Here is a 45,243-nt window from a genome sequence, read left to right as displayed (position 1 = left end):
TGGCGCCGGCCACGTCCACGCACTTGTTGCCGTACCCGACGATCTGGCTCCGAGGGCGGCCCGTCGGCCGTGTGTGGGAAGTCGTGTCGCGTGGGCTCAGATACCGAAGCCGACCCGCTGGCCGTTCGTGACGCCCAGGCCGCGGACGGCCAGCGCGGCGTCCAGCGCGGCCACGGTGGCCGCCCAGCCCTTGTCCTCCGCCGAGCCGGGCAGCCCGGCCCGGTCCCGGGCCTGCTCGATGGTGTCCACGGTGAGCACCCCGTGCGCCACCGGCTTGCCCTCGTCCAGCGCCACCCGGGTCAGCCCCTCGGTGACCGACTGGCAGACGTAGTCGAAGTGCGCGGTGGCGCCCCGCACCACCACGCCGAGGGCGACCACCACGTCGTACCGCCGGGCCATCGCCTGGGCCACCACGGGCAGCTCGACCGAGCCGGCCACCCTGGCCACCACCGACCGCGCGCCGCACGCCTCGGCGGCGGCCACCGCACGGTCGACCATGTGGTCGGTGAGGTCGCCGTGCCAGCGCGCGGCCACGATGCCGACGGTCAGCCCGCCGGCGTCCACCGCGGCCACGCCCGGTTCGCCGAAACCCGCCATGTCTACGCTCCGATCTCGTCGGCGGCGACCGGGCGGCCCATCGGCGCCTCAGTCACCTCGTCCAGCCCCTCCAGGAGGTGGCCCATCCGGTCCCGCTTGGTCCGCAGGTAGCGGACGTTCTCCGGATTGGACCGCACGGGCAGCCCCTCCCGGCCGCTCACCGTGAGGCCGTACCCCTCCAGGCCGGCCCGCTTGGCGGGGTTGTTGGTCAGCAGCCGCATCGAGCGGACGCCGAGGTCGTAGAGGATCTGCGCGCCGGTCCCGTAGTCCCGGGCGTCGGCCGGCAGCCCCAGGTCGAGGTTCGCGTCCACGGTGTCCCGGCCCTGGTCCTGGAGCTGGTAGGCCTGGAGCTTGTGCAGCAGGCCGATGCCCCGCCCCTCGTGCCCGCGCACGTAGAGCACCACGCCGCGGCCCTCCTGGGCCACCCGGGCCAGCGCGGCCTGCAACTGCGGCCCGCAGTCGCAGCGCAGCGAGCCGAAGACGTCCCCGGTGAGGCACTCGGAGTGCACCCGCACGAGCACGTCCTTCCCGTCGCCGAGGTCGCCCATGACCAGCGCCACGTGCTCGGCGGGGTCGTGCTCGGCGCGGTAGCCGAGCGCCTGGAACACCCCGTACGGGGTGGGCATCCGCGCCTCGGCGACCTGCTCGACCTGCTTCTCGGTGCGCCGCCGGTAGGCGATCAGGTCGGCGATGGTGACCAGGGTCAGCCCGTGCTCGGCGCAGAACTTCTCCAGGTCGGGCAGGCGCATCATCGTGCCGTCGTCGTTGACCAGCTCGCAGAGCACCCCGGCCGGGCGCAGCCCGGCCAGCCGGGTCAGGTCCACGGCCGCCTCGGTGTGCCCGGGGCGGCGCAGCACCCCGCCCTGCCGGGCGCGCAGCGGCACCACGTGCCCGGGCCGGGCCAGGTCGGTCGGGTCGGTCGACGGGGCGGCGAGCAGCCGGATGGTGTGCGACCGGTCGGCGGCGGAGATGCCGGTGCTGATCCCCTCCCGGGCGTCCACGGTCACCGTGTAGGCGGTGCCCCGCCGGTCCTGGTTGGTGTGGTGCATGGGCGGCAGGTCCAGCCGGTCGCACTCGCTCTCGGTGAGCGGCACGCAGATGTAGCCGGAGGTGTAGCGGACCATGAACGCGACCAGCTCCGGGGTGGCCAGCTCGGCCGCGAAGATCAGGTCGCCCTCGTTCTCCCGGTCCTCGTCGTCGACCACGACGACGGGCCGGCCGGCGGCGATGTCCGCCACCGCCTGCTCGATGCTCCCGAAAGTGCTCATGCCACGGCCTCCGAGTACGTCGGCGGGATCGGGGTGCGGGCGGGCGGAGTCGCCCGGGACGTGCGCCACCAGGCGTACAGGCCGGCGGCGCAGAACCCGCCGTAGACCAGGTACATGGCGGCCGACGGGTAGAAGCCGCCCTGGAGCAGCAGCGGCACGCCGACCGCGTCGACGGCGATCCAGATCAGCCAGAACTCCACCCAGCCGCGGGCCATGCCGTAGGTGGCGAGCAGGCTGCCGACCAGGATCCAGGCGTCCGGCAGCGGCCCCCAGGAGCCGAGCGCGGCCAGCACCGGGTAGGCGGCCGCGGTGCCGACCACCGCGGCGGCGAGCAGGCCCAGCCGCTCGCGCCAGGTGGCCCAGCGCGGGACGACCGCCGGCTGCTCCCCGCCACTGGCCCGGCGGTTGCGCGACCAGCGCCACCAGCCGTAGACGCTGACCGCGAAGAAGAAGACCTGCCGGCCGGCCTGGCCGTAGAGGTCGTGCGCCTGGGGGGTGGCGAACACCCCGCCGAGGAAGACGGTGAACAGCAGCGCGTTGCCGATCATGCCGACCGGCCAGGCCCAGACCACCCGGCGCAGCCCGAGCAGCGCCGAGGCGAGGCCGAATACGTTGCCGACGATCTCCCGGACCAGCACCGGCGAGCCGGCCACGTGCACCTGGGCGTCGAGCAGCCAGCCGAGCGGGCCCATCACCGGTCACCCGCCGCCGCGCGGTCGCCGAGCAGCCGCTCGACGTACTTGGCCAGCACGTCCACCTCGAGGTTGACCGGGTCGCCGACGCCCCTGGCGCCGAGGGTGGTGAGCTTGAGGGTGGTGGGGATCAGCCCGACCGAGAACCAGTCGTCGCCGACCCCGGCGACGGTCAGCGAGATGCCGTCGACGGTGATCGAGCCCTTCTCCACCACGTAGCGGGACAGGCCGGCGGGCAGCCGGAACCGGACCGTCTCCCACTGCGCGGCCGGCTCCCGGCTCAGCAGCTCGCCGACCCCGTCGACGTGCCCCTGCACCAGGTGGCCGCCGAGGCGGCTGTTCAGCGCGGCGGCCCGCTCCAGGTTGACCGGGTCGCCGGGGCGCAGCGCGCCGAGCGCGGTGCGGCGCAGGGTCTCCCCCATCACGTCGGCGGTGAAGACGCCGCCGTCGACGTCGACCACGGTGAGACAGACCCCGTTGACCGCGATGGAGTCGCCGTGCCGGGCGTCCGAGGTGACCAGCGGGCCGCGGACCGCGACCAGCGCCGAGTCACCCCCGGTGTCGGTGGTCCGGACGATCTCGCCCAGTTCCTCGACGATGCCGGTGAACATGTCAGGCCTCCCTCTTCCGGGGCAGCGCGGTGATCCGCAGGTCGGGACCGACCTGCGTAACGTCGGTGAGCTCCAGGTCGATGGCGTCGGCGATGGTGGTCACGCCGGCGTCCAGCAGCGCGGTCGGGCCGGCGCCGAGCAGCTTCGGCGCGACGTACCCGACGATCTTGTCGACCAGGCCGGCGGCGAGGAACGCGCCGGCCAGGGTGGGACCGCCCTCCAGCAGCGCGGCCCGCACGCCGCGGTGGTGCAGCTCCGCGAGCAGCGCCGCGAGGTCGACCCGGCCGTCGGGGCCGGCCCCGACCTCCTCGGCGGTGGCCACCCAGGTCCGGGCGGCGCCGTCGCGGACCCGGGCCGCGACCGGGGTACGCCCCGAACTGTCCACCACCACGCGCAGCGGCTGCCGGATGGCGAGGGTGCCGTCGCGCAGGTTGCGGGCGGTGAGCCGGGGGTCGTCGGCGAGCACGGTGCCCACCCCGGCGATCACCGCGTCGACGGTGCCGCGCAGGGCGTGCACGTCGATCCGGGCCGCCTCGGAGGTGATCCACATGCTGGTGCCGTCGGCCGCCGCGGAGCGCCCGTCGAGGGTGGCCGCGTACTTCCAGATCAGGTACGGCCAGCCGCGGCGCATCGAGGTGAGCCAGGCGATGTTGCCGGCCTCGGCCTCCTCGGCGCGTACCCCGACCTCGACCTGGACGCCGGCGGCGCGCAGGGTGGCCGCGCCGCCGGAGGCGACCGGGTTGGGGTCCGGGACGGCGACCACCACGCGGGCGACGCCGGCGGCGATGAGCGCGTGGCTGCAGGGGCCGGTGCGGCCGGTGTGGTCGCACGGTTCCAGGGTGACCACGGCGGTGCCGCCACGGGCCCGCCTGCCCGCCTGGGCCAGCGCGACGATCTCGGCGTGCGGACCGCCCGCGTAGGCGTGGAAGCCCTCGCCCACGACCTCGCCGTCGGCGTCCAGCAGGACGCAGCCGACCACCGGGTTGGGGCTGGTCGCGCCGAGGCCGCGGGCGGCCAGCGCGATCGCGCGACGCATCGCCTCGTCCACGGAGACGCTCGCCATCGCCAGCCTGTCCTCTCGCTCGCCGGTCGCGCGGGCGGGTTCGGGAGAAGGCGGCAGGATGCCGCGGACACGCGGCGGCGGAGATCCGGGGACGGCGGAGCCGACCCCGGGGAGCCCACGCGGCGGCTGAGGGTGCTCAGCGCCCGGCAGGGGCCCTCCCCGTCCCGCGCGCTGTCTCCCATCCGGACTTTCTGGGGGCGGACGAGCCGCACCCCAACCGTCGGCCCCGGATTCTCACCAGGTCCACCGTCCGGCCGAAGCCGTCCGGGTCGCGGGCTTACCACGGTCGGACCGTGGATCACCGCCGGTTCGGAATTTCACCGAGCCCCGCCAGCGCGTGGTGGGTACACGGGAAGTCTTACACGCCGGGCGGGGCGTCGCGCCACAGAGGCGAGCTACCTCACAACCGGATCGTCACGTCACGCCCCGGCGCCGGTCGACCGCGACGTATGACCCGGGTTGGCTCTTGGCGACCGTCTTCATCTCGGAGGCGACGGCGATCGCCTCGAGCGGGTCGGTGAAGCGTTTGCCGGAGTCGGACAGGGAGACGCCGATGGAGAGGGTGACCAGGGCGGCGCGGCGGATGTTGCCCCGCCGGTCCTTCAGCTCGACGAAGCCGCGCTCCCGGTCGGTCGGGTCGTAGAGGGCGTCGGCGGCCTTCTCGAAGTCGACCACGGCCCGGCTGGTCAGCGGCCGGACCTGGGACGGGGTGCAGACGATGACGAAGTCGTCGCCGCCGACGTGGCCGAGGAAGGCCGGCGGCAGGCCGATCGAGACCACCGCCCGGTGCAGGCTGCGGGCCAGCGCGGAGATGAACTCGTCGCCGCGCACGAAGCCGTACCGGTCGTTGACGCTCTTGAACCGGTCGATGTCGATGTAGCCGACGGCGTAGTCGACGCCGCTGCGCACCCGGTCGCTGATCTCCCGCCGGATCCGGCTGTTGCCGGGCAGGCCGGTCAGCGGGGAGACCTCCCGGAACTCCTTGTTGCGGCGCAGCGTGGAGCTGACCCGGGCGACCAGTTCGGCGGTGTCGAAGGGCTTGACCAGGTAGTCGTCCGCGCCCGCGCTGAGGCCGTTGACCTTGTCGGAGGTCATCCCCTTGGCGGTCAGCATGATCACCGGCAGGGCCGAGGTCATCGGGTCGGCGCGCAGCCGGCGGGTCAGCTCCAGGCCGTCGATCCGGGGCATCATGAGGTCGACCACGGCCAGGTCCGGCCGGTGCCGCTCGATGACCTCCAGGGCCTCCTGGCCGTCGCCGGCGTGCAGCACCTCGAAGCCGTGCAGCCGCAGGTTGAACTCGACGAAGCGGGCGATGTCCTCGTCGTCGTCGACGACCAGGATGACGTCGGGTCGGTCGCCGGCCGGATCCATCTCAGGCCCCGGTCGTCGCGCGTTCCGCCAGGCCGCGCAGCCGGCGGACCGCCTCGGCCGGGTCGTCGGCGCCGTAGACGGCGGTGCCGGCGACGAAGGCGTCGGCGCCCGCCGCGGCGGCCTGTTCGATGGTGTCCGCGGCGATCCCGCCGTCCACCTCGATGCGCAGCTCCAGGTGGCCGCTCGCGACGTGCCGCCGGGCGGCGCGCACCTTGTCGAGCAACTGGGGGATGAACCGTTGGCCGCCGAAGCCGGCCTTGATCGTCATGATCAGCAGCGTGTCGAAGCTCGGTAGCAGGTCCAGGTACGGCTCGATCGGAGTGTCCCGGTCGATCGCCAGCCCCGCCTTCGACCCGGCCGAGCGCAGGTCCTTGGCCAGCGCCACCGGGTCGTCGCACGCCTCGGCGTGGAACGTGACGTTGTACGCCCCCGCGTCGGCGTACCCGGGCGCCCAGCGGCGCGGGTCCTCGATCATGAGGTGCACGTCGAAGGGAAGCTCGGTCGCCGCGCGCAGGCTCTGCACCACCGGCAGCCCGATGGTCAGGTTGGGCACGAAGTGGTTGTCCATGACGTCCACGTGCAGCCAGTCGGCGGCGTGCTCGACGGCGCGGACCTCGTCGGCCAGGCGGGCGAAGTCGGCGGCCAGGATGCTGGGCGCGACGATCAGCGGCGGTACGGTCACCGGGCCAGTGTACGAACGCGGTCACCCCCGGCCCGCAGGGCGGCACCGTCGGGGACCCGCTGTGACCCGGACGTGACCGCCGGTGCAGAATCGGCCCGTCCGGCGCGGAGAATCGACACGAAAAGCCATCGGCGACTGGCCGATCGATCGAAACACGGCGAAACTCCTACAGGGACGGTCACATATGCTGCACGCCCGGTCGCGGGGAACGCCGCACGGGCCGCGGCGACCGGCGGTCATCTCCCGGGAAGGGCGGACGATGCGACGGTGGCTCCTGGCGCTGGCGCTGGCCGGCACGGCGACGCTGGTCCTGGCCGGCTGTGTCCCCCCGCACCGGGCCGACGGGGACCTCACCGACGACTGGGCCGCGCTGCCGGCGCCGCGCCTGTTCATCCCGGCCACGGACGCCTGCCTGCCCCGGCTCACCGCCGTGGTGCAGGCCGCCACCTACGAGACGGTCGACTGCGCGGGCAGCCACCTGGCCGAGGCCGTGCACGTCGGCACCTTCACCGGGCCGGCGGCGCAGGGCGCCCGGCCGGAGCCCGGCTCGCCCGCGCTGCGGACCGCGCGCGCCGAGTGCGACCAGCGGGCCCGCGAGGTGATCGGCGGGGACTGGCACTCCGCCCGGCTCACCCTGAACATCGCGCTGCCCCCGGTGACCGCCTGGGTGGCCGGCGCCCGCTGGTTCCGCTGCGACCTGTCCGAGACCGACAGCATCGACAACACCCGGCCGGTCAACCGGGTGGGCAGCCTGCGCGGCGCCATGGTGGGCGACAACTCGCTGGTCCACCGCTGTTTCGACCCGAAGCTGATCGGCGAGAACCTCAACTACATGGCCCCGGTGCTCTGCACCGAGCCGCACCGCGCCGAGTTCGTCGGCGTCTTCGAGGAGCGGGACATGAGCTGGCCGGACTTCACCCGGTCCGCCTCCCAGGTGCACCGCCGCTGCATGGCGCTGATCGCCGCCTTCGCCGCGGTACCGAACAACGCCGACCTGCCGTACCGGGCCGGTTCGATCTTCTACCCGCCGTCCCAGCGGGAGTGGGAGGAGGGCGACCGGGGGGTGCGCTGTTTCCTGTGGAGCGACGACCGGAAGCTGACCCGGTCGATGCGCGGCGCCGGCCCGGAGGGACTACCCGTCATCTGAGCCCCGGTGCCGTATGCTGCACCGCCGAGGCGTACCCGGCGCTCCGCGCCGGTCGCGCGACCACGGACGACGGGGAGGTCGGTCGCGATGCGGCGATGGTGGGCGGCGGTCGCCGTGGGCGTGACGGCGGCGTTGGCGCTCGGCGGCTGCGCGCCGGCCGGCGTCGACCGGGACCTGGCCGACGACTGGCCGGCCTTCGGCGCCCCGGTGGCCTTCGTGCCCGAGGCCGGCGCCTGCCACCCCACCATCCAGGACGTCGGCTACCTGAGCGGCTACAACCCGGTCGACTGCGCCGCCACGCACCGCGCCGAGACGCTGCACGTGGGCACGCTGACCGGCCCGGACGCCGGGCGCGGCGCTCCCCCGCGGGCCGGCTCGGCCGGCACCCGGACCGCGCACGCCGAGTGCGCCAAGCAGGTCAACAAGGCGGTCGGCGCCGACTGGCGCTCGGGCCGGCTGCGGCTGTCGGTGGTCTTCCCGTCGGCCCAGGCGTGGACCGGCGGGGCCCGCTGGTTCCGCTGCGACGTAGCCGAGGTGGCCAGCCTGGACGACGGCAGCGTCACCGCCCGCAGCGGCAGCCTGCGCAACGCCCTGAAGGCGGGCTCGCCGCTGGCGCTGGGCTGCTTCAACCCGAAGCTCGTCAAGGACCGCGTGGCGGAGATGCGGCCGGTCGCCTGCACCGCCAAGCACCACGCCGAGTTCGTCGGGGTCTACCGCTTCCCCGACATCAGCTACGCCGAGTTCGTGCGCACCTCGCTGCGGGCGCACAAGGGGTGCCGCGGGCTGATCGCGAAGTACGTCAAGGTGCCGAACAACGGCGACATGGTCTACCGGGCCGGCACGATCATCTACCACCCCTTCGAGCAGGACTGGAAGGATGGCGACCGCGGCGTGCAGTGCTTCCTCTGGGTCTCGGACCGCACGCTGACCCGCTCGCTCAAGGGCGGCGGCAGCAAGGCCCTGCCGGTCACCTGAGCGGGAGCGGGGCGGGCCTGCCGGCCCACCCCGCCCGGATCGCTCAGCCGACCTGGAGCGTGACGTCGTCGATGACGAAGCTGGTCTGGAGCGAGGCGTCCTCCACCCCGGTCCACTTCAGCGTCACGGTCTGCCCGGCGTACGCCGCCAGGTTGAAGCTGCGCTGCGCGTAGCCGCTCGCGGCGTTGAGGTTCGAGTACGTCGCCAGCGTGGTCGTGCCGACCTGCACGGTCAGCTTGTCGTACGCCGTCGAGCCGGTCGTCTCGGCCGTGTCGATGTGCAGCCAGAACGACAGCGTGTAGCTGGCGCACCCGACCGGGATGGTCACCGACTGCGCCAGCGTGTCGGTGTGGCTGCTGCCGTAGCCGTCCAGCCACGCCTTGTAGGAGCCGGTCCGGGCCGCCTGGCTCGACGAGTTCGTGATGACACCCGAGGTGGCCGTCCACGGCGTGCTGCCCGACTCGAAGCTGCTGTTGCCGATGAGCTGGCCGCCAGCGCAGCCGCCGGTGCCGGTCACCGTGAGGGTGTAGGCGGCGCTGCGGGTGACCGAGCCCGTGCCGGTGACCGTGACGGTGAAGGTGCCGGTGGTCGCCGTCGCGGAGGCGCTGACCGTCATGGTGGCCGAGCCGCCCGAGGTGACCGAGGACGGGCTGAAGCTCACCGTCACCCCGCTCGGGGCGCCCGTGGCCGACAGGCTCACGGTCTGGGCGCTGCCGCTGGTGGTGGCGGTGCTGACCGTGGCCGTGGTGGAGCCGCCCCGGGCGACGCTGCCGGAGGTGGGGCTCACCGCGACGGAGAAGTCGTTGGTCGGGGTACCGCCGCCGACCGCGAGCTGCCAGAGCGCGTACGCCACCCCGTCGGCGCCGCGGTTGAGCACCGTCGCGCTGATGTTGCCGGTGGTGTCGCAGGAGCGGTGGTAGCAGGGGTCGTACGCGGAGTTGGCGGTGCCACCCCACTTGGCGGCCTGGGCGCTGGTCTTGCGCGCGCTGGCGCCCGCCGCGTAGCCGGAGGTGGGGATGCCGGCCTGCTGGAAGGAGTAGTCGTCGGAGCGGCCCTGGCCCTCGACGTTCTCCTCCGGCTGGAGGTTGAGCGAGTCCCAGTACGCCTTCAGCGGCGCCGCCGTGGTGGAGGTGAGCCGGTTGATGAAGTAGCCACCGTTGGTCGAGCCGACCATGTCGAAGTTGTAGTAGCCCTTGATGTAGCCCCGCTGGGTGGCGCTGAGCGAGTTGACGTAGAACTCCGAGCCGTTGAGGCCCTGCTCCTCGTCGGTCCACCAGGCGAACCGGACCCGCTTGGTCATGCTCGGGTTCTGCTGGGCGAGGACCAGCGCGTTCTCCAGCAGGGTGGCCGAGCCGGAGCCGTTGTCGTTGATGCCCGGCCCGGCGGAGACGCTGTCCAGGTGCGCGCCGAACATGACCACCTGGTCGGTCGGGCCCTGCGGCCACTCGGCGATCAGGTTGTTCGACCGGTAGGTGCAGGTCGTGCAGACCTGCTCGGTGACCGTGTAGCCGGCGGCCTGGAGCTTGGCCTTCACGTAGCTGACCGAGGCGGTGTAGCCGGCCGAGCCGGCCCGCCGGTTGCCGCCGTTGCTGCTGGCGATGCTGTTGAGCTGGGTGAGGTGGGCCTGGACGTTGGTCACCGAGATGTCCGGCGCGGCGGCGGCCAGCGCGGGGGCGGCGGTCACCGGCGCGGGGGCGGCGGAGGCGGCCGGGGCGGCCAGGGTCGCCGTCACGGTGGCGAAGAGGGCGAGCGCGAGGCCCGCGGTCGGCGTGCTGCGTCTCATGGAGACTCCTCGTGGGGGTCGGCGGGACGTGCTGGCGGGGTGGCGCGACCCGTAGGCCCCGGTGGGAGCCTCGGCGTCGGCGGACCGGTGATCGGAACAGTTACATGTATCGATGTAGGAGTCAACGGGGGTGTCACATGGCGCGGAGCGGGACCGGCGTGGCCGGCCCCGCTCCGCGTTCACATGTGGACATCTGACCCGTCGACCGGGTCCGCGCTCAGCCCCTGCGCAGCACCGCCAGGAACATCGCGTCGGTGCCGTGCCGCTGCGGCCACAGCTGGACGGTCGGCCCGTCCCCCAGGCCGGGCATGCCGGCGGGCAGCAGCGGGCGGGCGTCGACGAAGTCGACCGGGAAGCCGCACCGGCGGGACGCCTCGGTGACCGTCACGTGCGTCTCCACGGTGTGCGGCGAGCAGGTCACGTACGCGACCAGGCCGCCGGGCCGGACCGCGCGCAGCGCGGCGGTGAGCAGCTCCCGCTGCAGCCGGGTCAGCGGCGGCAGGTCCGACGGCTGGCGGCGCCAGCGGGACTCCGGCCGGCGGCGCAACGAGCCGAGCCCGGTGCACGGGGCGTCGACCAGCACCCGGTCGAAGTGCTCCTCCGGCAGCTTCGGATCGGCGCCGACCGTGCGCCCGTCGGTGTTCAGCACGGCAACCGGCAGGCCCCTCGTGGCCTGGGCCACCAGCCGGGCCCGGTGCTCGGCGACCTCGACCGCGGTGAGCCGGGCGCCGCGCTCCGCGGCCAGGGCGCCGAGCAGGCCGGCCTTGCCGCCGGGGCCGGCGCAGAGGTCGAGCCAGCGGCCGTCCGGGCCGTCCAGCGGCGCCACCGCGAGCGCGTTCGCCACCAGCTGGGAGCCCTCGTCCTGGACGTGCGCGCGCCCCTCGGTCACCGCCGCCAGCTCACCCGGCGCGCCGCCGGAGAGGTAGACCGCGTACGGCGAGAACGCGCCGGGCGCCCCGCCGACCTCGTCGGCCAGCGCCACCGGGTCGGCCAGCCCGGGCCGGGCGCACAGGTGCACCGGCGGGCGCTCGTTGTCTTCGATGAGCAGGCGGGCCGTCTCGCGCAGGTCGCCGCCGAGCGCCTCGGCGAAGGCCCGGACGATCCACTGCGGATGGCTGTACGCCAGCGCCAGGTGGCCGATCGGGTCGGTCTCCTCGGACGGGGCGAGCTTCGCCACCCAGCCGTCCACGTCCCGGCTGGCCACCTCGCGGAGCACCGCGTTGGCGAAGCCGGTGGCACCGGGCCCGACCGTGCGAACCAGGTCCACGGTGGACGACACGGCCGCGTGCGCCGGCACCCGGGTGTGCAGCAGCTGGTACGTCCCGAGCCGCAGCGCGTCCCGCACCGGCGGGTCGATCCGCTGCACGTCCCGGCCGGCCGCGTCGGTGATGATCGCGTCCAGGGTGCCGGTGTGCCGCAGCGTGCCGTAGGTCAGCTCGGTGGCGAACGCGGCGTCCCGGCCGGTCAGCCCCTCGTCGCGGAGCAGCGCCGGCAGCACCAGGTTGGCGTACGCGTCGTCCCGGTGCACCGCCGCGATCGCCTGGTAGGCGACGTGCCGGGGCAGGTCCACGGCCGGCCGGACCGGACGCCGGGGGCCGCCGCGCCGGTCGGCGCCGAAACGCCCCCCGCGGGGGCGCTCGCCCCGCGGCTCGTCGGGCCGGGTCACGCGAGCACCTCGCCGGCGGCGACCCGGGCGCCGCGCGCCCAGTCGCCGGCCGACATGGCCTTCTTGCCGGCCGCGCGCACCTCGCCGAGCTGCACCGGGACGGTGGCCGTGCCGGCCAGCACCCGGGACTTCTCCACCAGCAGCTCGCCGGGCTTCAGCTCCGGGCCGTTGGCCACCGGGGTGACCGGGCCGAGCTTGACCCGGTCGCCGCGGAAGGTGGTCCACGGGCCGGGGGCCGGGGTGCAGGCGCGGATCCGGCGGTCCACCGCGAAGGCCGGATCGGCCCAGCGGACCCGGGCGTCCTCCACGGTCAGCTTCGGCGCGAGGGAGACCCCGTCGGCCGGCTGCGGCTCGGCCCGGGCCGTGCCGGCCGCCAGCGCGTCGAGCACCGCGACCAGCAGGCCGGCCCCGGAGTGGGCGAGCCGCTCCAGCAGGTCGCCGGAGGTGTCGGCGGGCCGGATCTCGTCGGTCACCGTGCCGTAGACCGGGCCGGTGTCCAGCCCCGCTTCCAGCTGGAAGACGCTGGCCCCGGTCAGCTCGTCGCCGTGCAGCACGGCGTGCTGCACGGGCGCCGCGCCGCGCCAGGCCGGCAGCAGCGAGAAGTGCAGGTTGATCCAGCCGAGCCGCGGGATCTCCAGCGCCGCGGGCGGCACCAGCGCGCCGTAGGCGACCACCGGCACGCAGTCCGGGGCCAGCTCGCGGAGCCGGTCGAGGAACTCGGGCTCCCGCGGCCGCGCCGGGGTGAGCACCTCGACGCCGTGCGCGTCGGCCCAGGCGCCGACCGGGGAGCGCAGCAGGCCCCGGCCCCGGCCGGCGGGGGCGTCGGGGCGGGTGACCACGGCGAGCAGCTCGTGGCCGGAGGCGGCGATGGCGTCCAGCGCGGGCACGGCGACGGCCGGCGTGCCCGCGAAGACCAGGCGCATCCGGGTCACCGCCCCAGGCCGAACGGGTTGCCGGCGGCGTGTGGGCTGAGCTTGACGGTCGGCGGGGCCGCCTCGTCGTACCACTCGGCCTGGCGGATCGCCTTCATGGCCTCCTTGCGGCCGGCCGGGTCGAGCCGGTCGACGAAGAGCACCCCGTCGAGGTGGTCGGTCTCGTGCTGCACGCAGCGGGCCATCAGGCCGGTGCCGACGATCTGCAGCGGATCGCCGTAGCCGTTGAAGCCCTTGGCGATGACGTTCTGCCGACGCTTGGTGTCGAAGTAGAGCCCCGGGATGGACAGGCAGCCCTCCGGGCCGTCCTGCTCCTCCTCGTCCGGGAACTCCAGCACCGGGTTGACCAGGTGCCCGAGGACGTCGTCCACGTCGAAGGTGAACACCCGCAGGCCCACCCCGAGCTGCGGCGCGGCCAGGCCGGCGCCGCTCTGCTCGCGCATCGTGTCGGTCAGGTCGGCGATCAGCTTGCGCAGCTCGGCGTCGAAGTCGACGACCGGGTCGGCCGGCGTGCGCAGCACCGGATCGCCGAACAGACGGATGGGCTGGACGGTCACGCGGAGTGGCTCCTTGTCTGGGACGGGTGGTGCCGTACCAGTCTACGGAGTCGATCCGGTCGCCCCGGCCGGCGTACCGCGATCGGTGACCGGGGACGCGTCGTCACCGACGGTGACCGGCAGGGTGGCGTATCCGCGCAGGGTGAGCCGGACCCGCCGCTCCCCCGGCCCGGCCAGGGCGAGGCCGGGCAGCCGGCGCAGCAGCAGCGGGAACGCCACCTGCGCCTCCAGCCGGGCCAGGCCGGCGCCGAGGCAGTAGTGCGGGCCGGCGCCGAAGGAGAGCGGGTGCACCGGCGGGCGCCCGGGGTCGAACCGGTCCGGCTCCGGGTAGCGGCCGGGATCCCGGTTGGCGGCGCCGAGCAGCACGATGAGCCAGCTCCCGGCGGGCAGGTCCACCCCGCCGTAGCGGGTGGGTTCGGTGCTCATCCGCGAGGTGAGCTGCACCGGCGAGTCGTAGCGCAGCAGCTCCTCGACGTAGCCGGGGGCGAACTCGGGGTGCTCGCGCAGCGTGGCCGCCGCGGCCGGGTGGTTGAGCAGCACCACGAGGCCGTTGCCGAGCAGGTTGGTGGTGGTCTCGAAGCCGGCGACCAGGAGGACGACCAGGTTCGACAGCAGCTCGTCGCCGGTGAGCCGGTCGCCGTCGGTGTCGTGCGCCTGGACCAGCGCGGTGGTCAGGTCGTCGGCCGGGGCGCGTCGGCGGGCCGCGACCAGGTCGGTGAAGTAGTCCCGCAGCTCGGTGGCGCCCCGGTCGGCGAGGGCCAGCTCGTCCGGGCTGATCTCCGGCTCCAGCACCCCGGTCAGGTCGGTGGCCCAGCGCCGGAACAGCGGCCGGTCCGCCGCCGGCACGCCGAGCAGCGCGCAGATCACCGCCACCGGCAGCGGGTACGCGAACTCGGCCATGAAGTCGACCGGCTCGCCCGCACCGGCGCGGGCCAGCATCCCCTCGACCAGCTCGTCGGCCTGCGCCTCGACCACGTCCCGCATGGCGGCGATCCGGCGCGGGGTGAAGGCGCCGGCCGCCAGCCGCCGCATCCGGCTGTGGTCGGGCGGGTTGGTGCGCAGCATCGAGCGGGAGATCGAGGCGACGGCGGGGCTCTCCCGCCAGCCGGGGAGGAACTGGTCGCGCAGGTCGTCGTCCATCACCCCGAACCGGGCGTCGCGCAGGATCGCGTCCGCCTCCGGGTAGCCCGTGACCAGGTGGAACGCCGGCCCGGCCTGGACCACCGATCCGTGGTCGCGCAGCCGCTCGTAGGTCGGGTAGGGGTTCACCCGTCCCTCGGGGGACAGCAGCAGGGCGAGGGCGTCGGCAGGGTCCACGGTCGGCCTCCCCGGGCGTCGGAAGCCTCCATCATGCTCCCGCCGGCCCGATCCGGCGATCCCGTGGCCCGGGCGCCCCGGTCAGGCGCCGGCGCCCGGCTCCCCCGCCAGCACCGCGTCCCCGCCGAGCAGGGCGTGCTCGGGCAGCGGCAGCTGGAGGCCGTGCGCGGCCTCCCAGTCGTGGATCAGGCTGGGCCGGGCCTGGGCGGCGAAGAAGTCGACCGCGCTCAGCCCGCCGACCACCGGCTCCTCGACCTCGGCGACCAGCCGGGCGGGGACCAGCGGGAAGCCGCTCTGCAGGGCGGCGCTGAGCCGGCGGTGGCCGTCGACCACGAAGAAGTACTCGCCGGTGTAGCCGATGGTCAGCGGCTCCAGGGCCTCGTCGCCGGACCCGGCCACCTCGCCGACGAACTCCGAGTCCCACAGCCCGCGCAGGGTGGCGATGTCCTCGGTGGGGTAGACCCGGGCCGGGTCGAGCAGCAGAAGCGGCTGGCCGTCGCGCAGCACGTCGGCGCCGAGCCGCCCCTCGTAGACGTCGATCACGTGCTGGATCACCTGCTCCGGGGTGGCCCGGGTGGTGTCGCAGATCAGGTCGTAGTTGCGCAGCCGGGCCTTGTCGACGCCGTAGCGCACGATGAACCGGCCGCGCTCGCTCTCGCTGCGCTCCAGGAGCTTGGCCTTCGCCTCCTCCAGCGAGGTGTAGCTCTCCGCCGGGCCGGACGGGCGGGCGAGCACCCGCCGGGCCGCCTCGGTCGGCTCGGTGATCATGTGCACCTTGAGCGCGTCGGTGAAGAAGTGCCAGGCCAGCCGGGAGTCCATCACCAGGCTCTCGCCGGAGGCGGCGATGTCCCGCTGGAGCTGGTCGACGAAGCCGTCGACGGCCTGGTCCAGCTCGGCGTGCAGGTTGAGCTGGAGGGCGGTCATCTGCCGGTCCTGGGCCATCTGGCGGTAGAGGTCGCCGACGCTGACCCGGCGCAGCCCCAGCCGCTTGGCGATCTCGACGGAAACGGTGCTCTTGCCGCTGCCGAGGTCACCGTTGAAGACGATCGACTGACGAACGGTCACGACTGGTCCACCCCTGATCACCGGCTGATTGACATCATCGAATCCGCGTCGGCTCGACGCACTCCCGCTTCGCCGCGCCGCGCCCGGGAGCCGTCGTGCGCCTGGGCATGACGGGCGATGCTATCACGCGTTGTCCACCCATTTGCCGGACGACGTGTCCGCCAAACCCCAGGTCACGACCGTACGCCATGCGCCGGGTGCTCCGCGTCACGGGCGGCGAACCGGGTCAGAACAGGCTGAGCGGGTCGATCTGGAGCCGGACCGGGTCGGCCGCCTTGCGGGCGCTGCGCTGCCCGGCGGCGGCGTGCAGCGCCCCGGCCAGGGCGGCGGCCCGGGCCCGGGGCACCCGGACCAGCATCCGTTCCCGCCCCTCGTCGGCCGGCACCGGGCCGAGCACCTCGGCGCCGTCGGGCAGCCGGGTGCCGGCCAGCAGGTCCGCCACCGCGTCGGCCAGCCCCGTGACGCTGGCCATCCGCACTGCCGGCGGGAAGCCCAGCTCGCGGCGCTCGGCCAGTTCCCGGGTGGCGAACCAGGCGGAGTCCCAGCGCAGCAGCGCCTGCACCGGTGCCAGGGCGCCGTCGGCGACCACCACCACGCGGCCGCCGGCCGGCCCGGGCCGGGCCAGCGCGGCGGCGGCCAGCCAGCGGCGCAGCGCCTCCTCCCCGGCCCGCAGGTCGGCCCGGGTGAGCAGGGCCCACGAGTCGAGCAGCAGCACCGCCCCGTAGCCGCCCTCGGCGACCGGCTCCGCGCCGGGGGTGGCGATCACCAGGCCGGCGCCGGCCGGCACCGTCGCCAGCACCTCCTCCCGCCCGGAGGTGCGCACCGGCACCCCCGGGAAGGCCCGGCCCAGCTCCTCGGCGGTCCGCCGGGCGCCGGTGACCGAGGCGCGCAGCCGCCGCCCGCCGCACTCCGGGCAGGCGTACGCGGCGGCGACCCGGCCGCACCAGCGGCAGGCGGGCACCCCCTCGGCGGACGGCAGGCCCAGCGGCCCGGCGCAGTGCGGGCAGCGGGCCGGGGCCCGGCAGTCGGCGCAGGCCACCGACGGCAGGTAGCCGCGGCGGGGCACCTGCACGAGCACCGGCAGGTCGGCGCGGAGCGCGTCCCGGGCGGTGGTCCAGGCCAGGCTGGGCAGCCGGGCGGAGGCGGCCCCCGGGTCCCGGGCCAGGTGCGGGTCGTCCCCGGTCGGCGCGATGGCCGGCATCCGGGCCCGTACGGTCGCCCGGTCGGCGACCACCTCGCGGGCCCAGCCGGTCTCCACCAGCAACTGGGCCTCGGCGGTGCGGGCGTAGCCGCCCACCAGCGCGGCGGCGCCGGCGAGCTGGGCCCGGGTGAGCAGCACCTCACGGGCGTGCGGATAGGGCGCCCGGGGCTCGGCGTGCAGGTCGTCGCCGTCGTCCCAGACGGCGACGAGGCCGAGCCGCTCGACCGGGGCGAACATGGCCGCCCGGGTGCCGATCACCACGGGCACGTCGCCGCGGCGGGCGGCCAGGAAGGCGCGGTAGCGGCGGGCCGGTCCGGCCGCCGCGGTGAGGCAGGCGTGCCGCCCGGGCCCGAGGAGGGCGGTCAGGGCGGCGTCCAGGCGGTCCAGGTCCCGGGCGTCGGCCACCACGACCACGGCGCCGCGGCCGCCGGCCACGGTGGCGGCCACGGCGTCGGCGTACCGGTCGGCCCAGTCCTCGCCGGGCAGCGCGGACCAGACGGCCCGGGGCGCCCGGCCGGCGGTGAGGGCGCGCAGCAGGGCCGGCCCGGCCGGGTAGTCCCGCCAGCCGCGCGGATCGACCGGCTCGGCAGCGTGCCCGGCGGCGGTCGGCGGGGCGTCGTCGGCGCCGGCCGCGTCGGTCGCGGTGACGTCCTTCTCGACCCGGGCGTGCCGGGGCGGGACGGCGAGCCGCAGCACGTCGGCGAGGCTGCCGGCGTAGCGGTCGGCGACCGCGCGGGCCAGCTCGGCCACCTCCGGCGCCAGCACCGGCACCGGGGAGACCACCTTCTCCAGGTACGCCAGCCGGGGATGCGCGGACTCCGCGACGCGCTCCAGCAGCCAGCCGTCCACGAGCTGCCCGGCGAAGCGGACCTTCACCCGCACCCCGGGCCGGGCGTCCGCGTCCAGGGTGTCGGGGACGAGGTAGTCGAAGGGGCGGTCGAGGTGCGGCAGGGGCACGTCCACGCAGACGCGAGCGACCGGCGACCCCTCGGCGGGTCGCCGGTCGCCGCGCCTGGTGGCGGTCAGGCTCCCGCGGCCGACTTGAGGTCGGCGGCCCGGTCGGTGCTCTCCCAGGTCAGGTCCGGCAGCTCCCGGCCGAAGTGGCCGTAGGCGGCGGTCTGCTGGTAGATCGGGCGGAGCAGGTTGAGGTCGCGGATGATCGCGGCCGGGCGCAGGTCGAAGACCTCGGCGACGGCCTTCTCGATCGAGGCGACCGGCACGGTCTCGGTGCCGAACGTCTCGATGAACAGGCTCACCGGGTGGGCCTTGCCGATCGCGTACGCGACCTGCGCCTCGCAGCGCTCGGCCAGGCCGGCGGCGACCACGTTCTTGGCCACCCAGCGCATCGCGTACGCGGCGGAGCGGTCCACCTTCGACGGGTCCTTGCCGGAGAACGCGCCGCCACCGTGCCGGGCGTAGCCGCCGTAGGTGTCGACGATGATCTTCCGGCCGGTGAGGCCGGCGTCGCCCATCGGGCCGCCGATCTCGAAGCGCCCGGTCGGGTTGACCAGCAGCCGGTAGCCCTCGGTGTCGAGGCCGAGGCCCTCCAGCTCGGGGGTGATGACGTGGTCGCGGACGTCCGGGGTGAGCAGCGACTCGAGCGAGATGTCGGCCGCGTGCTGGCTGGAGACCACGACCGTGTCGAGCCGGACCGGCCGAAGCCCGTCGTACTCGATGGTCACCTGGGTCTTGCCGTCCGGCCGCAGGTAGGGGATGGTGCCGTCCTTGCGCACCTGGGCGAGCCGGCGGGCCAGCCGGTGGGCGAGCGCGATCGGCAGCGGCATCAGCTCGGGCGTCTCGGAGCAGGCGAAGCCGAACATCATGCCCTGGTCGCCGGCGCCCTGCGCGTCCAGCGCGCTCTCCGACGAGCCGGTACGCAGCTCGAACGCGTTGTCCACGCCCTGCGCGATGTCCGCCGACTGGGCGCCGATGGAGACGCTGACGCCGCAGGAGGCGCCGTCGAAGCCCTTCTTCGACGAGTCGTAGCCGATCGACAGGATGGTGTCCCGCACGATGGTCGGGATGTCGGCGTACGCCTTCGTGGTCACCTCGCCGGCCACGTGCACCTGGCCGGTGGTGATCAGGGTCTCGACCGCGACCCGGCTGTGCGGGTCCTGGGCGAGCAGTGCGTCGAGAATGCCGTCACTGATCTGGTCGGCGATCTTGTCCGGGTGGCCTTCCGTGACCGATTCGGACGTGAAGAGACGTGTCACGGCACTCCTAAGCATGTGAAGACTTTTAAAGGTCGCTCGGCGGCAGTTTAGTCACCGTGCTCCCAGGGTGACCCGGGGAACCGACTGTGACCAACCGTCAGGACGGCTCCCGCAACCGGGCGACCACGAGGTCCCAGACGGCGTCGGCCAGGTCCTCCTTGGGCTGCTCGGGCATCCGGTGCACCGACCCGTCCGCCCCGATCACCGTGGCGGCGTTGGTCTCGGCCCCGAAGACCTTGTCCACGCCCACCTCGTTGATCACGATGAGGTCGGCGCGCTTGCGGGCGAGCTTGGCCCGGCCGTTGGCCTCGGCGTCGCCGGTCTCCGCGGCGAAGACCACCAGCACCTGCTCCGGCCGCCGGCGCCGGCCCAGCTCGGCCGCGATGTCCGGGTTGGTGACCAGCTCGATGGTGGGCGCGCTGCCGTCGTCCGACTTCTTGATCTTACCGGGCGCGTAGGTCGCCGGGCGGAAATCGGCGGGCGCGGCGGCCATCACCACGGCGTCCGCGCCGGCGGCCGCCTCCAGGGTCGCCTTGCGCAGCTCCTCGGTGCTGCCCACCCGCACCACGTCCGCGCCGGCCGGGTCGGCGAGCGCGACGTTGGCCGAGACCAGGGTGACCCGGGCGCCCCGGGCCACGGCGGCGCGGGCGAAGGCGTAGCCCTGCTTGCCGGAGGAGCGGTTGCCGAGGAAGCGGACCGGGTCGAGCGGCTCCCTGGTGCCGCCGGCGGTGACCACCACGTGACGGCCGACCAGGTCGGCCGGGGCGGCGCCGCCGCGGGCGAGGGCCCGCCGGGCGACCGCGAAGATCTCGGCCGGGTCGGGCAGCCGGCCCTTGCCGGTGTCCTTGCCGGTGAGCCGGCCGACCGCGGGCTCGATCACCACGACGCCGCGGGACCGCAGGGTGGCCACGTTGGCGACGGTGGCCGGGTGCTCCCACATCTCGGTGTGCATGGCCGGCGCCAGCACCACCGGGCAGCGCGCGGTCAGCAGGGTGTTGGTGAGCAGGTCGTCGGCGAGGCCGTGGGCGGCCTTGGCGAGCAGGTCGGCGGTGGTGGGCACCACCACGACCAGGTCGGCGTGCTGCCCGAGGCGGACGTGCGGCACCTCGTGCACGTCGGACCAGACGTCGTCGGCGACCGGCTGGCCGGAGAGCGCGGCCCAGGTCGGCGCCCCGACGAAGCGGAGCGCCGACGCGGTCGGCACGACCCGGACCCGGTGGCCGGACTCGGTGAAGAGCCGGAGCAGCTCACACGCCTTGTAGGCGGCGATGCCGCCACCGACCCCGAGGACGATCTCGGCGGCCATCGGCGCGGGCGGGGCTTACGGCTGGTCGGTCGGCTCGGCGGTGAGCAGACCCGCGTTGATCTCGCGCATGGCGATGGAGAGCGGCTTCTCCTGGGGGGTGGTCTCCACCAGCGGGCCGACGTACTCCAGCAGGCCCTCGCCGAGCTGGCTGTAGTAGGCGTTGACCTGGCGCGCGCGCTTGGCGGCGAAGATGACCAGCGCATACTTCGAGGTGGTCTTCTCGAGGAGCTCGTCGATCGGCGGGTTGGTGATGCCCTCGGGGTTGGCGATGGATCCCACGAAATAACCTCTGCGTCTTTGTGCACCGCCCGGAGGCGGTGGCCTCTCAACCGCTCGGGCGCGGTCGGGCCGGAGCCAGGAAGGAAGAACCGAGCAAGCCTACCAGCTCCTCGGCCGCGCGCTCGGTCCGGTCGTGCAGCACGGCGTGTGCGAAGGCGGCCGCGACGGCCGGGTCCGGCCCGTAGCCGGGCGGGGTGAGCAGCACCAGCCGCGCGTCCGGCGCCACGGCCCGGACGGCGAGCGCGCCCGGCAGGTCGAGCGGGAGCAGCACCGGCCGCCCCTCGGCGAGCCGGGCCCGCACGCCCGCGCGCGGCACCCCGCGCCGGTACGGCCCGATCCGGCTCCATTCCAGCAGCTCGTCGTCCGCGACCATGCGGTCGAAGCCGGTCGGGTCGAGGAAGAGCCGGTCGACGCCGTCCACCTCGCCGGGGCAGGCCGGCCGGGTGGTCGCGGCGACCGGCACCCACACGGACGGAAAGCGCGCCCGGACCAGCTCGACGACACTCCCCCCGCCGGCCCCCGAAGGTCCGGCCAGGACAGTGAGCCGAGCCGCCGGGCGCGCCTCGTCATCCATGCTCACCGCTTGTTTCTACACGGTGGGCCGTTCAGTTGGCGGCGAACTCTCCAAGCAGCGCCTTGCGCTGCTGCTCGCCCAGGCCACGCAGCCGGCGGCTGTCGGCGATCTTGAGCTTCTCCATGATCTGGGTGGCTCGGATCTTGCCGATGCCCGGCATCGCCTGGAGCACGGCCGAAACCTTCAGCTTGCCCACGACGTCGTCGGACTCGGCCCGCTCGAGGACGGTGGCGAGGGTGGTCTTGCCCTGCTTGAGCTGCTCCTTCAGCTCAGCACGGGCCTTGCGGATCTCCGCGGCCTTCTCCAGCGCGGCAGCGCGCTGCTCGGGGGTCAGTGACGGGAGCGGCACCAGTTCTCCTCAGGTCCCTAGTACGACGGGCGGGGCGCACCGCCGCATCTGTGAAACGTGGTGTCGCTGGCAACCAAAGGGGTCCGTGGTTCCCAGCGCGGGGAAAACTAGCGGTCAACGGAGTTTTCGGCAACGTGGACGCGCGAAGATCAACGGAAAGTGACCGAGCCGTCAGTCAGTCATGCGGTGGCCAGGGCGGCCCGGCACTCGGCCAGCACCCGGTCGGTGGCGGCCCGCAGGGCGGCCTGGTCGGGCCCCGCGCCCAGCACCTCGCGGGAGTACGACGGCAGCACCGAGGGCAGGCTGGAGCCGAAGACGGTACGCAGGTCGGCGGCCGTCGCGCCCTGCGCGCCGAGCCCCGGGGCGAGCAGCGGACCGTTCACCGCGGCGAGGTCGTGACCCGTGTCACCGATCGTCGCGCCGACCACCAGGCCGAAGCTGCCGAGAGGCTCGGCACCCCGGTTGAGCTGGGAAATCTCGTCGATGACAGTCTGCGCCACGGTGCGCCCGTCGGCCCCCACGGCGCGCTGCACGGCGGCTCCCTCGGGGTTCGAGGTGAGCGCCAGGACGAAGACGCCGCCGCCGTGCGCGGCCGCCAGCTCGAACATCGGCGCGAGCGAGCCCACCCCCAGGTAGGGGCTCGCGGTGACGGCGTCGACATACAGCGAGCTGGATGGATCGAGGTACGCCGAGGCGTACGCGCTGACCGTCGAGCCGATGTCGCCGCGCTTGACGTCGAGGAGAACGAGCGAGCCCGAATTTCGCAACTGTCGGATAGTTGACTCAAGAATTCCGACACCACGCGCGCCGAAGCGCTCGAAGAACGCCGACTGGGGCTTGACGACGGCCACCTGGTCGCCGATGGCCTCCACCACGATCCGGCAGAACCGGTCGAGGCCCTCGACGTCGTCAGGCAGCCCCCAGCGGGTCAGCAGCCCGGGGTGCGGGTCGATCCCCACGCAGAGCGGTCCCCGCTCGGTCACGGCCCGGTGCAGGCGGGCGCCGAAGGTCTCCATCGCGTCTCTCCCTCTCCTGGCGCGGCGTCGGGCCGCGTCGTCTCCGGCGACGGCGTCCCGCCGCCGGTCGTTCCGTCCGCCGGCCGGCCCGGGCGGCCGTCCGGCGGGGGGCGGCCTCAGCCGGCCTTGACCGCCGCGGCCACACCGGCCGCGATCCGCGCCACGTCCGCGTCGTCGCAGACGTACGGCGGCATGGTGTACACGAGGTCCCGGAACGGGCGCAGCCAGACGCCCTGGGCCACCGCGGCGGCGGTCGCCCGGGGCAGGTCCACCTCGTGGTCGAGCTGCACCACGCCGATCGCGCCGAGCACCCGCACGTCGGTCACCCCGGGTGCGTCGCGCAGCGGCGCCAGGCCGGCCCGCAGCCCCTCGGCGATGCCCGCCACCCGGCCGGCCCAGTCCCCGGCCCGCAGCAGGCCCAGGGAGGCGTTGGCGACCGCGCAGGCGAGCGGGTTGCCCATGAAGGTCGGGCCGTGCGCCAGCACCCCGCCGGCGGAGATGGCCCGGGCCACCTCGGGGGTGCAGAGCGCCGCGGCCAGGGTGAGGTACCCGCCGGTGAGCGCCTTGCCGACGCAGAGCACGTCCGGGGTGACCCCGGCGTGCTCGGCGGCGAACATGGCGCCGGTGCGGCCGAAGCCGGTGGCGATCTCGTCGAAGATCAGCAGGATCCCGTGCGCCCGGGTCACCTCGCGCAGCACCCGCAGGTAGTGCGGGTGGTGGAAGCGCATCCCGCCGGCGCCCTGCACCACCGGCTCCACGATCACCGCGGCCAGCTCGCCGGCGTGCCGCTCCACCGCGTCCACCAGCGCCGCCTCGTACGCCGGGTCGGGCGGGGCGTCGAAGCCGGCCGGCGGCACCGGGGCGAACACCTGCCGGGGCAGCACGTCGCCCCAGAGGTGGTGCATGCCGCCCTCCGGGTCGCAGACGCTCATGGGGTGGAACGTGTCGCCGTGGTAGCCGCCCCGCCAGGTGCCCAGCCGGCGGCGTTCCGGCCGCCCCAGGGCCCGCTGGTACTGCAGGCACATCTTCACCGCCACCTCGACGCTGACCGAGCCGGAGTCGGCCAGGAAGACGTGCTCCAGCCCGTCCGGGGCCAGCTCCACGAGGGTCCGCGCCAGGCGCACCGCGGGCTCGTGGGTGAGCCCGCCGAACATCACGTGGCTCATCCGGCCGAGCTGGTCGGTGACCGCGGCGTCCAGCACCGGGTGCCGGTAGCCGTGGATCGCCGCCCACCAGGACGACATCCCGTCGACCAGTTCCCGGCCGTCGGCCAGCCGGAGCCGGACGCCCTCGGCGCTGTCCACCACGTACGGCGGGCTGGCCGGCGGCAGGGCCGCGTACGGGTGCCAGACGTGCCGGCGGTCGGCGGCGAGGATCTCCTCGGGCGTCACGATCTCTCCTTCGTGGTGTCCTTCCCGGTCCGGCGCGGGTCAGCGTCGGGCGGCCACCCGGGCCACCGACCGGACCAGGGCCGGGCCCCGGTAGATGAAACCGGTGTAGAGCTGCACCAGGCTCGCGCCGGCGTCGAACATCCGGGCCGCGTCGTCCGGGTCGAGGATGCCGCCGACACCGATCACCGGCAGCCGACCGCCGGTCTCCCGGTGCACGAAGGCGACCACCTCGCGGGCCCGCGCGCCCAGCGGGCGGCCCGAGAGGCCGCCGGTCTCCGCGCCCCGCGCCCGGTCGGCCGGGGCGAGCCCGTCGCGGGCCAGGGTGGTGTTGGTGGCGATCACCCCGGCCGCCCCACGGGCGAGGCAGACCTCCAGCAGCTCGGCGACGGCCGGCTCGGTCAGGTCGGGGGCGATCTTCACGAGCACCGGCTTCTCCCCCACCAGCGCCGCGAGCAGCGCGTCCAGGTGGGAACGGTCCTGAAGGGACCGCAGCCCGGGGGTGTTCGGTGAGGACACGTTGACCGCGAAGTAGTCCCCGTGCCCCTTCAGGGCGCGGTAGGAGGCCAGGTAGTCCTCGACGGCCTCGCCCAGCGGGGTCACCTTGGACTTGCCGAGCGAGATGCCCAGCGGCACGCCGAGCGGGCGCGGCAGCGCCGCCAGCCGGGCCGCCAGGGCCTCGGCGCCGGCGTTGTTGAAGCCCATCCGGTTGACCACGGCCTCGCTGTCGCGCAGCCGGAACAGCCGGGGCCGGGGGTTGCCCGGCTGGGCGTGCGCGGTCACGGTGCCGACCTCGACGAAGCCGAAGCCCAGCGCCGGCCAGGCCGGCAGCGCCACCCCGTTCTTGTCCATCCCGGCCGCCAGCCCGACCGGATTCGGAAAGTCCACCCCGAACACCGTCCGCGGCGCCCCACGGAAGTACCGCGCCCGCAACGCCCCGAGCACCGCCGCCCGCCGCGACACCGAGGCGAGCCGCTCCAGCGTCCACTCGTGCGCCGCCTCCGCGTCCCCACCGCCAATGCGGAACAACCGAGGCCGAACAACCCTCTCGAAGATCACCGCGCACCACCCCCCGCCGCGGTGATCATGAGGTTGACGGCGAAGTCGATCTCCTCGACTGCCGCCAACCTCATGATCGACGAGGTTGTCGCGGGGGTCACTCGCCGGCCCGGAGGGCGGCGTGGAGCTCCTGGAGGGGGCGGACGCGCATGTCGCCGCGAATGCGGGCCTCGATGCCCATTACCGCCGCTGCGGCGCCGGGCACCGTGGTGATGCAGGGGATGTCCGCCGTCACGGCGGCGCTGCGGATCTCGTAGCCGTCCGAGCGGGCGCTGGCGCCGGAGCCCTGCGGGGTGTTCACCACCAGGGCCACGTCGCCGCCGAGGATCAGCGAGACCGCGTCCTCGCCCTCGCCCGACTCGTAGTGCTTGCGGATCTGCTCGCAGGCGATGCCGTGCCGGCGCAGCACCTCGGCCGTGCCGGTGGTGGCCACGATCTCGAAGCCCAGGTCGGCGAGGCGCTTGATCGGGAAGATCATGCCGCGCTTGTCCCGGTTGGCCACCGAGACGAAGATCTTCCCGGCGGTCGGCAGCGACCCGTACGCGGCGGACTGCGACTTGGCGAAGGCGTGCCCGAAGTTGGTGTCGATGCCCATCACCTCGCCCGTGGACTTCATCTCCGGGCCGAGCAGCACGTCGATGCCCTTGCCGGACGGGGTGCGGAACCGCTTGAACGGCAGCACCGCCTCCTTGACCGCGATCGGGGCGTCGGCGGGCATCGTCCCGCCGTCCCCGGTGGGCGGCAGCATCCCCTCGACGCGCAGCTCGGCGATGGTGGCGCCGAGCGCGATCCGGGCCGCCGCCTTGGCCAGCGGCACGGCGGTGGCCTTGGACACGAACGGCACCGTCCGGGAGGCACGCGGGTTGGCCTCCAGCACGTACAGCATGTCGCCCTGGAGCGCGTACTGGACGTTGAGCAGGCCCTTCACCCCGACCCCGCGGGCGATCTCCTCGGTGTAGCGGCGCACCTGGGCCAGGTGCGAACCGGCCAGGGTGATCGGCGGCAGGGCGCAGGAGGAGTCGCCGGAGTGGATGCCGGCCTCCTCGATGTGCTCCATGACGCCGCCCAGGTAGACCGCGCCGTCGGCGTCGACCAGGGCGTCCACGTCGATCTCGATGGCGTCGTCGAGGAAGCGGTCCACCAGCACCGGGTGGTCCGGCGAGATGTCGGTGGCCCGGCCGATGTAGTCGCGCAGGGTGGCGTCGTCGTAGACGATCTCCATGCCCCGCCCGCCGAGCACGTACGACGGGCGGACCAGCACCGGGTAGCCGATCTCGTCGGCGATCCCCTTGGCCTCGTCGTACGAGGTGGCCATGCCGTGCGCCGGGGCGCGCAGCCCGGCCCGGGACAGCACCGCGCCGAACGCGCCGCGCTCCTCGGCCAGATGGATCGACTCCGGGGAGGTGCCGACGATCGGCACGCCGGCGTTCTTGAGCCGCTGGGCCAGACCGAGCGGGGTCTGCCCGCCGAGCTGCACGATCACCCCGACCACGCCGGGGCCGCCGGCCGCCCGGCCGGAGGAGTCCTCGGCGTGCCAGACCTCCAGCACGTCCTCGAAGGTGAGCGGCTCGAAGTAGAGCCGGTCGGCGGTGTCGTAGTCGGTGGAGACGGTCTCCGGGTTGCAGTTGACCATGACGGTCTCGTAGCCGACCTCCCGGAGCGCCATGACGGCGTGCACGCAGGAGTAGTCGAACTCGATGCCCTGCCCGATCCGGTTCGGCCCGGAGCCCAGGATGAGCACCTTGGGCCGGTCCGAGGGCCCGACCTCGGTCTCCTGGTCGTAGGTCGAGTAGTGGTACGGCGTGGTCGCCGCGAACTCGGCCGCGCAGGTGTCGACGGTCTTGTAGACCGGGCGGACCCCGAGCCGGTGGCGCAGGGTGCGGACGCCGTCCTCGGCGGCCAGCTCCGGGCGGAGCGCGGCGAGCTGCCGGTCGGAGAGGCCGGCCCGCTTGGCCCGGCGCAGCAGGCCGGTGTCGAGCACCGGGGCGTCGACGATCTCGGCGCGCAGCTCCACGAGCGCGGCGATCTGGTCCAGGAACCAGGGGTCCATCCCGCCGGACGCCTCGGCCACCTCGGCGATCGAGGCGCCCAGCCGCAGCGCCCGCTCGACCGTGTAGATCCGGCCGTCGTGCGGCATGCGCAGGGCGGCGAGGGTGTTCTCCTTCGTGGCGCCCGCCGGGTCGGGCCGGGTCCAGAATCCGCCGCGCTTGGTCTCCATGGAGCGCATGGCCTTGTTCAGCGCCTCGGTGAAGTTGCGCCCGAGGCTCATCGCCTCGCCGACCGACTTCATGGTGGTGGTCAGCTCCGGGTCCGCGCCGGGGAACTTCTCGAACGCGAACCGGGGGATCTTCACCACCACGTAGTCCAGGGTCGGCTCGAACGCCGCCGGGGTCTTCAGGGTGATGTCGTTGGGGATCTCGTCGAGGGTGTAGCCGATGGCCAGCTTCGCGGCGATCTTGGCGATCGGGAAGCCGGTGGCCTTCGACGCCAGCGCCGAGGAGCGGGACACCCGCGGGTTCATCTCGATCACGACGATCCGGCCGTCGGCCGGGTTCACCGCGAACTGGATGTTGCAGCCGCCCGTGTCGACGCCGACCTCGCGGAGCACCGCGATGCCCAGGTCACGCAGGCGCTGGTACTCCCGGTCGGTCAGCGTCATGGCCGGCGCCACGGTGACGCTGTCGCCGGTGTGCACGCCCATCGGGTCGACGTTCTCGATCGAGCAGACCACCACCACGTTGTCGTGGCGGTCGCGCATGAGTTCGAGCTCGTACTCCTTCCAGCCGAGCACGCTCTCCTCGATGAGCACCTCGTGCACCGGGCTGGCGGCCAGGCCGGCGCCGGCGATCCGCACCAGGTCCTCGTCGGTGTGCGCCATGCCGGAGCCGAGCCCGCCCATGGTGAACGACGGCCGGATCACCACCGGCAGGCCCAGCTCGCCGACGGTCTCGCGCACCTCGTCCATCGAGTGGCAGACCCGGGAGCGGGGCACCAGCGACGACGGGTCGTCCAGGCCGAGGCGTACGCCGGCCTTGGCCACGATGTCCTTGAACAGCTGCCGGTCCTCGCCCCGGTTGATGGCGTCGATGTTGGCGCCGATCAGCTCGACCCCGTACTTCTCCAGGACGCCGGCCTCGTGGAGGGCGACCGCGGTGTTCAGCGCGGTCTGCCCGCCCAGGGTCGGCAGCAGCGCGTCGGGGCGCTCCTTGGCGATGACCAGCTCGACGAACTCCGGGGTGATCGGCTCGACGTAGGTGGCGTCGGCGAACTCCGGGTCGGTCATGATCGTCGCCGGGTTGGAGTTGACCAGGCTGACCCGGATCCCCTCGCTGCGCAGCACCCGGCAGGCCTGCGTGCCGGAGTAGTCGAACTCGCAGGCCTGGCCGATCACGATCGGGCCGGACCCGATCACCAGCACGTGCTTGAGGTCGGTCCGCTTAGGCATCCTTGCGCCCTTCACTCTGCTTCTGGTCGAGGCCGCGGCCCTCGATCAGCTCGGCGAAACGGTCGAAGAGGTAGTCCGCGTCGTGCGGGCCGGCCGCCGCCTCCGGGTGGTACTGGACGGTGAAGGCGGGCACGTCCTTGGCCCGCAGCCCCTCGACCACGTTGTCATTGAGGCAGACATGGGACACCTGGACGCCGCCGAACTCGGTCTCGATCACCTGGTCGGGGACGACCGCGCCGTGCGCCGCGCCCGGGACCTCCACGGCGAAGCCGTGGTTGTGGCTGGTCACCTCGACCTTGCCGGTGGCCCGGTCGAGCACCGGCTGGTTGATGCCGCGGTGGCCGTAGCCGAGCTTGTAGGTGCCGAAGCCGAGCGCCCGGCCGAGGATCTGGCTGCCGAAGCAGATGCCGAACAGCGGGATCCGCCGGCCCAGCACCTCCCGCGCCAGCGCGACCGGCCCCTCGGCGGTGGCCGGGTCGCCGGGCCCGGGCGAGAAGAAGACCGCGTCCGCGCCGGTGGCCAGCAGGTCCTCGATCGAGGAGCCGGCGGGCAGCACGTGGGTGGTCACGCCGCGGGCGGCGAGCCGGCGCGGCACGTTGCGCTTGATGCCCAGGTCCAGCGCCGCGACGGTGAACCGGTGCTCGCCCTGCGCCTGCACCACGTACGGCTCTGCGGTCGTCACCTCCGCGGAGAGGTCCGCGCCGACCATCTGCGGCGCGCTGCGGACCCGGTCAAGGAGGGCGGCCGGGTCGTCGTCGACGCTGGAGATGCCGACCCGCATGGCGCCGCGCTCGCGCAGGTGCCGGGTGAGCGCCCGGGTGTCCACGCCGCTGATGCCGACCACGCCCTCGGCGGCCAGCCGGTCCTCCAGGCCGCCGGTGGCCCGCCAGTTGGAGCCGATCCGGGCCGGGTCGCGCACCACGTAGCCGGCCACCCAGATCCGGCCGGACTCGTCGTCCTCGCCGTTGACGCCGGTGTTGCCGATGTGCGGCGCGGTCTGCACCACCACCTGGCGGTGGTAGGAGGGGTCGGTGAGGGTCTCCTGGTAGCCGGTCATGCCGGTGTTGAAGACCGCCTCACCGAAGGTCTCCCCGACGCTGCCGTACGCCTCGCCGTGGAACGTGCGCCCGTCCTCCAGGACGAGGATCGCTGAACGCCTGCGACTCACTTGACTGCCTTTCCGTCCAGGACCGTCGGCTCGCCGCGCAGGAAGGTCGCCACGATGCGACCCGGCAGCGTCATGCGGGCGTACGGGGTGTTGCGACTGCGACTGGCCAGGTCCGCCGGCTCGACGACGCGGCGGGCGGACGGGTCGACGAGGGTCAGGTTGGCCGGCACGCCGGGGGCCGGGTCGAGGCCGTGGGAGTCCAGCCCGGCGATCCGGGCCGGGGCGCGGGACATCCGCTCGGCGATCAGGTCCCACTGCGGCCCGAGCACGTCCAGCGCGATGGAGAGCGCCGTCTCCAGGCCGAGCATGCCCGGCCGGGCGTACGCCCACTCGCACTCCTTGTCCTCCACGGCGTGCGGCGCATGGTCGGTGGCGACGATGTCGATCACGCCCTCGGCCAGGGCCGCGCGCAGCGCGGCGATGTCGGCGGCGGTGCGCAGCGGCGGGTTGACCTTGTAGACCGGGTCGTAGGTGGCCGCCTTCTCGTCGGTGAGCAGCAGGTGGTGCGGGGTCACCTCGGCGGTGACCTTCACGCCGCGCGCCTTGGCGTGCCGCAGCACCTCGACGCTGCCGGCCGTGGAGACGTGGCAGATGTGCAGCCGGCTGCCGACGTGCTCGGCCAGCAGCACGTCGCGGGCGATGATCGCCTCTTCGGCGACCGCCGGCCAGCCGGTCAGCCCGAGCCGGGTGGAGACCTCGCCCTCGTGCATCTGCGCGCCCTCGGTGAGCCGGGGCTCCTCGGCGTGCTGGGCGACCACCCCGTCGAACGCCTTGACGTACTCCAGGGCCCGGCGCATCAGCTTCGGGTCGGCGACGCAGTGCCCGTCGTCGGAGAAGATCCGCACCCGGGCCGCCGAGTCGGCCATCGCGCCCAGCTCGGCCAGGCGCTCGCCGGCCAGGCCGACGGTGACCGCGCCGATCGGCTGCACGTCGACCAGCCCGGCCTCCCGGCCGAGCCTCCAGACCTGCTCGACCACGCCGGCCGTGTCGGCCACCGGCGAGGTGTTCGCCATGGCGCAGACCGCCGTGTAGCCGCCGAGCGCCGCCGCCCGGGAGCCGGACTCGACGGTCTCGGCGTCCTCCCGGCCCGGCTCGCGCAGGTGGGTGTGCAGGTCGACCAGGCCGGGCAGGGCCACCAGGCCGGTGGCGTCGAGCACCGTGGCGTCCGGCGCGGTCAGCCCGGCGCCGGTCTCGGCCACGACGCCGTCGCGGATCAGCAGGTCGGTCGGCGCGCCGCCGACCACACTCACGTTCCTGATCAGGTACGCGGTCACCGGTTGTTCCCTCCGAGCAGCAGGTAGAGGACGGCCATCCGCACGGAGACCCCGTTGGCGACCTGTTCGACGATGGTGGAGCGGGGCGAGTCGGCCACCTCGGGCGTGATCTCCATCCCCCGGTTCATCGGGCCGGGGTGCATGACGATCGCGTGCCCGGGCAGCCGGCGCATCCGCGGCCCGTCCAGCCCGTAGCGGCGGGCGTACTCGCGGGCCGAGGGGAAGTAGGAGTCGTTCATCCGCTCCCGCTGCACCCGCAGCATCATCACCACGTCCACACCGGGAAGAACGGCGTCGAGGTCGTAGGAGACGTCGGTGCCGGGGGCGAGGGCCTGCGGGATGTCGACCGGGATGAGAGTGGGCGGGCCGACCAGGGTGACCTTCGCGCCGAGGGTCGAGAGCAGCAGCACGTTGGAGCGGGCCACCCGGGAGTGCAGCACGTCGCCGACGATCGCCACGTGCAGGCCGTCGAGGCGGCCCAGCCGGGAGCGCATCGTGTAGGCGTCGAGCAGCGCCTGGGTGGGGTGCTCGTGGGTGCCGTCGCCGGCGTTGACCACCGAGCCGTCCACCCAGTTGGCCAGCCGGTGCGGAGCGCCGGAGGCGGGGTGCCGGACGACCACCGCGTCGGCCCCCATGGCCTGGAGGGTGAGCGCGGTGTCCTTCAGGCTCTCCCCCTTGGCCACGCTGGAGCCCTTGGCGGAGAAGTTGATCACGTCGGCGCTGAGCCGCTTGGCGGCCGCCTCGAACGAGATCCGGGTCCGGGTGGAGTCCTCGTAGAAGAGGTTCACCACGGTGCGGCCGCGCAGCGCGGGCAGCTTCTTGACCTCGCGGCCGGCCACGGTGGCCATCTCAGCCGTGGTGTCCAGGATCTGGGTGGCGGTGGCTGCGTCCAGGTCGGCACCGGAGAGCAGGTGGCGGATCAACTGAGCCTCCCGTCGTTCGCGACTGCGGGGCTCCGCTTCGCTGCACTCCTCGCGCTCACAGCGAACCCCCGTGCAGCCGTACCTCGTCGGCGCCGTCGGTCTCGGCCAGGGTGACCTTGACGCTCTCGGCGAGCGCGGTCGGGATGTTCTTGCCGACGTAGTCGGCGCGGATCGGCAGCTGGCGGTGGCCCCGGTCGACCAGGACGGCGAGCTGCACCGAGGCGGGGCGGCCGACGTCGCTGAGCGCGTCCAGGGCGGCCCGCACGGTGCGGCCGGAGAAGAGCACGTCGTCGACGAGGATCACGCGCTTGCCGTCGATCCCGCCCGGGGGCAGCTCGGTGGGGCCGACCGCGCGGGTGGCGTGCCGGCGCAGGTCGTCGCGGTAGAGCGTGATGTCGAGCACGCCGACCGGGACGGTCACGTCCTCGAAGGTGCTGATCCGGGCGGCGAGGCGACGGGCGAGCGGGACACCGCGGGTGGGGATGCCGAGCAGCACGGTGTCGGCGGCGCCCTGGGTCTTCTCCAGGATCTGGTGGGCGATGCGGTCGACCACCCGCGACACGTCGGCGGCGGCGAGGATCACCTTCACCGAGGGTTGTCGCGGCGGCGACGGGTGGGCAGCCGGTGGGTAGGCCACGGCGGACCTCCTTCCCCGCCTCACGGGACGGGTCGTTAAAGGACGTCTGGTTGACCGGGCGGGCCGCGGAGGGCCCGGACCGGGGCTTCACGCCACGTTACCAGCGGTCACCGGCCCGACCACCGCCGGTCCTGACCCCTCAATCAGGCGGAGAAATGCGGACAAGCCGTACCAGCGCTCCGGACCGGGCCCTCTCGAACACTTGACCGCGTGTCGCAATCCCCGTACCGTCACGCTCCGTAGCGATAGCTGGGAGAACCCCGAGCAGCACTGGGAGTGTCCGAATGCCCTCTGAATACGCCAAGTCGCTGGGCGCCCGCCTGCGCTCCATCCGCCAGCAGCAGGGCCTGTCCCTGCAGGGGGTGGAGGAGAAGTCGAACGGGCGGTGGAAGGCCGTGGTGGTCGGCTCGTACGAGCGCGGCGACCGGGCCGTCACCGTGTCCCGCCTGGCGGAGCTGGCCGACTTCTACCGCGTTCCCGTCTCGGAGCTGCTGCCCGACGGCAGCGGGGTGCGCCACGAGCCCACCAGCAAGATCGTTCTGGACCTGGAGCGACTCTACGACGAGGCCTCCGAGGACCTCGCCTACGTCGCCCGGTACGCCCGCGCCATCCAGCAGCAGCGCGGCGACTACAACGGCCGGGTGCTCTCCATCCGCGCCGACGACCTGCGCGCCCTCGCGATCGTCTACGACGCCTCGCCGTCGGGCCTGATCGAGCGGCTCACCGAGCACGGTGTGCTGGTCGCCGACCCGCGGGCGTTCTTCGCGTCCTGACCCACGCGACACGAAGGGCCCGCGCCGTTCGGCGCGGGCCCTTCGTCGTGTGCGGGGTGGTTCAGCGGGTGGCGTACTCGGCGATCCGGCCGAGGATGCCGTTGAGGAAGCGCGGCGAGTCGTCGGTCGACATCTGCCGGGCCAGCTCGACGGCCTCGCTGATCGCCACCGCGTCGTCGATCTCGTCGACGTAGAGCAACTCGTAGACCGCGATCCGGGCCAGGTTGCGGTCGACCGCCGGCATCCGGTCCAGCGTCCAGCCCTCGGCGTAGCTGGCGATCACCTCGTCGATCCGGTCCAGGTGCGCCGCGACGCCCTCGACAAGGCCGACCGCGTAGCCCACGTGCTCCGGCCGGGGCTTCTCGATCCGCTCCAGGTAGCCGGCGAGCACCTCGGCCGGCGGTCGGTCCCGCAGGTCGGCCTCGAAGAGCACGTCCAGCGCCCGCTTGCGCGCCTTGCGGCGCGCCGGCATCTGCTGCTTGGGACCCTCGGCCATCAGGCTCGGCCGAGGTAACGGCCGTCGCGGGTGTCGACCTTGATCTTCTCGCCGGTGGTGATGAAGAGCGGCACCTGCACGGTCGCGCCGGTCTCGACGGTGGCCGGCTTGTTGCCGCCGGTCGACCGGTCGCCCTGCAGGCCCGGCTCGGTGTAGGTGATCTCGAGCACCACCGAGGTCGGCAGCTCGATGTAGAGCGGCACGCTCTCGTGGGTGGCGACGGTGGCCTCGGCCTCGGGGAGGAGGTAGTTGGCCGCCTCGCCGACGGTGCCGCCGGGGACGGTGATCTGGTCGAACGTCTCCAGGTCCATGAAGACGTAGTCCTCGCCGTCGGCGTAGAGGTACTGCATGGTGCGCTTGTCGACGGTGGCGGTCTCGACCTTGGTGCCCGCGTTGAAGGTCTTGTCGACCACCTTGCCGGACAGCACGTTCTTCAGCGTGGTACGCACGAACGCACCGCCCTTACCGGGCTTGACGTGCTGGAACTCGACGACAGCCCACAGCTCGCCGTCGAGGTTGAGTACCAGGCCGTTCTTGAGGTCGTTGGTGGAGGCCATTTCCTGCCTTGATCTTCAATTGGCGGACAGACTTACGAAGTCTACTAGCTGTGTCGAACCGGGGCCGCCGTGCTGAGCGCCGACCCCGGCGCACCGACCCCGTTCACCCGTCCCGGACGTGCCGAACATCACTCAATGCAGCCGACCCGATCACCCCGACCCCACCCCACCGCCGCCTTTGCTCTGCAGCCACCCACGCAGCGGTGACTCTCCGCGATCGGCGTCCGCCCCGGTGCCGGCGGGCGAATTCACATCTCCCCAGGTCAGTGGGGCGCTGCGTGGAGGGCTGCAGAGCAAAGCGGGAACACGACATCCGGCGGGGTCGGCAGCTGCATCACCCTGCGTGACGCGGGTGACAAAGGCACCGAGAGCCACCACCGCAGGCGGCGAGATCCGGGCCGGCTCGTCAGGCGTCGCCGGCGGCGAGGCGGCCGGCCAGGTGGTGCAGGGCCAGGCGGTAGCCGTCCACGCCCAGCCCGCAGATCACCCCGGTGGCCACCGCGGAGACCACCGAGTGGTGCCGGAACTCCTCCCGGGCGTGGATGTTGGAGATGTGCACCTCGACCAGCGGGCCACGGAGCATGGCACAGGCGTCCCGGACCGCGATCGAGTAGTGCGACCAGGCGGCCGGGTTGAGCACCACGGCGGCACCCTCGTCGGCCGCCGCGTGCAGCCAGCCCAGCAGCTCGTGCTCGGCGTCGGTCTGCCGGACCACCACGTCCAGCCCCAGCTCGCGGCCGGTCTCCTCGCAACTGGTCACCAGGTCGGCGTAGCTGGTCACCCCGTAGACGTCGACCTGACGGGTGCCGAGCCGGCCCAGGTTCGGCCCGTTGAGCACGTACACCCTCATGAGCTGATCTCCTCGTAGGCCCGCGCCAGCAGCTCGTCCGGCGGCGCCTCCAGGATCGCCGGGCGGGCCAGGCCGTCCAGCACCACGAAGCGCAGCCGGCTGCCCCGGGCCTTCTTGTCCACCCGCATGGCGGCCAGCAGCTCCGGCCAGGCGTCGGCCCGGTAGCCGGTGGGCAGGCCGAGCGCCGCCACCACGGCCCGGTGCCGCTCGGCGGTGGCCGCGTCCAGCCGCCCGGCGAGCCGGGCCAGGGTGGCCGCGTAGACCAGGCCCACCGCCACGGCGTGGCCGTGCCGCCAGCGGTAGCCCTCCACCTTCTCGATCGCGTGCGCCAGCGTGTGCCCGTAGTTGAGCACCTCGCGCACCCCGGACTCGCGCAGGTCGCCGGAGACCACGTCCGCCTTGACCCGCACCGCCCGCTCGATCAGCTCACGGGTCACCGGCCCGGTCGGGTCCAGCGCGGCGGCCGGGTCCCGCTCCACCAGGTCGAGGATCACCGGGTCGGCGATGAACCCGCACTTGACCACCTCGGCCATCCCGGCGGCCAGGTCGGCCCGGGGCAGGCTGTCCAGCGTCGCCAGGTCGCAGATCACCCCGGCCGGCGGGTGGAAGGCGCCCACCAGGTTCTTGCCGGCCGCGGTGTTGATCCCGGTCTTGCCACCCACGGCGGCATCGACCATGCCGAGCAGGGAGGTCGCCACCGGCACCCAGCGCACCCCGCGCAGCCAGCTGGCCGCGACGAACCCGGCCAGGTCGGTGACGGCGCCGCCGCCCACCCCGACCACCGCGTCGCTCCGGGTGAAGCCGGCCTCGCCGAGCCGGTCCCAGCAGGCCGCCGCCACGTCGACGTGCTTGCCCGCCTCGGCGTCCGGCACCTCGATGAGCAGCGGCGCCACGCCGGCCGCCCGCACCCGCTCGGCCAACTCCTCGGCCAGCCCCTTGAGCGGAGGCGCGTGCAGGAAGGCCACCCGTTCGGCGCCGGGCAGCAGCCGGAGCGGCGGGTCGAGCAGGTCGCGTCCCACCAGCACGTCGTACGGCCGCTCGCCGCCGACCGGGATCCGGGTCACCTCGTCCATCGCGGGCAGCCTAGTCGAGCGGGCGGCGCCGGGGCGGCGGGTGTCCACTCCGTGGCCGGAGCGGGCGCCCCGGCCGGCCGCGGTCAGGGCTTGAGCAGGGCGGCGACCTCGGTGGCGATCTCCTCCGGGGTGCGCCCGTCAGTCAGCACCGTCGCGGTGGCCACCTCGGCGTAGAGCGGGCGGCGCTGGTCCATCAGATGCTTGAGGGTGGCGCGCGGGTTCAGCGCCAGCAGCGGCCGGCCGGAGCCCAGGCCGACCCGCTTCACCGCGTCGGGCAGCTCCACCGACAGGTGCACCACGGTGTGCCCGATCAGCGCGGCGCGGTTCTCCTCGGCGAGGACCGCGCCGCCGCCGAGGGCGAGCACCCCCGCGTGCGAGGCCAGCGCCGCCGCCACGGCGGCCCGTTCGAGGGTACGGAAGTGCTCCTCCCCCTCGTCGACGAAGATCTCCGGGATCGGCTTGCCGGCGAGCTGCTCGATGTCGGTGTCGGTGTCCCGGAACTCGACGCCCAGCGCGTCGGCGAGCGCCTGCCCCACCGTGGTCTTGCCGGAGCCGGGCGCCCCCACCAGCACGCACACCGGCCGGGTGCTCACCTGATCACCAGCGCGTCGAGGTAGCCCGACAGGTTGCGACGCATCTCGGCGACCGAGTCGCCGCCGAACTTCTCCACCGCCGCCTCGGCCAGCACCAGCGCCACCATGGCCTCGGCCACCACGGCCGCCGCCGGCACCGCGCACACGTCGGAGCGCTGGTTGATCGCGGTGGCCGGCTCGCCGGTGAGCACGTCGACGGTGGACAGCGCCCGGTTCAGCGAGGAGATCGGCTTCATGGCCGCCTTCACCCGCAGCGGCTCACCGGTGGTGATGCCGCCCTCCAGCCCGCCGGCCCGGTCGGTCACCCGGCGCACGCCGGTGGCGGTGGGCAGGATCTCGTCGTGCGCCTCGGAGCCGCGGGAGCGCGCCTGCAGCCAGCCGTCACCGATCTCCACGCCCTTGATGGCCTGGATCGACATCAGCGCCGTGGCCAGCCGGGCGTCGAGCTTCCGGTCCCACTGCACGTGGCTGCCCAGGCCCGGCGGCACCGCGTACGCCAGCACCTCGACCACGCCGCCGAGCGTGTCGGCGGCCTTCTTGGCGGCGTCGACCTCGGCGACCATCCGGGCGCTGGCCTCCGGGTCGAGGCAGCGCAGCGGGTCGGCGTCGATCCGGGCGGCGTCCTCCGGGGTGGGGCGCAGGCCGGGCTTCACGGCGACCGGGCCCAGCTCCACCACGTGGGAGACGATCTCGACGCCGAGGGCCTGCCGCACCAGGGCCTTGGCGACCGTGCCCACGGCGACCCGGGCCGCGGTCTCCCGGGCGCTGGCGCGCTCCAGGATCGGCCGGGCGTCGGTGTGACCGTATTTCTGCATGCCGGCCAGGTCGGCGTGGCCGGGCCGGGGGCGGGTGAGCGGGGCGTTGCGGGCCTGCCCGGCCAGCTCGTCGGCGTCGACCGGGTCGGCGGCCATCACGGTGCGCCACTTCGGCCACTCCGAGTTGCCCACCCGGATCGCCACCGGGCTGCCGATCGTCACGCCGTGCCGGAGCCCGCCGATGATCTCGATCTCGTCCTGCTCGAAGGACATCCGGGCGCCCCGGCCGTAGCCGAGCCGACGCCGGGCCAGCTCGCCGGAGATCTCCGCGGTGGTCACCTCGATGCCGGCGGGCACCCCCTCCAGCAGCGCGACGAGGGCGGGTCCGTGCGATTCACCTGCAGTCAGCCAGCGCAACACAGCGGTCAGTCTGTCACGCCCGGTGTCCGCCGCGTCGCCCTGCCCGCCACGTCCCGCCCTGCGGACGCGCCCGTCCGGACGGCGGGCACGGCGCGACCCGGGGGCCTCCGGGTCAGGCCGCGGCGCGGGCCTCGGCCAGCGCGGCGGCCATCGCCTCCCGGGGCGCGGAGACGCCGGTGAACTGCTCGAACTGGCCGAGCGCCTGGGCCAGCAGCAGGTCCAGGCCGGAGACCACCCGGCAGCCGGCGGCGAGCGCCGCCGCGGCGAGCGGGGTGGGCCACGGGTCGTAGACCACGTCGAAGAAGACCGTCGCCGGCCGCCAGTCGAAGTTGTCGGCGAGCGGATCGGCCACGCCCTTCGGCACCGTGGAGACCACCAGGTCGGCCCGAGCGTGCGCCGGGTCGCCGTCCCACGGGGCGCCGGCCAGCGGGACGCCCACCGCCGCCGCCACCGGTCGCAGCTCGTCGACCGCCTCGGGCCGGCGGGCCACCACCGTCACCTCGGCCGCGCCGATCCGGGCCGCCGCCGCGACGGCAGCCCGGGCGGTGCCGCCCGCGCCGAGCACGGTGACCGTGGCCCCCGCCGCGCAGCCGGCGGCCGTGAGCACGTCGACCATCCCGGCCACGTCGGTGTTGTCGGCGTACCAGGTGCCGTCCGGCCGGCGTACCAGGGTGTTGGCGGCGCCGACCGCGGCGGCGACCGGCGAGACCTCGTCGGCCAGCGCGAGCGCCGCCTCCTTGCCCGGCATGGTGACCGACAGGCCGGCCCACTCCGGGCCCAGGCCCGCCACCAGCCCGGCCAACTCGTCGGCCGCGCAGTCGACCCGGGTGTACGACCACCCGGTCAGCCCGGCCGCCGCGTAGCCGGCCTCGTGGATCACCGGGGAGAGCGAGTGGGCGATCGGCCGGCCGACCACGGCGGCCTTCATCAGGTGCAGTTCTCCCCGGTGAGCACCTTGTTGTCGCACATCTGCTTCTGCAGCTTCCGGAAGTCGGCGTCGTTCGAGCCGTAGCCCATGGTGCCCTTCTGGTCGACCGTCATGAAGAAGATCCAGTCGCCGGCCGGCGGCTCCAGGGCGCCCTTGAGCGCCGCCTCGCCCGGGTTGCTGATCGGGGTGATCGGCAGGCCGGCCACGTTGTGCGTGTTGTACGGGTTCTTCAGGTCGTTGATCTCGCTCTGCAGCAGGTCGTCGGAGTCCTTCGGATCCTTGCCCTGGAGGCGGAAGTAGTAGTTGATGCCGCTGTCGATGCCGAGGCACTTGCAGCCGATCTTGCCGGCGTAGACCCGGTTGTAGATCACCCGGGAGACCTTCGGCAGGTCCACGGCGTTGACCGACTCGGCCTCGGCGATCGAGGCGGTGATCAGCGCCTCGTACGGGCTGATCTTCCGCTCCTTCTGCGCCCGGTCGACGAAGTCGAGCTGCTGCGTGACGCGGAGGAACTCGTCCACCATCATCGACAGGATCTGCTCGGCGGTGGCCTTCGGCGGGATCTCGTAGGTGGACGGGTAGAGGAAGCCCTCGATGCTCTTCGGGCCCTTCTTGCCGTCCTCGCGGTTGAACCAGTAGGCGGGCACGCCCAGCTTGACCGGGTCCTTCGCGGCGGCCTGGAAGTCCTTGACCGGGATCTTGGTTTCCTTGGACAGGATCTGGTAGATGTTCAGGCTGATCGTGCCCTCGGGGATCGTCACCCCGTTGACCACCCGGCTCTTCGGGTCGAGCATCAGCGTGATCACGTCCGCGGCCTTCATCTGCTTGCGGACCTTGTACCGGCCGACCTGGATGTTCTTGCTGCGCGAGTTCGCGTCGGCGGCCTCGATGAACGCCTTGGTGCTCTTCACCACGCCGGCGTCGTAGAGGGAGTTTCCGATGTCGGTGAGGGTGTCGCCGGCCTTCACCTCGACCAGCGCCTCGCCCGTGCCGGGGCCGTCGTAGTCGGGGGTGACGAAGTGGTTGCGGATGCGGTCGAAGCCGACGTAGGCGCCGCCGCCGATGCCGCCGAGCAGCACGAGCGCCATCAGCAGGGCGAAGATCGTCTTGCCCCGGCCGCCACCCGACCCGCCGTTGCGCTTGCGCACGGCGCCGCGCCGGTGCCGGCCCTTCTCCCCCCTCTCCGCCTCGTCGAAGCCCAGGTCAAGATCGTCGATCATTGCGTCCGCCTCCGCTGCGCGTCCAGCCAGCTCTGCAGAATCTCCACCGCGGCGGCCTGGTCGACCACCGCTCGTTGGCGCTTTCCCCGGACGCCCCGTTCGGCCAGCCTACGACTCGCCACCACGGTCGACATCCTCTCGTCCGTCAGCGTCACCGGAATCGGCCCCATTACATCGGCCAATCGGCCAGCGTACGCCGAGACGTTCGCCGCGGCCGGTCCGTGCTTTCCGGCGAGGTTGACCGGCAGACCGACCACGATCTCGACCGCCTCGTGCTCGGCGGCCAGCCGGACCAGCTCGGCGATGTCCGTGGGCACCGCGTCCGGCGCGGCCGTCAGGTCGCGGGCGAGGGTGACCAGCGGGGTGGCCAGGATGCCGTGCGGGTCGGACCGGGCCACCCCGACGCGGACCTGCCCGACGTCGACGCCGAGCCGGACACCGCGGGACAGTTCAGCCATCTACCGGACACCTTTCCCCCGGTACGGGCCAGGGCGGACCCGGCGGTCCGCCCTGGCTTCCATCGGTGCGCACATCAGACGTCGGCGATCGCCTTCTCCACGGTGGCGAGCAGGTTCGGCGCCTCCGCGGCGGGCAGGCCGCCGCCCTGGGCGAGGTCGTCGCTGCCGCCGCCCCGGCCGGAGAAGGCCGCCTTCACCAGGTCCTTCGCGGTCAGGCCCCGCCCCCGGGCAGCCTGGTTCACGGCCACCACCAGGGACGCCTTGCCGTTGGCCCGGGCGGCCACCGCCACCACGGCCGGGCGGGCCGGGTCGATCCGGCCCCGGATCTCCTGGGCCAGGGTCCGCACGTCGTTGCCGGCCGCGCCCTCGGGCGCCTCGGTGCCGACGTACGCCACACCGCGGACGTCCTTCGCCTGCGCCGCCAGGGCCGCGGCCCCGCCGAGCACGAGCTGGGCGCGGAGCTTCTCCAGCTCCTTCTCCGCGTCGCGGAGCTGGGTGACGGTCTGCTCCACGCGGTCGGCAACCTGGTCGCCCGGCACGCGGAACAGCTCGGCGAGCCGGGAGACCAGCAGGTGCTCGCGGGCCAGGAAGCCGAAGGCGTCCATGCCGACCAGCGCCTCGATCCGGCGTACGCCGGAGCCGACCGACGCCTCGGAGAGGATCTTGACGAGGCCGAGCTGGGCCGAGCGGGCCACGTGCGTGCCGCCGCACAGCTCGCGGGCGTAGTCGCCGACCTCGACGACCCGGACCCGCTCGCCGTACTTCTCGCCGAACAGCGCCATGGCGCCGATCCGGCGCGCCTCCTCCTGCGTGGTGATGAAGGCGTGCACCTCCAGGTCGGCCAGGAGCACCTCGTTGACCTGCTGCTCCACGTCGTGCAGCACGCTCGGCGCCACCCCGGTCGGGGTGTTGAAGTCGAACCGCAGCCGGCCCGGCGCGTTCAGCGAACCCGCCTGGGTGGCCGACTCGCCGAGGAAGTTGCGCATGGTCTGGTGCACCAGGTGGGTCGCGGTGTGCGAGCGGGAGATGGCCCGCCGGCGGGACACGTCGATCTCGGCGTAGCCGGTCTCGCCGGCGCGCACCTCGCCGCGGAGCACCTTGGCCCGGTGCACGATCAACCCCGGCACCGGCTGCTGCACGTCGAAGACCTCGAGCTGGCCGCCGCCGACCGTGATCAGGCCCTGGTCAGGCTGCTGGCCGCCGCCCTCGGCGTAGAACGGGGTGGTGTCCAGCACCAGCTCGACCGTGTCGCCCTCGACCGCCGCGGCCACCTCGGCGCCGCCGGCCAGCAGCGCCCGGACCCGGGACTCCCGGTTCAGCTCGGTGTAGCCGGTGAACTCCACCGCCCCGCCGCCGTCCAGCACCGACCGGTACGCCGACACGTCGGTGTGCCCGGTCTTGCGTGCCTGGGCGTCGGCCTTGGCGCGGCTGCGCTGGTCGGCCATCAGCCGCCGGAAGCCCTCGGCGTCGACCTGCAGGCCCTGCTCGGCCGCGATCTCGAGGGTCAGGTCGATCGGGAAGCCGTACGTGTCGTGCAGCTGGAACGCCTTGTCACCGGAGATCGACGCCTGCCCGGCCGACTTGGTCTCCGCGATGGCGGTGTCCAGGATCGTGGTGCCGGCCCGCAGGGTGGCGAGGAAGGCGTCCTCCTCGGCGTAGGCGTACTGGGAGATCCGGCCGAACTCCTCGGCCAGCTCCGGGTACGACGGGGCCATGCAGTCCCGGGCCACCGGCAGCAGCTCGGGCAGCGCCCGGTCCTGGTAGCCGAGGAGGCGGACCGCGCGGATGGCCCGGCGCATGATCCGGCGCAGCACGTAGCCACGGCCCTCGTTCGACGGGGTCACCCCGTCGCCGATCAGCATCAGCGCCGTGCGCACGTGGTCGGCGATCACCCGCAGCCGCACGTCGTCCGGGTGCGACTCGCTGGCCACGTGGCCGGAGTGCGCGCCGTAGCGCTTGCCGGTCAGCTCGGCGGCCCGGTCCAGGATCGGCCGGACCTCGTCGATCTCGTAGAGGTTGTCGACGCCCTGGAGGATGGAGGCCATCCGCTCCAGGCCCATGCCGGTGTCGATGTTCTTCGCCGGCAGCTCGCCGAGGATCGGGTAGTCCTCCTTGCCGGTGCCCGGCCCCCGCTCGAACTGCATGAAGACGAGGTTCCAGAACTCCATGTAGCGGTCCTCGTCGACCGCCGGACCGCCCTCGCGGCCGTATTCCGGGCCGCGGTCGTAGAACAGCTCCGAGCACGGGCCGCACGGGCCGGGAATGCCCATCGACCAGAAGTTGTCCGCCTTGCCCCGGCGCACGATCCGCTCCGCGGGCACGCCCACCGAACGCCAGATCTGGAACGCCTCGTCGTCGTCCAGGTAGACCGTCGGCCAGATCCGCTCCGGGTCCAGCCCGAAACCGCCCGCCTCGACCGGCTTGGTGACCAGGTCCCAGGCCAGCGGGATGGCGCCGTCCTTGAAGTAGTCGCCGAAGGAGAAGTTGCCGTTCATCTGGAAGAACGTGCCGTGCCGGCTGGTCTTGCCGACCTCGTCGATGTCCGGCGTCCGGATGCACTTCTGCACGCTGACCGCGCGCCGGTACGGCGGGGTCTGCTGGCCCAGGAAGTAGGGGACGAACTGCACCATGCCGGCGTTGACGAACAGCAGGTTCGGGTCGCTGATGGCGGGCAGCGGAGCGGACGGCACCACGGCGTGGCCGTTGGCCTCGAAGTGGGCGAGGTACCGCCGCTTGATCTCCGCCGTCTTCATCGCTGGTGCTCCTCCGGGAAAATCTCTCGGTCGCCGATGCGCGGGTCCTCCCGCAGCTCGGCGAACTGGTCGTCGTACGCCTCGCCGCGGGCGAAGGCCTCGTGGATCTCCTGCTCGCGCTCGGCCATCCCGGCCCGGACGTCGTCCATGAAGCTCCGGACCGACTCGACGAGACCGCCGGCGGACTCGGACAGCCCGCTGGCGATGCCCGCCGGCGTGTACGCCTGCGCCGTCCGGGTGGCCTTACGGACCACCAGCACTCCCACGCCCAGGCCGATGCCCAGCCAGAACAACCGCCTCATGCTCTCATCCTCCCGCTGTTCGCCCGCCGGGTCAGCGGTTGCCGCGCCTGGCGGCCCGGCGCTGCTGCTTGATGGTGTCGCGCACCTCGCGCTCGGTCTCCGCGTGCCGGCGGGCGGCGGCGGCCTTGCGCACGCCGTAGCCGAACGCGGCCACCTTGACCAGCGGGTTCGCGGCGGCGGCGGAGACCACGGCGGCCAGGTTCGCCACGTTGGCGGTGACGTTCTGCGCGTGGGTGGTCATGGTGTCCACCTTGGCGAGTTGGAGGTTGACCCCGTCGAGCGAGGTCTGCACCTGCTCCAGTGCGGTGTTGACGTTCTTGACCGTGGTGTTCACGTCACCGAGCAGCGGCGCGGTGCGGTCGTTCAGGTCGGCGATCATGCGGGTCGTCGCGTCGACGGTGTGCCGCAGCCGCAGGATCGGCACCGCCAGCACGAGCACCAGCATCAGGAACGCGCCGGCCGCGATCAGCGCAGCGATCTCTCCACCACTCACGCCATGTCCTCCTCAAGCAGTGTCCCGGGACCCGACGCCTCGGGACGCGCGACCGTACCTACCCGGTCCGTCCCCTGCCGACCCCTGACCGGTCGGCGGGCGCGGGACGGGCCCCGCCAGCCCCAGACCCTACCGTCCGTGATGGAAACCGGCTCACGACGGTGAGGGTGTCAACTCGCCGAGCGGGTCGTCGGTGAGGGTCGGGTACGGATCCTCACCGGTGAGTGACGGATCGGTGGTGGGCTGTGGTCCGGTCCGCTCGTCGTCGATCGCGTTGCGCACCTTCACCGACACCAACGAGCCGGCGCACTCACCCGCTGCGGGCTTGGGCGCCGGAGACGGCGCGGGCTCACCTTCCACCGCTGGCGGCACGCAGGTGGGCTCGCGCACCCAGAGGTCGAGGGTGAGTTCGTCCCGCCGCCAGCAGGTGTAGCTCCCCTTGACCTGCTGCTCCGGGCAGCGGTCCACCTTCCAGCGCCCCCAGCCGTCCTTGGACAGGGCCGCCTCGTAGGCCTGGGCGGTCTCCTTCCAGGCCTTCTGCGACTCGACGGTGCGTTCCCGCAGCCGGCAGTCCTGGAGGCACCACCGGCTACCGCTGACGTTGTCGACCTTCTTCGTCGCCGCCCAGGACGGCACGCTCAGCGCGTCAAGGGTGTCGAAGACCGGGTCGTGGCTCAGCGTGCGCAGGCCGAAGAAGAGCGGCACCGCGCCGAGCAGCACCACGCTGACCAGGGCGAGGATGCCCATCCGCAGCCGCCGCCGCTCGCGCATCTGGCGGCGCAGCTCCGAGCGGGCGCCCCGCAGGCCGCCCGCCGCGTCGTCGGCCTCCCCGGCTGCGGCCTCGGCCCGCCGCAGCGCCGGTCCGGCGTCGTCGCCCGGCCCCGGCCGCGCCACCGCAGACTCACCCGGCGGTACGACCGCGGCGGCCCGCGCCACCGCCGGCGCGCCGGGCGGGACGACCGCAGCCGCCCGCGCCACCGCCGGCGCATCGGGCACCGGCGGCACGGCGCCCGG

43 protein-coding genes and 1 riboswitch are annotated in these 45,243 nt (G+C 73.8%); of the genes, 3 read left to right on the top strand and 40 right to left on the bottom strand.

From position 1 onward, the window contains the following. Positions 1 to 96: 96 nt before the first annotated feature. From ribH to rpe, 7 genes are all read right to left on the bottom strand, one after another. Positions 97 to 597, bottom strand: coding sequence for a 6,7-dimethyl-8-ribityllumazine synthase (ribH, locus tag ABZV78_RS17995; RefSeq protein WP_355639844.1), 501 nt, complete (start codon positions 595 to 597; stop codon positions 97 to 99). Positions 598 to 599: 2 nt separating this feature from the next. Continuing rightward, a complete protein-coding gene (locus ABZV78_RS17990) occupies positions 600 to 1,865 on the bottom strand; it encodes a bifunctional 3,4-dihydroxy-2-butanone-4-phosphate synthase/GTP cyclohydrolase II (RefSeq protein ID WP_355639842.1) in 1,266 nt (421 codons plus the stop codon). Continuing rightward, positions 1,862 to 2,557, bottom strand: a complete 696-nt coding sequence (gene pnuC / locus ABZV78_RS17985) for a nicotinamide riboside transporter PnuC (RefSeq protein ID WP_355639852.1) — start codon at positions 2,555 to 2,557, stop codon at positions 1,862 to 1,864. Before pnuC ends, ABZV78_RS17990 begins: the two co-directional genes overlap by 4 nt. Then, entirely contained in the window at positions 2,557 to 3,168 is a 612-nt protein-coding gene (locus tag ABZV78_RS17980) for a riboflavin synthase (RefSeq protein WP_355639840.1), read from the bottom strand. The genes pnuC and ABZV78_RS17980 overlap by 1 nt, the downstream gene beginning before the upstream one ends. Position 3,169: 1 nt before the next feature. Continuing rightward, entirely contained in the window at positions 3,170 to 4,231 is a 1,062-nt protein-coding gene (gene ribD, locus ABZV78_RS17975) for a bifunctional diaminohydroxyphosphoribosylaminopyrimidine deaminase/5-amino-6-(5-phosphoribosylamino)uracil reductase RibD (RefSeq protein WP_355639839.1), read from the bottom strand. 166 nt (positions 4,232 to 4,397) lie between these two features. Next, positions 4,398 to 4,570: riboswitch (FMN riboswitch) on the bottom strand. A 75-nt stretch (positions 4,571 to 4,645) separates the two neighbouring features. Next, on the bottom strand, positions 4,646 to 5,602 hold the full coding sequence (locus tag ABZV78_RS17970) for a response regulator (protein WP_091263806.1): 957 nt from the start codon (positions 5,600 to 5,602) through the stop codon (positions 4,646 to 4,648). Between the two features lies 1 nt (position 5,603). Next, positions 5,604 to 6,284 carry a ribulose-phosphate 3-epimerase gene (gene rpe, locus ABZV78_RS17965; protein WP_355639837.1) on the bottom strand — a complete coding sequence of 227 codons (681 nt, stop codon included), beginning with the start codon at positions 6,282 to 6,284 and terminating at the stop codon, positions 5,604 to 5,606. A 259-nt stretch (positions 6,285 to 6,543) separates the two neighbouring features. Here rpe and ABZV78_RS17960 point away from each other — a divergent pair, with 259 nt between their 5' ends. Together ABZV78_RS17960 and ABZV78_RS17955 are read left to right on the top strand one after the other, a co-directional pair. Beyond that, positions 6,544 to 7,431, top strand: coding sequence for a septum formation family protein (locus ABZV78_RS17960; RefSeq protein ID WP_355639835.1), 888 nt, complete (start codon positions 6,544 to 6,546; stop codon positions 7,429 to 7,431). An 87-nt stretch (positions 7,432 to 7,518) separates the two neighbouring features. Next, positions 7,519 to 8,406: a septum formation family protein gene (locus ABZV78_RS17955; protein WP_355639833.1), complete on the top strand. Its 888-nt coding sequence runs from the start codon at positions 7,519 to 7,521 to the stop codon at positions 8,404 to 8,406. 43 nt (positions 8,407 to 8,449) lie between these two features. On the opposite strand, the gene ABZV78_RS17950 is transcribed toward ABZV78_RS17955, so the two are convergent. The 20 genes from ABZV78_RS17950 to pyrR all read right to left on the bottom strand — a co-directional run bounded on the left by ABZV78_RS17950 (position 8,450) and on the right by pyrR (position 32,558). Next, positions 8,450 to 10,189: a M28 family peptidase gene (locus ABZV78_RS17950; protein ID WP_355639831.1), complete on the bottom strand. Its 1,740-nt coding sequence runs from the start codon at positions 10,187 to 10,189 to the stop codon at positions 8,450 to 8,452. A gap of 217 nt (positions 10,190 to 10,406) precedes the next feature. Next, positions 10,407 to 11,897 carry a transcription antitermination factor NusB gene (locus ABZV78_RS17945; RefSeq protein ID WP_355639850.1) on the bottom strand — a complete coding sequence of 497 codons (1,491 nt, stop codon included), beginning with the start codon at positions 11,895 to 11,897 and terminating at the stop codon, positions 10,407 to 10,409. Then, positions 11,852 to 12,778 carry a methionyl-tRNA formyltransferase gene (gene fmt, locus ABZV78_RS17940; protein ID WP_355639848.1) on the bottom strand — a complete coding sequence of 309 codons (927 nt, stop codon included), beginning with the start codon at positions 12,776 to 12,778 and terminating at the stop codon, positions 11,852 to 11,854. Before fmt ends, ABZV78_RS17945 begins: the two co-directional genes overlap by 46 nt. Before the next feature lie 5 nt (positions 12,779 to 12,783). Next, entirely contained in the window at positions 12,784 to 13,344 is a 561-nt protein-coding gene (def, locus tag ABZV78_RS17935) for a peptide deformylase (protein ID WP_091263792.1), read from the bottom strand. Positions 13,345 to 13,386: 42 nt separating this feature from the next. Then, a complete protein-coding gene (locus ABZV78_RS17930; RefSeq protein WP_355639829.1) occupies positions 13,387 to 14,661 on the bottom strand; it encodes a cytochrome P450 in 1,275 nt (424 codons plus the stop codon). An 81-nt stretch (positions 14,662 to 14,742) separates the two neighbouring features. After that, positions 14,743 to 15,726, bottom strand: coding sequence for an AAA family ATPase (locus ABZV78_RS17925; RefSeq protein WP_355639827.1), 984 nt, complete (start codon positions 15,724 to 15,726; stop codon positions 14,743 to 14,745). A 226-nt stretch (positions 15,727 to 15,952) separates the two neighbouring features. Next, entirely contained in the window at positions 15,953 to 17,890 is a 1,938-nt protein-coding gene (locus ABZV78_RS17920; RefSeq protein WP_355639825.1) for a primosomal protein N', read from the bottom strand. Positions 17,891 to 17,949: 59 nt separating this feature from the next. After that, entirely contained in the window at positions 17,950 to 19,155 is a 1,206-nt protein-coding gene (metK, locus tag ABZV78_RS17915) for a methionine adenosyltransferase (protein ID WP_355639823.1), read from the bottom strand. An 82-nt stretch (positions 19,156 to 19,237) separates the two neighbouring features. Further along, positions 19,238 to 20,446 carry a bifunctional phosphopantothenoylcysteine decarboxylase/phosphopantothenate--cysteine ligase CoaBC gene (gene coaBC / locus ABZV78_RS17910; protein WP_355639821.1) on the bottom strand — a complete coding sequence of 403 codons (1,209 nt, stop codon included), beginning with the start codon at positions 20,444 to 20,446 and terminating at the stop codon, positions 19,238 to 19,240. Between the two features lie 15 nt (positions 20,447 to 20,461). Next, a complete protein-coding gene (rpoZ, locus tag ABZV78_RS17905) occupies positions 20,462 to 20,725 on the bottom strand; it encodes a DNA-directed RNA polymerase subunit omega (protein WP_007075826.1) in 264 nt (87 codons plus the stop codon). 46 nt (positions 20,726 to 20,771) lie between these two features. Then, positions 20,772 to 21,305 carry a guanylate kinase gene (locus ABZV78_RS17900; protein WP_355639819.1) on the bottom strand — a complete coding sequence of 178 codons (534 nt, stop codon included), beginning with the start codon at positions 21,303 to 21,305 and terminating at the stop codon, positions 20,772 to 20,774. Positions 21,306 to 21,330: 25 nt separating this feature from the next. After that, on the bottom strand, positions 21,331 to 21,648 hold the full coding sequence (mihF, locus tag ABZV78_RS17895; RefSeq protein WP_013285515.1) for an integration host factor, actinobacterial type: 318 nt from the start codon (positions 21,646 to 21,648) through the stop codon (positions 21,331 to 21,333). 179 nt (positions 21,649 to 21,827) lie between these two features. Next, a complete protein-coding gene (gene pyrF / locus ABZV78_RS17890) occupies positions 21,828 to 22,664 on the bottom strand; it encodes an orotidine-5'-phosphate decarboxylase (RefSeq protein ID WP_355639817.1) in 837 nt (278 codons plus the stop codon). 116 nt (positions 22,665 to 22,780) lie between these two features. Continuing rightward, a complete protein-coding gene (locus ABZV78_RS17885) occupies positions 22,781 to 24,055 on the bottom strand; it encodes an adenosylmethionine--8-amino-7-oxononanoate transaminase (protein ID WP_355639815.1) in 1,275 nt (424 codons plus the stop codon). 39 nt (positions 24,056 to 24,094) lie between these two features. Then, positions 24,095 to 25,111, bottom strand: a complete 1,017-nt coding sequence (locus ABZV78_RS17880) for a quinone-dependent dihydroorotate dehydrogenase (RefSeq protein ID WP_355639813.1) — start codon at positions 25,109 to 25,111, stop codon at positions 24,095 to 24,097. 97 nt (positions 25,112 to 25,208) lie between these two features. Continuing rightward, the gene (carB, locus tag ABZV78_RS17875; RefSeq protein WP_355639812.1) at positions 25,209 to 28,556 is read right to left on the bottom strand and encodes a carbamoyl-phosphate synthase large subunit; all 3,348 of its coding nucleotides are present in this window, start codon (positions 28,554 to 28,556) and stop codon (positions 25,209 to 25,211) included. Next, positions 28,549 to 29,724, bottom strand: coding sequence for a glutamine-hydrolyzing carbamoyl-phosphate synthase small subunit (gene carA / locus ABZV78_RS17870; RefSeq protein WP_355639810.1), 1,176 nt, complete (start codon positions 29,722 to 29,724; stop codon positions 28,549 to 28,551). Before carA ends, carB begins: the two co-directional genes overlap by 8 nt. Then, positions 29,721 to 30,998, bottom strand: coding sequence for a dihydroorotase (locus ABZV78_RS17865; RefSeq protein WP_355639808.1), 1,278 nt, complete (start codon positions 30,996 to 30,998; stop codon positions 29,721 to 29,723). The genes carA and ABZV78_RS17865 overlap by 4 nt, the downstream gene beginning before the upstream one ends. Further along, a complete protein-coding gene (locus ABZV78_RS17860) occupies positions 30,995 to 31,921 on the bottom strand; it encodes an aspartate carbamoyltransferase catalytic subunit (protein ID WP_355639806.1) in 927 nt (308 codons plus the stop codon). Before ABZV78_RS17860 ends, ABZV78_RS17865 begins: the two co-directional genes overlap by 4 nt. Positions 31,922 to 31,976: 55 nt before the next feature. Then, positions 31,977 to 32,558, bottom strand: a complete 582-nt coding sequence (gene pyrR, locus ABZV78_RS17855; RefSeq protein ID WP_355639804.1) for a bifunctional pyr operon transcriptional regulator/uracil phosphoribosyltransferase PyrR — start codon at positions 32,556 to 32,558, stop codon at positions 31,977 to 31,979. A 284-nt stretch (positions 32,559 to 32,842) separates the two neighbouring features. Here pyrR and ABZV78_RS17850 point away from each other — a divergent pair, with 284 nt between their 5' ends. Beyond that, positions 32,843 to 33,331: a helix-turn-helix domain-containing protein gene (locus tag ABZV78_RS17850; RefSeq protein WP_013285505.1), complete on the top strand. Its 489-nt coding sequence runs from the start codon at positions 32,843 to 32,845 to the stop codon at positions 33,329 to 33,331. Positions 33,332 to 33,392: 61 nt separating this feature from the next. On the opposite strand, the gene nusB is transcribed toward ABZV78_RS17850, so the two are convergent. The 13 genes from nusB to ABZV78_RS17785 all read right to left on the bottom strand — a co-directional run bounded on the left by nusB (position 33,393) and on the right by ABZV78_RS17785 (position 45,000). After that, entirely contained in the window at positions 33,393 to 33,803 is a 411-nt protein-coding gene (gene nusB, locus ABZV78_RS17845) for a transcription antitermination factor NusB (protein WP_192579747.1), read from the bottom strand. Positions 33,804 to 33,826: 23 nt separating this feature from the next. After that, a complete protein-coding gene (gene efp, locus ABZV78_RS17840; protein WP_355639802.1) occupies positions 33,827 to 34,384 on the bottom strand; it encodes an elongation factor P in 558 nt (185 codons plus the stop codon). Between the two features lie 406 nt (positions 34,385 to 34,790). Next, a complete protein-coding gene (aroQ, locus tag ABZV78_RS17835; RefSeq protein ID WP_355639800.1) occupies positions 34,791 to 35,234 on the bottom strand; it encodes a type II 3-dehydroquinate dehydratase in 444 nt (147 codons plus the stop codon). After that, positions 35,231 to 36,307 carry a 3-dehydroquinate synthase gene (aroB, locus tag ABZV78_RS17830; protein ID WP_355639798.1) on the bottom strand — a complete coding sequence of 359 codons (1,077 nt, stop codon included), beginning with the start codon at positions 36,305 to 36,307 and terminating at the stop codon, positions 35,231 to 35,233. The genes aroQ and aroB overlap by 4 nt, the downstream gene beginning before the upstream one ends. An 83-nt stretch (positions 36,308 to 36,390) precedes the next feature. Further along, the gene (locus ABZV78_RS17825) at positions 36,391 to 36,900 is read right to left on the bottom strand and encodes a shikimate kinase (protein ID WP_355639796.1); all 510 of its coding nucleotides are present in this window, start codon (positions 36,898 to 36,900) and stop codon (positions 36,391 to 36,393) included. Further along, on the bottom strand, positions 36,897 to 38,075 hold the full coding sequence (aroC, locus tag ABZV78_RS17820; protein ID WP_355639794.1) for a chorismate synthase: 1,179 nt from the start codon (positions 38,073 to 38,075) through the stop codon (positions 36,897 to 36,899). The genes ABZV78_RS17825 and aroC overlap by 4 nt, the downstream gene beginning before the upstream one ends. A gap of 112 nt (positions 38,076 to 38,187) precedes the next feature. Beyond that, positions 38,188 to 39,003: a shikimate dehydrogenase gene (locus ABZV78_RS17815; protein WP_355639792.1), complete on the bottom strand. Its 816-nt coding sequence runs from the start codon at positions 39,001 to 39,003 to the stop codon at positions 38,188 to 38,190. Next, positions 39,003 to 40,223 (bottom strand): endolytic transglycosylase MltG, encoded by a 1,221-nt coding sequence (gene mltG, locus ABZV78_RS17810; protein ID WP_355639790.1) that lies wholly within the window; start codon positions 40,221 to 40,223, stop codon positions 39,003 to 39,005. Before mltG ends, ABZV78_RS17815 begins: the two co-directional genes overlap by 1 nt. Then, a complete protein-coding gene (gene ruvX, locus ABZV78_RS17805; RefSeq protein ID WP_355639788.1) occupies positions 40,220 to 40,681 on the bottom strand; it encodes a Holliday junction resolvase RuvX in 462 nt (153 codons plus the stop codon). Before ruvX ends, mltG begins: the two co-directional genes overlap by 4 nt. A 74-nt stretch (positions 40,682 to 40,755) precedes the next feature. Beyond that, positions 40,756 to 43,434, bottom strand: coding sequence for an alanine--tRNA ligase (gene alaS / locus ABZV78_RS17800; RefSeq protein WP_355639786.1), 2,679 nt, complete (start codon positions 43,432 to 43,434; stop codon positions 40,756 to 40,758). Continuing rightward, positions 43,431 to 43,736, bottom strand: coding sequence for a DUF6167 family protein (locus ABZV78_RS17795; protein ID WP_355639784.1), 306 nt, complete (start codon positions 43,734 to 43,736; stop codon positions 43,431 to 43,433). Before ABZV78_RS17795 ends, alaS begins: the two co-directional genes overlap by 4 nt. Positions 43,737 to 43,767: 31 nt before the next feature. Further along, complete coding sequence (locus ABZV78_RS17790) at positions 43,768 to 44,229, bottom strand: DUF948 domain-containing protein (protein ID WP_091321699.1); 462 nt, start codon at positions 44,227 to 44,229, stop codon at positions 43,768 to 43,770. A 153-nt stretch (positions 44,230 to 44,382) separates the two neighbouring features. Then, entirely contained in the window at positions 44,383 to 45,000 is a 618-nt protein-coding gene (locus ABZV78_RS17785; RefSeq protein WP_355639846.1) for a hypothetical protein, read from the bottom strand. Positions 45,001 to 45,243: the final 243 nt, after the last annotated feature.

The sequence above is a fragment of the Micromonospora sp. NPDC004540 genome, from assembly GCF_040610095.1.
Classification (GTDB): domain Bacteria; phylum Actinomycetota; class Actinomycetes; order Mycobacteriales; family Micromonosporaceae; genus Micromonospora.
The sequence above is the reverse complement of the archived record's forward strand: the minus strand, read 5'-3'. Positions and strand labels throughout refer to the sequence as shown.

Excerpts from the sequence above, each read along its gene's own strand:
- ribH (WP_355639844.1), bottom strand. The coding sequence starts at position 597 with ATGGCGGGTTTCGGCGAACCGGGCGTGGCCGCGGTGGACGCCGGCGGG.
- ABZV78_RS17990 (WP_355639842.1), bottom strand. The coding sequence starts at position 1,865 with ATGAGCACTTTCGGGAGCATCGAGCAGGCGGTGGCGGACATCGCCGCC.
- pnuC (WP_355639852.1), bottom strand. The coding sequence starts at position 2,557 with ATGGGCCCGCTCGGCTGGCTGCTCGACGCCCAGGTGCACGTGGCCGGC.
- ABZV78_RS17980 (WP_355639840.1), bottom strand. The coding sequence starts at position 3,168 with ATGTTCACCGGCATCGTCGAGGAACTGGGCGAGATCGTCCGGACCACC.
- ribD (WP_355639839.1), bottom strand. The coding sequence starts at position 4,231 with ATGGCGAGCGTCTCCGTGGACGAGGCGATGCGTCGCGCGATCGCGCTG.
- ABZV78_RS17970 (WP_091263806.1), bottom strand. The coding sequence starts at position 5,602 with ATGGATCCGGCCGGCGACCGACCCGACGTCATCCTGGTCGTCGACGAC.
- ABZV78_RS17960 (WP_355639835.1), top strand. The coding sequence starts at position 6,544 with ATGCGACGGTGGCTCCTGGCGCTGGCGCTGGCCGGCACGGCGACGCTG.
- ABZV78_RS17955 (WP_355639833.1), top strand. The coding sequence starts at position 7,519 with ATGCGGCGATGGTGGGCGGCGGTCGCCGTGGGCGTGACGGCGGCGTTG.
- ABZV78_RS17950 (WP_355639831.1), bottom strand. The coding sequence starts at position 10,189 with ATGAGACGCAGCACGCCGACCGCGGGCCTCGCGCTCGCCCTCTTCGCC.
- fmt (WP_355639848.1), bottom strand. The coding sequence starts at position 12,778 with ATGCGCCTGGTCTTCGCGGGCACGCCGGCCGTCGCCGTGCCCGCGCTG.
- metK (WP_355639823.1), bottom strand. The coding sequence starts at position 19,155 with ATGCTTAGGAGTGCCGTGACACGTCTCTTCACGTCCGAATCGGTCACG.
- coaBC (WP_355639821.1), bottom strand. The coding sequence starts at position 20,446 with ATGGCCGCCGAGATCGTCCTCGGGGTCGGTGGCGGCATCGCCGCCTAC.
- pyrF (WP_355639817.1), bottom strand. The coding sequence starts at position 22,664 with ATGGAGACCTTCGGCGCCCGCCTGCACCGGGCCGTGACCGAGCGGGGA.
- carB (WP_355639812.1), bottom strand. The coding sequence starts at position 28,556 with ATGCCTAAGCGGACCGACCTCAAGCACGTGCTGGTGATCGGGTCCGGC.
- ABZV78_RS17850 (WP_013285505.1), top strand. The coding sequence starts at position 32,843 with ATGCCCTCTGAATACGCCAAGTCGCTGGGCGCCCGCCTGCGCTCCATC.
- nusB (WP_192579747.1), bottom strand. The coding sequence starts at position 33,803 with ATGCCGGCGCGCCGCAAGGCGCGCAAGCGGGCGCTGGACGTGCTCTTC.
- efp (WP_355639802.1), bottom strand. The coding sequence starts at position 34,384 with ATGGCCTCCACCAACGACCTCAAGAACGGCCTGGTACTCAACCTCGAC.
- aroQ (WP_355639800.1), bottom strand. The coding sequence starts at position 35,234 with ATGAGGGTGTACGTGCTCAACGGGCCGAACCTGGGCCGGCTCGGCACC.
- aroB (WP_355639798.1), bottom strand. The coding sequence starts at position 36,307 with ATGGACGAGGTGACCCGGATCCCGGTCGGCGGCGAGCGGCCGTACGAC.
- ABZV78_RS17815 (WP_355639792.1), bottom strand. The coding sequence starts at position 39,003 with ATGAAGGCCGCCGTGGTCGGCCGGCCGATCGCCCACTCGCTCTCCCCG.
- mltG (WP_355639790.1), bottom strand. The coding sequence starts at position 40,223 with ATGATCGACGATCTTGACCTGGGCTTCGACGAGGCGGAGAGGGGGGAG.
- ruvX (WP_355639788.1), bottom strand. The coding sequence starts at position 40,681 with ATGGCTGAACTGTCCCGCGGTGTCCGGCTCGGCGTCGACGTCGGGCAG.
- alaS (WP_355639786.1), bottom strand. The coding sequence starts at position 43,434 with ATGAAGACGGCGGAGATCAAGCGGCGGTACCTCGCCCACTTCGAGGCC.
- ABZV78_RS17795 (WP_355639784.1), bottom strand. The coding sequence starts at position 43,736 with ATGAGGCGGTTGTTCTGGCTGGGCATCGGCCTGGGCGTGGGAGTGCTG.
- ABZV78_RS17785 (WP_355639846.1), bottom strand. The coding sequence starts at position 45,000 with ATGCGCGAGCGGCGGCGGCTGCGGATGGGCATCCTCGCCCTGGTCAGC.